The organism is Streptomyces sp. GS7 (assembly GCF_009834125.1).
In the GTDB taxonomy this organism is placed as follows: Bacteria; Actinomycetota; Actinomycetes; order Streptomycetales; family Streptomycetaceae; genus Streptomyces.
The window spans coordinates 8,462,501-8,518,595 of sequence record NZ_CP047146.1 but is presented as its reverse complement, the minus strand read 5'-3'; the positions used below and the strand labels follow the sequence as shown (position 1 = coordinate 8,518,595).

Genomic DNA, 56,095 nt, shown 5'->3' with positions numbered 1-56,095 from the left:
CAGGGCGGTATCGCCGCGGCCCTCGGAGACGGCGACACGCCCGAGCAGCACCTGGCGGACACCCTCGTCGCGGGCGCCGGTCTGTGCGACGAGGCGGCGGTGCGGGCGCTGGTGACCGAGGGCCCGGACGCCGTCCACCGGCTGATCGGGGCGGGCGCCCGCTTCGACACCGCGCCCGGCAGCGACGAGATCGCGCTCGCCAGGGAGGGCGGCCACCACCGCCGCCGGATCGCGCACGCCGGCGGTGACGCCACCGGCGCGGAGATCTCCCGCGCGCTGGTCGCCGCGGTGCGGACCGCGGGCCTGCGCACCATCGAGAACGCGCTGGTCCTCGACCTCCTGACCGACGCCCACGGCCGCACCGCCGGCGTCACCCTGCATGTCATGGGGGAGGGCCAGCACGACGGTGTCGGGGCGGTGCACGCCCCGGCGGTGGTGCTCGCCACCGGGGGCATGGGGCAGGTCTTCTCCGCGACCACCAACCCGGCCGTGTCCACGGGCGACGGGGTGGCGCTGGCGCTGCGCGCCGGCGCCGAGGTCTCGGACCTCGAATTCGTCCAATTCCACCCCACCGTCCTGTATTTGGGGCCGGAGGCGGAGGGTCAGCAGCCGCTGATCTCGGAGGCCGTACGGGGTGAGGGCGCGCATCTGGTCGACGCGGCCGGCACGCGGTTCATGGTCGGGCAGCACGAGCTGGCCGAGCTGGCGCCGCGCGACATCGTGGCCAAGGCGATCATGCGGCGGGCGCAGGAACAGGGCGTCGAGCACATGTACTTGGACGCCCGCCACTTCGGCGCCGAGATGTGGCGGAACCGCTTCCCGACGATCCTGGCCGCCTGCCGCTCCCACGGCATCGACCCGGTCACCGAGCCGATACCGGTCGCCCCGGCCGCGCACCACGCCTCCGGCGGCGTCCGCACCGATCTGCACGGCCGAACGACCGTCCCGGGCCTGTACGCGTGCGGCGAGGTCGCCTGCACCGGAGTCCACGGCGCCAACCGCCTGGCCTCCAACTCCCTTCTGGAGGGCCTGGTGTTCGCGGAGCGGATCGCCGCGGACATCGCCTCCGACGGGGCGGCGGGCCGCGTCCCGGAGCCGGTCCCGTCCGCCGTCGAGGGGCGCGGGGCGCCGCGCGCGCTGCCCCTCCTCGCGCCCGAGACCCGCGCCGCGGTCCAGCGCGTCATGACCGCCGGCGCCGGCGTCCTGCGCAGCGCCGGGGGCCTGGCCCGGGCCGCCGCGGACCTCGACGGCCTGCACCGCGCGGCGACCGAGGCGGCCCTGGCGGCGCAGGCGCCCGGTGCCGCCGGGGGAGCGGACGCCCCGCCGGCCCAGACCAAGGCCCCCGAGCCCGGCGTGGAGGCGTGGGAGGCCACCAACCTGCTGTGTGTCGCGCGGGTCCTGGTCGCCGCCGCGCAGCGCCGCGAGGAGACCCGCGGCTGCCATTGGCGCGAGGACCACCCGGAGCGCGACGATGCCTCCTGGCGCCGGCACTTCCGCATCACCCTCGGCGCGGACCGCGCCCTGGACATCCGCACGACGGCGACCGCCGACTTCCCGCCGACCACCGGCAGCACCTCTCAGCCCGTCCCCACCCCCGATACGGAGCCCGCCCCGTGAGCAGCACCCCCGGTACCCCCGATGGCCTTCCCCTCCTCCAGATCGGCCGGCCCGGAGCCGTCCCCGCCGGAGGCGGCTGCGGCGACGCCTGCGGGTGCGCCGGCGACGACGACTCGTACGAGCTGGACCCGCTGACCTGCGGGCTCGACCCCGACCTGGCCGCGCTCCTGGTGGCCGCCGGGCTCGACCCCGTACAGGTCGAGGACATCGCGCACATGGCCATCGAGGAGGACCTCGATCAGGGAGTGGACGTCACCACCGTGGCGACGGTCCCCGAAGACGCCGTCGCCACCGGGGACTTCACGGCCCGGCAGGCCGGTACGGTCGCCGGGCTGCGGGTCGCCGAGGCGGTGCTGTCCATCGTGTGCACCGACGAGTTCGAGGTCGAGCGGCACGTGGCGGACGGCGACCGGGTCACCCCCGGGCAGAAGCTGCTGTCGGTCACCACCCGCACCCGCGACCTGCTCACCGCCGAGCGCAGCGCACTGAACCTGCTGGGCCGGCTGTCCGGTATCGCGACCGTGACCCGGGCGTGGGCGGACGTCCTCGAAGGCACCAAGGCGAAGGTCCGCGACACCCGGAAGACGACGCCGGGCCTGCGCGCCCTGGAGAAGTTCGCGGTGCGCTGCGGCGGCGGCGTCAACCACCGCATGTCGCTGTCGGACGCGGCGCTGATCAAGGACAACCACGTCGTCGCGGCGGGCGGTGTCGCCGCCGCGTTCTCCGCCGTACGGACCGAGTTCCCCGGTGTGCCGATCGAGGTGGAGGTGGACCGGCTCGACCAGATCCCGCCGATCCTCGCCGAGGGCGCCGACCTGATCCTGCTGGACAACTTCACGCCGGAGCAGACCAAGGAGGCCGTCGACCTGGTCGCCGGCCGCGCGATCCTGGAGTCCTCCGGCCGGCTCACCCTCGCCAACGCCCGCGCGTACGCGGAGACCGGAATCGACTTCCTGGCGGTGGGCGCGCTCACCCACTCCGCACCGGTCCTCGACATCGGCCTGGACCTGCGCGAGGGCGACGCCGGCGAGGGCGCCGACGCACGCGATCACGAGGACCGCTGACCACCATGCTGCTGACCATCGACGTAGGCAACACGCACACCGTCCTGGGGCTCTTCGACGGCGAGGAGATCGTCGAGCACTGGCGGATCTCCACCGACGCCCGCCGCACCGCCGACGAACTGGCCGTGCTCCTCCAGGGCCTCATGGGCATGCACCCGCTGCTCGGCGACGACCTGGGCGACGGCATCGAGGGCATCTCCATCTGCTCGACCGTGCCGTCCGTGCTGCACGAGCTGCGCGAGGTGACCCGGCGCTACTACGGCGACGTCCCGGCCGTCCTCGTGGAGCCGGGCGTCAAGACCGGCGTGCCGATCCTCATGGACAACCCCAAGGAGGTCGGCGCCGACCGGATCATCAACGCGCTGGCGGCCGTCGAGCTGTACGGCGGCCCCGCGGTGGTCGTCGACTTCGGTACGGCCACCACCTTCGACGCGGTCAGCGCGCGCGGCGAGTACGTGGGCGGGGTGATCGCGCCGGGTATCGAGATCTCGGTGGACGCGCTGGGCGTCAGGGGCGCCCAGCTCCGCAAGATCGAGCTGGCCCGGCCGCGCAGCGTCATCGGCAAGAACACCGTCGAGGCGATGCAGTCCGGCATCCTCTACGGCTTCGCCGGCCAGGTGGACGGTGTGGTGCACCGGATGGCCCGGGAGCTGGCGGACGACCCGGAGGACGTGACGGTGATCGCCACCGGCGGGCTGGCGCCGATGGTGCTCGGCGAGTCCTCGGTGATCGACGAACACGAGCCGTGGCTGACCCTGATCGGCCTGCGGCTGGTGTACGAGCGGAACATCAGCCGCGCGTAGCGGGCCCCGGCGGCGGGTCCGGCCGGTGCGCGCGTGTGACGGCGCGGCCCGCTGCCGCGCCACCGCATGCGAATTAAGTGGCTTTTGTCCGAATCGGTCGTAAAGTCACGGCATGCCAATGCCATACGGATCCCGCGGCGGCATGGCCTTCGGCGCCGATGAGCTGCGTGTGCTGCGTCGCGCCCTCGCCCATGCCCTCCAGTCGACGTCCCACGCCGTCCCACTGGACGCCCTCGGCCCGGACCGGTCGCAGGACGTCCAGGAATACCTGCGGCTGGCCGAGGCGGTGGACGAGGCGGTCCGCGAAGGGGCCCGCCTGCGCGCCTTCCTGCTCGCCGACCTCGCCCGCTATCGCGCCGCCCTGCCCGGCGCGGCCACCGGCTACCTCACGCGGCTCCAGGAGGCGCTGGCGGCCGGCCACATCCCCGGTCCCGACGACCTCGCGGCGCTGCGCTCCCTGCTGGCGCGGCCCACCGGCGCCGCCGAGCGCAAGCGCCGCCGCGCCCTGCTGGGGCACTGCGAGCGGCTGGCCGAGCACTCCGTGCGGGCGCGGCTGCGCGCACTGCCGGGCGGGCGCTCGGGCGGCTCCCCGGACGGCCTCCCGGGCGGACGCCCCGGCGCCCGGCCGCGTCCGGGCCCGGACTCCGGCCCCGGCCCCGAACGGGACCCCCAGAAGGAGCCGCGGCCCGAACCGCAGCGGGAGCGGCCCCGCCCCGCACCCGCCCCCAAGGCGCCGCGCCCGGACCGTCCCATCCCGACCCCGGGCGAGGTGTTCCCGCCGCGGCGGAAGCCTGCCCCACCCCCCGAGGCCCGCACCGCATGAGCGCTGCGTACTCTGGCTGAGTACTTTCGCGGGCTCATGCCCACAAGGAGGCCCATGCCATGGATTACGTCTCAGCGCTGCTGCCGCCCGTCGTGATGGCCGTGGCCTTCACCTGCCTGATCGTGACGATGATCAAGAGCCAGGGCGGCCAGAACAAGTCCAAGGAAGACGCGGCGGTCGACGAGGCGTTCGCCCGTGCCGAGGCCGCCGGGCAGAAGCCCAAGGCCTTCGGCGCCTGACCCGCCACCGCCTTTTCCGGCGGTCCGCCCGCACAGTACGGCCCGGGATTGACCATCCCGGGCCGTACCTCCTTTTTCCGGGCCAAACGCAACGAGATCAACCGGCATTCGCGACATCTCCCACTATTCTTCTTGTGTGCCGAGACGCTTGGGTGATCTGGAAGACGCGGTGATGACGCGGGTCTGGGAGTGGAACCGCCCGGTCACCGTTCGAGAAGTCCTGGAAGATCTCCAGAAGGAACGGTCGATCGCCTACACAACGGTCATGACCGTATTGGACAACCTGCATCAGAAGGGCTGGGTGCGCCGGGAAGCGGAAGGCCGCGCCTATCGATATGAAGCGGTCTCCACTCGCGCCGCCTACTCGGCCGCACTGATGAACGAGGCATGGTCCGCCAGTGACAACCCCGCCGCCGCACTTGTGGCCTTCTTCGGCATGATGTCGCCGGAACAACGGCACGCTCTGCGCGATGCCGTACGGATGGTCCAGGCCGACGATCCCGTCGAGGCGGAGGAAGAACAGACCCCCGCCCGCGAAGAACAGCCACAAGCACAGCCGCAAGCCGCGGATGACCCGGCATCGGGCGACGGAGATGAACCCGGGGCGGGTGCGGACAGCAAGGGGCGATAGCGTCCGGGCATGCCTGCGCATTCAAAAGGGCTCACCGTCCGCCGTGCCCGGACCAGCGATGTACCGGCCGTACGCCGCCTCATCGACGCCTACTCGCGCGACGGGATCCTGCTCGACAAAGCCACCGTCACGCTTTACGAGGACATCCAGGAGTTCTGGGTCGCCGAGCGCGACGAAGACGCCGAGGTCGTCGGCTGCGGAGCACTCCACGTCATGTGGGAAGACCTGGCAGAGGTCCGCACCCTGGCAGTGGATCCGGAGCTGAAGGGAGCGGGGGTCGGCCACCAAGTCCTCGACAAGCTGCTGCGTACCGCAAGGTGGCTCGGAGTGCGACGAATTTTCTGTCTCACCTTCGAAGTCGACTTCTTCGTCAAGCACGGCTTCGTGGAGATCGGCGAGACTCCCGTAGACGGTGATGTCTACAGCGAACTGCTGCGTTCCTATGACGAGGGGGTTGCGGAGTTCCTCGGCCTCGAACGAGTGAAGCCCAACACCCTGGGTAACAGCCGCATGCTTCTGCACCTGTGATCAGCGTTCTATGTCCGAATCGCTCCCCTATCTCATGGCTACGGACGCATGCGTTCCCCGCTCACTGGGCAAGTGAACCCTACCCAAGGGTTTGTGTTTTTCCCGGAAAAGCGGTTTGCTTTCCGTCGTAATCCACATTCGATGAAAGGGAAACCCGGTGGCACAGAAGGTTCAGGTTCTTCTTGTGGACGACCTCGACGGCGGCGAGGCCCACGAGACCGTGACGTTCGCGCTCGACGGTAAGTCCTACGAGATCGACCTCTCCGAGGTCAACGCCGACAAGCTCCGCGACTCGCTCGCCGAGTTCGTGAAGGCCGGCCGCAAGACCGGTGGCCGTTCCGGTGGCCGCGGCAAGGTCCGCGCCGCTTCCGCAGGCTCTCCCGACACCGCGAAGATCCGTGCGTGGGCCAAGGAGAACGGCTACAACGTCAATGACCGCGGCCGTGTCCCCGCCGACATTCGCGAGGCATTCGAGAAGGCCAACGGCTGATCGCCGCACGCGCGATCCGATTGAGCATTACGAGCACGCACCAACCGGGCACGGTGGCACTCGGTGGCCGCCGCGCTCACGAGCCGTACGAGGTCGGGGGCGCCCCCACCGTCCCCGATTCCTGCCCCGAACCCCGTGGTGGGCAGGGAATTCTCCGCCCCGTACCCAGGCCGGGGAGGCCGCACCCATCCCGCGGCCTCCCGCGCGCCGAATCCGCCTGACGCCCGGCCCCCCAGGGGGAGCGACGGCGCGGGCATCCGGTCACCGGCGCCACGTGCCGTGAGATCCGCCGCGAGTGCGCCCCACTCCAGCCATTCCAGGATTCCCGGGAGTTCCTCGGCACCGCCGGCAGCGACGAGCATGAGCAATTTCGGCCGATCCCCGAGGTGTTTCCCGCCGCGTCCGCCCCTGAGGAACGCGACCGGACCCGTGTGCGGCATCCGCCGCAGCACGGCGATTCCGGCGTCGGCCGGCACCTCCAGGGCGTCGAAGCACACCCCCGTGAGGAGTTCCACCTGCTCCGTGCCGGTGGTCGGCCAGCCCATTTCCTCCTCGTACCACCGGCGGACGGCGGAGAGGGGGGAGCGGGGTCGCGGAAGCGCGCGGGGCATGCCTGGTGCAACTCCCGGCACCGCAGGAAGTTACGTCGGGTGTCCGTAAGGATGCGCTCCGTATATCCCCGGGGGGAGTGCGGGGGCGTCCGGTGGTGTGCGGATGTTCGCCCGTAGCGGATGGAAAAGGTCCGCGCCGCATGGAGTGTCAGTGGCAGCGGGTAAGAAAGTCTCAGTGGGAAGAGACGCTGTGACCGGCGCTCGGAGCGGTTCGCCGCGGTCTCCGGCCGGCGGCCGACGGCGTGTCGGGGAGGGCCGCGTTCGCCACGGGCGTAGTGGCGGCGGGCGTATATGCCTGGCCTGCGGGAACATCGTCTCGCACCATCGAGTTGGAGCAGATGTCAGCTGTTCGGCAGTAAATTTCCCCGTCGGAGCGGGGTGATCCGGACGGGTGTCGGCAGTTGGAATGAGCTGTCCCGCCCTGCGGGACTAGCATGCGGAAGGACAGGGAGGGGACCGACCCCTAACTGCCTGACCGCTCTGAGGAGCGATTAACGATGTTCGAGAGGTTCACCGACCGTGCGCGGCGGGTTGTCGTCCTGGCTCAGGAAGAAGCCCGGATGCTCAACCACAACTACATCGGCACCGAACACATCCTCCTGGGTCTGATCCACGAGGGTGAGGGTGTCGCCGCTAAGGCCCTGGAGAGCCTCGGCATTTCGCTTGAGGCGGTCCGCCAGCAGGTGGAGGAGATCATCGGCCAGGGCCAGCAGGCCCCGTCCGGCCACATTCCCTTCACTCCCCGTGCCAAGAAGGTCCTGGAGCTGTCGCTCCGCGAGGCCCTCCAGCTCGGCCACAACTACATCGGCACCGAGCACATCCTGCTCGGCCTGATCCGCGAGGGCGAGGGTGTCGCCGCCCAGGTCCTCGTGAAGCTCGGCGCCGATCTCAACCGGGTCCGGCAGCAGGTCATCCAGCTGCTGTCCGGCTACCAGGGCAAGGAAGCCGCCACCGCGGGCGGCCCGGCCGAGGGCACGCCTTCGACCTCGCTCGTCCTGGACCAGTTCGGCCGCAACCTCACGCAGGCCGCCCGGGAAACCAAGCTCGACCCGGTCATCGGGCGCGAGAAGGAAATCGAGCGGGTCATGCAGGTGCTGTCCCGCCGTACGAAGAACAACCCGGTCCTCATCGGCGAGCCCGGCGTCGGCAAGACGGCGGTCGTCGAGGGCCTGGCGCAGGCCATCGTCAAGGGCGAGGTGCCCGAGACCCTCAAGGACAAGCACCTCTACACCCTCGACCTCGGCGCGCTGGTCGCCGGCTCCCGCTACCGCGGTGACTTCGAAGAGCGCCTGAAGAAGGTCCTCAAGGAGATCCGCACCCGCGGCGACATCATCCTGTTCATCGACGAGCTGCACACCCTGGTCGGCGCGGGCGCCGCCGAGGGCGCCATCGACGCCGCGAGCATCCTCAAGCCGATGCTGGCGCGTGGCGAGCTGCAGACCATCGGCGCGACGACGCTGGACGAGTACCGCAAGCACCTGGAGAAGGACGCGGCCCTGGAGCGCCGCTTCCAGCCGATCCAGGTCGCCGAGCCGTCGCTGCCGCACACCATCGAGATCCTCAAGGGCCTGCGGGACCGCTACGAGGCGCACCACCGCGTGTCCATCACGGACTCCGCGCTGGTCGCCGCGGCCACCCTCGCCGACCGCTACATCTCCGACCGCTTCCTGCCGGACAAGGCGATCGACCTGATCGACGAGGCCGGCTCCCGGATGCGGATCCGCCGGATGACCGCGCCGCCGGACCTGCGCGAGTTCGACGAGAAGATCGCCGACGTGCGCCGCGAGAAGGAGTCCGCGATCGACTCGCAGGACTTCGAGATGGCCGCCGGCCTGCGCGACAAGGAGAAGCAGCTCCTGGCCGCGAAGGCGAAGCGGGAGAAGGAGTGGAAGGCCGGCGACATGGACGTCGTCGCCGAGGTGGACGAGGAGCTGATCGCCGAGGTCCTGGCCACGGCCACGGGCATCCCGGTCTTCAAGCTCACCGAGGAGGAGTCCTCGCGTCTCCTGCGGATGGAAGACGAGCTGCACAAGCGCGTCATCGGCCAGAAGGACGCCATCAAGGCGCTCTCCCAGGCCATCCGCCGCACCCGTGCCGGTCTGAAGGACCCCAAGCGTCCCGGTGGCTCGTTCATCTTCGCCGGCCCGTCCGGTGTCGGTAAGACCGAGCTGTCCAAGACGCTCGCCGAGTTCCTCTTCGGCGACGAGGACGCGCTGATCTCCCTCGACATGTCGGAGTTCAGCGAGAAGCACACCGTCTCGCGGCTCTTCGGCTCGCCTCCCGGCTACGTCGGCTACGAAGAGGGCGGCCAGCTGACCGAGAAGGTCCGCCGCAAGCCGTTCTCGGTGGTGCTCTTCGACGAGGTCGAGAAGGCCCACCCGGACATCTTCAACTCGCTGCTGCAGATCCTGGAGGACGGTCGCCTGACCGACTCCCAGGGCCGGGTCGTGGACTTCAAGAACACGGTCATCATCATGACCACCAACCTCGGCACCCGGGACATCTCCAAGGGCTTCAACCTGGGCTTCGCCGCCCAGGGCGACGTCAAGACCGGCTACGAGCGGATGAAGAACAAGGTCAACGAAGAGCTCAAGCAGCACTTCCGCCCCGAGTTCCTCAACCGTGTCGACGACACCGTCGTCTTCCACCAGCTCACCGAGGAAGACATCATCCAGATCGTCGACCTCATGATCGCCAAGGTGGACGAGCGGCTGAAGGACCGCGACATGGGCATCGAGCTCAGTGGCGAGGCCAAGTCGCTGCTGGCCAAGCGCGGGTACGACCCGGTGCTCGGCGCCCGTCCGCTGCGCCGCACGATTCAGCGCGAGATCGAGGACGCCCTCTCGGAGAAGATCCTCTTCAGCGAGCTGCGTCCCGGCCACATCGTGGTCGTCGACGTCGAGGGCGAGGGTGAGACCGCCAAGTTCACCTTCCGCGGCGAGGAGAAGTCGGCGGTGCCGAGCGCCCCGCCGGTGGAGTCCACGGCGGGTGGGTCGGGTCCCAACCTGAGCAAGGACGCGTAGTCCCTGACATACGCAGCCGCCCCGGAACCGTTTCGTACGGGTCCGGGGCGGTTTTGTGTTTGAGGGTCCTTTACGTGCGGGGGCGGGGGTAGTGGGTGACGTTGAGATGGGGTGGGAGGGGGTAGGCGGGGGAAGGGGCGAGGTAAGAGAGATAGAGGTCCCGTAGGGCGGGGAGGGTCTCCATGGGGGAGAGATCGACGAAGCCGCCGATCAGGCCGTAGAGCTGGAGCTTGCGGACGTCGGGGAAGGCCGGGAGGGCGGTGCGCAGCTGCTCGGTCAGTTCGGCCGGGGAGCGGCGTGCCAGATTGAGCAGGCTGAGCTTCTTCACCTGCGGCAGTGCCAGGCCAGGAGGAACACGCAGACCGTTCTCGCCCTCCGCCAGGCCGAAGGAGAAGTCCTCCAGCTCGGTCAGGTCACAGAGCGCACGCCACTGGTCCTCGGCGAAGTCGTCGGTGAGGTGCCGCAGCTGCATGCTTGTCAGACGTGGCCACGAGGCGATGCGCGTGAAGTCGGGGTGAATGCGCTGCCCGAGGCTCAGGTGGACCAACGGAGCGTCTGCCGGGAAGGCGTCCAGGCCCTCGGGCGGAAGCGGGACATAGACAATCAGGGACCGGAGATGGCGCAGGCCGTCGAGCCCGCGGGGCGTGCGCACGCCTCTGCCGTCCGCCCCGCTGATGCTCAGGAACCATAGACGCAGGTCCGCGAGGGGCGTGGCATCGTCGACCGCGGGACAGTCCCGCAGGGTGAGCGACCTCAGTTCGGGGAAGTCCCGGAGGAACGCGAGATCGCTGACCGCCGGGTTGTCGTCGAGCATGAGGTGGGTGAGCTGCTCGGGGTGGAGTGCGTCGAGGAGTTCCCCGGGCGTGAACCGGCCCCTCACGGTCGTCATCGGGTGACCGCCGAGTGCTTTGAGGGCAGCCAGCTCGGCGGGGTTGGTGACGGTGATGTGAACATCGGTGCCGACGTGCCGGATGATTTCCTCGGCGTAGCGGCCGGTCTCGAACGCCGGCCAGTGGAGGCTGAGTTGGCCACGGACGGTGATCTCGGGGTGGTACCGGAAGCGCTTGATGCATTCCAGGGCGGCGTCGGAGCCGATGGACGCGGCGGTGGCCACCACTTCCTGTGCCTCGTCGACCTCCAGGCCGTCCGGGCCGGGCAGGAGTTCCAGGACGATGGGGCCGGCCGCGGCCAGCAATTCCGACTCCTCGCGGGTACGCGGCGGCAGGATCGCCTTCGCGCGGGAGTTGACCTCCTCGCGGACCCCCGGGTCCAGTTCCGTCGCGTGTTCCAGGCAGGCCACGGCGAGGAGATGGACGCGGAGGCGGGCGCCCGGGTCCTCCAGACCGTCGCCCTTGGTGACCAACTCCCTTAGCAGATCAGCCCGTTCGCGGGGGCGGGCGTGGGCCACCGCCATGCGGATGACGTCCTCCCACTGGGAGTCCGCCGCATGCTCCACCAGCAGGCCGAAGTCGCCCTCCTCGATGGCGGCCCTGGCGCCCAGGTAGTCCTGGAAGGTGCGGTGCACGAAGTCCACGGAACCGGGGGCGGGTTCGCGCAGCAGGCCGCTGCGGAGGAGGAGGTGGCGGAAGACGGCGGGGGCCGGGCCCTGGGACGCGGCGGCGGGGACGGCGGGGAGGGCGTCGGCGACGAGGCGTTCGGCGCGGTCGCGGTCGAGTTCGGTGCGGCCGTTGCGGATCAGCCAGTAGGCCAGGCGCTGGAGGAGCTGGATCTGCGGCTCGTCGCTCAGCTCGACGCCGTCCGGGCCGCGCATGTCGCGTTCCCGGTCGCGGCGGGAGAGGAGCATGTTCAGGGCGGCGTCGTAGAGCTCCTTGCGGCCGTGCGGGAGGTAGCCGCGGCGGTCGCGGTGCAGGGCGCAGATCAGGCCGCACATCAGGGGGTTGGTGGCGAGCCGGCCGAGGTCGGGCTTGGTGCGGACGGCGGTGAGGAGGGACTGCTCGTAGGCGTCGAGGCGGTCGGTGTCGTCGGCGTCGTGGCGCGCGGCCCGGTGCCAGCGTCCGATGAACGCGGCGACCTCGTCGCGGCTCATGGGGGAGAGCGTCAGCTCGTCGAAGCCGTCGGCGGCCAGCCAGTCCTCGCGTACGGCGGAGGGGCGGGTGGTGACCAGCCAGAGGTTGCCCGGGTAGGCGTCGAGCAGATCGCGCAGCCAGCTGCGGGCGTGGTCGCGTTCGCGTTCCGGGATCTCGTCCAGGCCGTCGACGAGGAGGAGGCCGCGGCCGGAGGCGAGGACGCGTTCCGCCCAGCCGTCGGGCTGGGAGCCGGAGACCGGGCAGCCGGTGGCGGTCAGGAAGCGGTCGGGGGTGGGGAGGACGGAGCCGGAGCGGGTGAGGGTGCGGAGCGGGAGGACGAAGGGGATGCGGCCGTAGAGGTGGGGGAGGGTGGTCTCGCCGACGGGCCGGGTGCAGGAGACGGCCAGCCACTGGACGAGGGTGCTCTTGCCGGAGCCGGCTGTGCCGCGGAGGAGGACCCGGGAGCGGCCGGCGAGGGCCTGGTCGGCGGGGACGGTGGCACGGGGCGGAAGGTCCTCGAAGGGGCCTTCCGCGAGGTTCGGGCCGGTCGCCTCCAGGCTCATGTAGGCGGCGTCGAGCGGCCAGCGGTCCGGGGAGTTGTGCAGGTCGATGCCGTAGATGGTGAGGCGGCCGTGCTTGCGGGCGAGGTAGGTGAGGTATCCGCGCTCGAAGGCGGCGTCGGCGGTACGGGGCGACGGATGCCGTTCGAGGAACTCGTCGACGATCTCGATCAGCGCGTCCAGGCTGCGGCTCTGCTGGACCAGGGTGCGGGCGACGAACGTCGAGCGCTGGGTGAAGAAGTGGACGATGTGCAGGCAGGCGGTGTCGACGAGGGTCTGGTGGAGGAGTTCGGCGTCCCGGGACAGCTCGCGGGCCGCCTGCGGGGCGGCGGCCGTCAGGCGCTCCGCCAGGGCGGTGGCGCCGAGGGCGACGGCCTGGACGTCGTCCATGTCGAGGGTGCCGAGGCCGGCGAGGGTGGCGGCCAGGGCGTCGGCGACGGCGGTCTCCTCGTCCTCGGGGACCGGGCCCTCTCCGGGGCCGGCGGACCGTACGGCGCGCCGCACCAGCTCCGCCGCCAGTTTGTGCAGGTCCCGGTCGGTGAGGGTGCGCTGCTCGCCCCGGAAGGAGACCAGGGCGGAGATCCGTACGGGGCGGTCGACGAGGCCGGCGCCCGGCCCCTCCTTGACGAAGAGCTTCTTGACGAGCGGTGCGACGACGCTCGACGCGAGCTTGACGCCTACTGCTGACGGGTCCACCTGCGGTCCGCCCTCCCCCTGTGATGACGCCGGGCCGTGCCGACGCGGTGACGTGTCGGGTCCGGATCAGGCTAGAGCGGTGGGTCGGTGCCGGTCAGGCGCTTTCGGGAATCCGTCGGGTGGAATCCACCGGCGGGAATCCGCCGGGCGGAATTGGGTAACCCAGGTCACATTCGCCGCCGATTGTGCGTAATGCGGGTCACAGTGAATCCCCTTCGGCTGGTGACTTGAGGCACATGGTTTTGGGGCCTACTAGAGGCTTTAGGGGAATGGGGGCGGGGTGGTTCCGGGGGGTCGGATTCCCTGGGGGAGGGGTGCCGGAGCGGGGGTTCGTCGATCGTGGCGCGCGCGGGCCTCGTATGGAGAAATGCCAGGTCATGGGCGGTAGCGCACAGGGCGGTCGGGTCGGTTTGAGGTGGTTTGCCCACGCCTCGGCGGGGGCAGGGCCAGGCCCTTGATCGGCATCCCCGCATACGGACTCCGATAGTAGAAAGGGCCTCTTGGCGTCATGGCGAACGCGGGTTACCAAGGAATGGCGCTCCCGGACCGCAGCCGGGAAAACACCCATTCACTTTCCCTGGAGGGAAAACCCGCATGTCGAAGTTCGCCGCGATACGTAATTCCCGGAAGTCCGCCAAGTCGACCAAGGTCGCGAAGTCGGCGCTGCGTAATCGGGTGGCCGTGGTGGCCGCCGGTGCCGGTATCGCCGCCGCGCTGGGCGCCGGGGTCGCCTCCGCCGCGGACGCCGGGCTGCTGCCTCTGTCCGCCGGCACCAGCAAGGCCGTCAGCGCCCAGGCCGCGGCGCAGACCAAGGCCGTCGCCGACGCCAAGGCGGCCGCGGCGAAGGCCAAGGTGGACGCGGCGAAGATGGCCAACGCCTGGGTGAAGCCGGTCGAGAAGTACGTCCTCGGCGAGCCCTTCGGCATCGCCGGTGTGCACTGGGCCCACAAGCACAGCGGTCAGGACTTCGTCGTGCCGACCGGCACCGCGGTCCACGCCGTGCACAAGGGCACGATCGTCAAGGCCGGTCCGTGGGGCGGCGGCGACGGTCCGGCCTACGGCAACGCGATCGTGATCAAGCACGCCGACGGCATGTACACCCAGTACGCGCATCTCTCAAAGATCGAGGTCCACGTGGGCCAGCAGGTCGCCACCGGCCAGCAGATCGGTCTCTCCGGGAGCACCGGCAACTCCACCGGTCCCCACCTGCACTTCGAGGTCCGCACCGGCCCCAACTACGGGTCGGGCATCGAGCCGACCGGATTCCTGCGGGCTCACGGCGACGCCGTCTGAGCTGAATCCGGCCGGGCTGGCCGGCGGCTCGGCGGGTTTGCCGCCGTGACCAGTTCCGTGGCGACCCTGAGGATGGCCTCGCGCTTCTCCTCGGGGTCGCCCACGACGTTCTGCATCGCGAACATGCCCGCATGTATCGAGAACAGCGCCGTGATGCAGCGCACCTGGTCCACCATCTCGGCGTCGGGCTCCTTGAGCAGGTCGTAGAGCGTCAGCATCCGCTGCTTGAAGCGCTGGCCGATGGTGAGGTCCCGCACGGTGGCCTGGTTTTCCTGCATGAAGCGGAAAAGGGCCTCGGAGGAGCGCAGCGACTCGCTGTAGCGGCGGACCAGCTCCTGCTTGGTCTCCAGGGTCCGCGGCTGCCCCTCGGCCCAGGCGATCAGCTCGTCGATGGGCCTGCACAGGTCCTCGAAGAGGCTGATGATGATGTCTTCCTTGGTCTTGAAGTGGTAGTAGAGCGCCGCCTTGGTGACCTCCAGCCGCTCGGCGATCTCGCGCAGCGAGGTCTTCTCGTAGCCCTGTTCCGCGAACAGCTCCAGAGCGACGTCCTGAATGCGCTGGCGGGTGTTGCCCCGGCGCGGGTGCGGTGTGCCCATTGGTGCTCTCCTGCGGTGACTGCGGTGTCGTTGCCGGCTGACGGCCTGCCCGTCCAGCAGACACTGCCCCGCTGGTCAGGCGCTACCCACCCGGGCCCCAAGAAACTTACTTGACGCCCGGCTAGTTGCTCTCTATCTTACGTAGCGTATCGAACTAGCCGGGCGGCAAGTAAGTAAGAAAGATGGGGAAGTGATGGGGAAGTCGCGGACAGCGGCCCCGACGGGGGACATATCGGAGCAGAGTACGGGCAGAAAGCCCGCCAGCGTACGGACGGTGGTCTTCGCGCTGATGATCGCGATGCTCCTCGCGATGCTGGACAACATGATCGTCGGCACCGCGATGCCGACGATCGTCGGTGAACTGGGCGGGCTGGCGCACCTGTCCTGGGTGGTCACCGCCTACACGCTGGCCACGGCCGCGTCGACGCCGATCTGGGGCAAGCTCGGCGACATGTACGGGCGCAAGGGCGTCTTCCTCACGTCCATCGTGCTCTTCCTGATCGGCTCCGCGCTGTCCGGCATGGCGCAGGACATGAACCAGCTGATCGGCTTCCGGGCCGTCCAGGGCCTGGGCGCGGGCGGTCTGATGGTCGGCGTCATGGCGATCATCGGCGACCTGATCCCGCCGCGGGAGCGCGGCAAGTACCAGGGCCTGATGGCCGGCGTCATGGCCGTCGCGATGATCGGCGGGCCGCTCGTCGGCGGCACGATCACCGACCACCTCGGCTGGCGCTGGAGCTTCTACATCAACCTGCCGCTCGGCGCGATCGCGCTGATCATGGTCACCGCGGTGCTGCACCTCCCGAAGAAGCGCTCGCGCACCCGCATCGACTACGCCGGCGCCGCGCTGCTCACGGTCGGCATCACCTCGCTCGTACTGATCACCACCTGGGGCGGCACCCAGTACGCCTGGCTCTCCGGCCAGATCGTGGGCCTGGGCATCCTCGGCGTCGTCGCGCTGATCGCCTTCCTCTTCGTCGAGCGCAAGGTGAGCGACCCGGTCCTGCCGCTGCACATCTTCCGCAACGGCAACTTCTCGCTGGTCACGGTCATCGGTTTCCTGGTCGGCTTCGTGATGTTCGGCTCGATGACGTTCCTGCCGCTGTTCCAGCAGTCCGTGCAGGGCGCCTCGGCCACCAACTCCGGTCTGCTGCTGCTCCCGATGCTGCTGTCGATGATGGTGGTCTCGCTCGTCGCGGGCCGGGTCATCACCCAGACCGGCAAGTACAAGATCTTCGTGACCCTCGGCGGCGCGCTGATCACCGTCGGCCTGGCCCTGCTCGCCCTGATGGACACCGACACCACGCGCTTCACGTCCGGTGCGTACATGGCGGTGCTCGGCGCCGGTATGGGCTGCCTGATGCAGACCACGATGCTCATCGCGCAGAACAGCGTGGAGATGAAGGACATGGGCGTCGGCTCCTCGTCCGCGACGCTGTTCCGTACGATCGGCGGCTCCTTCGGCGTGGCGATCCTCGGCGCGATCTTCACCAACGAGGTCCAGTCGACGATGGTCGCCCGCCTCGGCAAGGCCGCCGCCGCCAAGATGAACAGCGGCGGCGCCCAGATGGACCCGAAGGGCCTGGCCAAGCTCCCGGCGCCGGTCAAGGACGCGTACGCCCACGCGGTGGCCTCCGGTACGCACCACGTGTTCCTGTGGGGCGCGGCGATCAGTGTCGTGGGGTTTGCCGCCGCCTGGTTCCTGAAGGAGGTCCCGCTGCGGGGCGGTCCGGCGAAGCCGGCGGACGGCGCCGATGCGGATGCTCCTGCGGAGCGGGCGATGGTCGTCGAGGCCGTCTGACGACTACAGAACGGCCCCTGGTGTGCGCATACGTGCACCAGGGGCCGAACTGCGTTCAGGCGCTGGGGAGTCGGCTTCCCTTGACGGCGCCGACGAACGCCGACCACCCGGCGGCCGGGAACACGAGCGCCGGTCCGTGCGGGTCCTTGCTGTCCCGGACGGGGACGATGCCGGGGAGGTCGTCCATGACCTCGATGCAGTCGGCGCCGTCGCCGTTGCTGTAAGTGCTCTTGCGCCAGGTGGCAGTGCTCAGCTCAACCCTGTTGCTGCGCTTCATCTCTGTAGCCCCTTGCCGCTTCCTCGACCATGGCCAGGGACGCCTCAGGCGGCAGTGCGGCGGCCCTGAGCAGATCGTACGACCTCCGAAAGTCCGTCACGAGTGGTGGATAGTCGATGGTTTGGCCGCTGAATTCGCTCTCGATCCAGACGACCGGCGGTGTGTCGGGAAAGGTCATGACCTTGGCCAGTCCCTGCATCAGGGGGTGCGTGGCCGTCGTTCGCGGGACGATCTGCAGAACGCCTTGGGTGGAGCGGATCACGTCGAGGATGTGTTCCAGCTGCTCGGCCATCCCGGCGGGCGGGAGCACCAGTTTGCGGATCAGTTCTTCGCGCAGGATTGCCCAGTAGTAGGGACGCCCCTTGCGCTTCCAGATCTCCGCGCGCTTCAGTCGTGCGCGGACCTTCTCTTCGACGCCCTCCGGCTCTGACCATGGCCTTGTCGTTTCGCAGAGCTTTCGGACGTATGCCTTGGTCTGCAACAGACCGGGGATGACGAACGGTGCCCAGTCCTCGATCGTTGTAGCGGTCTTCTCCATGTCGGGGATTTCCGCGAAGTACGCCGGATGCCCGGACCGCCGGGCCTTTGCCGCATCTTCGCAACGGCGCTGGAAGAAGCCGTCCGTGTTGAGCTTCTTGTCGACGTGGACGGCGAAGTCCATCGGCATCGCGCGCTCGCCGCGTTCGATCTGGCTGAGCAGGGAGATGCCGCGGAAGGCGCCTTCCGCCAGCTGTTCGAGGGTGAGGCCCGCTTTCTCTCTGCGGTAGCGCAACTCTGCGCCGTAGAAGCTCTGGACGCTCGCGGAGGGATCCGGGTCCTTGCGAGGAGGCATAACTCACCGCCACTACTTGCTGGTTGCGCGCGTGCAACGCGATTCCCTTCCCAAGCCACGCCGCCCGACGTCACTCTGTGAGCGATTGGTCACAATGCGCACAGGGAAGGTGAACGGCCATGGACGACGTGCAGGAATGCGCCGAAGGGCTCAAGGTCGCGCTGAAGGCGAACGGGATCACGCTCCCCTCCCTCGGCGTCGATATGCCCTCGTTCGCGGGGGATTACCCGCCTCCGCTCGTCGCGCTGGGCAACTGCAACATGGCCACCGCGCGCAGGCTCGCCGAGGTGCTGCACAAGGCGGCGGCGCGGTGATGACGGTCCGGCTGCTGGCCGTGCCGAAGGAGGTGCCGTTGCTGCGGCAGGCGGTGAGGGCGCATCTCGGTACGGCGGCGGCGTCCTGCGAAGTGGAGCTGTGTGTGAGTGAGTTGGTGGGGAATGTGATTCGGCATGTGGGGGAGGGGACGCCGGTCGTCGTTCATGTCGCCAGGGCCGGGGACGGGCGGATGCGCGTCGAGGTGACCGATCCGGACCCGCGGGCGCTGCCCGTGCTGCTGCGGGCCGCCGTGGACGACGAGAACGGGCGGGGGATAGCGCTGCTGGACGCCGTTGCGCTCCGTTGGGGCGTACGGCAGGGAACGGTGGGTAAGACGGTCTGGTGCGAGGTGGCGGGGGCGGGCTGAGCCCGCGCGCCGCGCCTTCGGGCCGCAGCCCTAGTATGGCTCGGACGTATAAGCGAAGGGACTCCGCCGCCGCCACCGCAGGCCCGGCTGGATCAGCCCGGATGAACGGGGGGTACTTCTCGTGGGCTTCATGGACCGTGTACGCGGCGAGTTCATCGACATCCTGGAATGGACGGACGACAGCCGGGACACGATCGTCTGGCGTTTCCCGCGCTACGAGAACGAGATCAAGATGGGCGCCAAGCTCATCGTGCGCGAGTCGCAGGTGGCGGTCTTCGTCAATATGGGCCGGATCGCGGATGTCTTCGCGCCGGGCATGTACGAGCTGCAGACGGGGAACCTGCCGATCCTGTCGACGCTGCAGGGCTGGAAGTACGGCTTCCACTCGCCGTTCAAGGCGGAGGTCTACTTCGTCACCACCCGGCAGTTCACGGACATGAAGTGGGGCACGCAGAACCCGGTCACGGTGCGGGACCCGGAGTTCGGCATGGTGCGGCTGCGGGCGTTCGGCGGCTACGCGGCGCGGGTGACCGACCCGGCGAAGCTGCTGACCGAGCTGGCCGGCACCGACCCGATGTTCCGCACCGAAGAGGTCGAGGAGTACTTCCGGCAGCTGATCGTCGGCAAGCTCGGCACGCTGCTGGGGAGTTCGGGCATTCCGATGCTCGACCTCGCCGCGCGCCAGGCCGAGCTGGGCGACCGGCTGGGCAAGATGCTGACCGACGAGCTGGCGGCCTCGCACGGCATCTCGATCCCGAAGTTCATCATCGAGAACATCTCGCTGCCGCCCGAGGTCGAGCAGGCCATCGACGCCCGCAGCCGCATGGGCATCATCGGGAACCTCGACAACTACGCGCGCATGCAGGCCGCGGACGCGGTGCGGGACGCGGCGAACAACCCGGGCGGCGCCGGGGAGGGCATCGGCCTGGGCCTCGGCATGGCCGCGGGGCAGCAGATGGCGCAGGCGTTCGCGACGCCGCAGCAGAGCCAGCCGGTACAGCAGCAGCCGTACGCGCCCGCCGCGCCGGCGCCGGGCGGCGGGGCCGTTCCGCCGCCGCTTCCCGGTCAGCAGCAGTACCAGTGGTACGTCGCCGTGGACGGGCAGCAGCAGGGCCCCTACGACCATGCGACGTTCACCGGGCACATCGGCTCGGGGGCCGTACGGGCCGGGATGCTCGCCTGGCGGGACGGTATGGCCAGCTGGCAGCCGGTGGAGAACGTGCCGGAACTCGCCCAGCACTTCCGCGCCACTCCGCCCCCGCTGCCGCCGCAGGCGTAACCGACCGCAGGAGCCGGTGACCCCATGAGCTATCAGCCGTACCAGCCTCAGCAGCCCTATGGCCAGCAGCCCAACCAGCAGCAGCCGTATCCGCCGCAGCAGCCCTACCCGCAGCAGCAGGCGTATCCACAGCAGCAGCCGTACCCGCCGCAGCCCAACCAGGGGCAGCCGTATCCGCCGCAGCAGGGGTACCCGCAACAGCAGGGGTACCCGCAGCAACAGCAGCAGCCGTACCAGCAGCCTCAGCAGCCGTACCAGCAGCCGCCGCCGCAGCAACAGCAGTATCAGCAGCCGCCCGCGCAGCCGCAGCAGCCGAGCGAGCCGCAGTCCCCGCAGTCCTACGCGTGCCAGTCCTGCGGTTCGACCTCCGAGTACGCGCCGGGGACGAACGTCCTGCGCTGTCCGCACTGCCGGTTCGAGCAGCCCATCGTCCCGGTCAACCGCGAGGTGCGGGAGCACCCCTGGGAGGAACTGGCGACCCTGGTGCCCAAGCCGCGGGTGTCGGGCGGGCAGATCCTCAAGTGCCCGAGCTGCGGTGCGGCCAACCAGACCGACGCACTGTCCGGCAACTGCCAGTTCTGCGCCACCCCGTTGGTCGCCTCGGCCGCCGAGGACCGGATCGTGCCCGAGGGCGTGGTGCCGTTCCGGGTCGCGAAGCGGGACGTGCACGAGAACCTGCGCAAGTGGGCCCGGTCCCGCTGGTTCGCGCCGAACGCCCTGAAGAAGGTGGGTTCGGCGGAGTCCCTGCACGGGACGTATGTACCGCACTGGACGTACGACGCCCAGACCACGTCCTCGTACAGCGGTGAGCGCGGCGAGGAGTACACCGTCGGGATGGGCGACGACAAGGAGACCAGGGTCCGCTGGTACCGGGTCAACGGCACCGTCAACCGGTTCTTCGACGACGTCCTCGTCCCCGGGGTCGGGACCGTCGACACCAACCGGCTGTCGGCGCTGGAGCCCTGGCCGCTGAAGCAGGCGGTGGCCTACCAGGAGGCGTATCTGGCGGGCTTCAGGACCCTGCGCTACGAGGTCGAGCCGGAGGCGGGTTTCCAGACCGCCCAGCAGAAGATGGCCAAGGTCATCGAGGAGGACTGCAAGCGGGACATCGGCGGTGACCAGCAGCGGGTGCACGCGGTCAACACCAGCTACGGCGCGATGACGTTCAAGCTGATGCTGCTCCCGGTGTGGTTCGCGTCGTACGTCTACAACGGCAAGCAGTGGCAGGTCATGGTGAACGCCGATACGGGCGAGGTCACCGGTGAGCGCCCGTACAGCCCGTTGAAGATCGCCTGCGCGGTCGTCCTGGTGGCGGTGCTGGTGACGCTCTGGTTCGTGCTGAGCCGGCACCACCGGCACTGACACCGGTCCCGTCACCGAGTGGTGAGGCGGCGGTGGGGGTCCTTCGGGGTCCTGACCGCCGCCGCTGCCGTTGGCGGTCAGGAGGCCGTTGGTCGGGGAGCGGTCCGGGAGCCGTCAGCGGTCCGGGAGCTGGATGACCGGGAAGCTGCCGGTCGCCGTCGGGGCGTTCTCCGGGAGCCAGAGGACCGACACGGCGCCCGTGGAGCCGTCCGTCAGCTCGTCGGCGTTGCGGAAGGTGAGGCGGGCGCCGAGCACCCGCGCCTGGCCGGCGGCGATCGTCAGGCCCAGGCCGTGGCCGACACCGGCCCGGTCGCTGCTGCCGGTGCGGAACCGGCTCGGCCCCTCGCGCAGCAGTGCCTCCGGGAAGCCGACGCCGTGGTCGCGGACCCGCAGGACCCGGCCCTCCACGGTGACCTCGATGGGCGGCTTGCCGTGCCGCGCGGCGTTGGCGATCAGGTTGCCCAGGATGCGTTCGAGGCGCCGCGGGTCGGTGGAGACCACCGCGTCCCGCACGATCTCGACCGTGACGTCGGGATCCAGCGCCCGCACCCGGCGGGTGACGAACTCGCCGAGGCAGACGTCCTGGAGCTCGGCCCGCTCCGCGTAGCCGTCGAGGCGGGCCACCTCCAGTACGTCCTCGACGAGGGTGCGCATCGCCTGCGCGCGGTCGCGGACCAGCTCCGACGGCCGTCCGGGCGGCAGGAGTTCGGCGGCGGTCAGCAGGCCGGTCACCGGCGTCCGCAGCTCGTGGGCGATATCGGCGGTCACCCGCCGCTCCGCCTCGATGCGCTGCTGGAGGGCGTCCGACATGGCGTCCACCGCCCACGCCAGATCGTCCGTCTCGTCGTGGACCCGGCCCCTGCCGACCTCGTCGCGTATCCGCACGGACATGTCGCCGTCGGCCAGCTTCCCGGCCGCGGCGGCGGCCTTGCGCAGCCGCTTGGAGAGCCGCCCGCCGACCAGTACGCCGAGCGCGCAGCCGCCGACCACCACGGCCGTGGAGCCGATCAGCAGCGCCTGGTCCAGGTCGTCGAGGACGGCGAAGCGGTCCGGGAAGCGGTCGTGGAGGGAGAGCACCCGCCCGTTGCCGAGCGGGGTGGCGGCCCACACCTCGGGGGCGGTCTGGCCGGTGTCCTGGAGGAAGGTGGCGCGCTCGCCCTCGACGACCTCCTTGCGGAGTGCCTTGGGCAGCGCCGGGTCGTCGATCTTCGCGCCGAACTGGAGGCGGTTGGTGGACTCGAAGATCTTCTGCGTGAAGTTGAGCCGTTCTATTTGCACGTCGCGGCTGTTGTCGAGCATGGAGACGCGGGCGGCGTTGTGCACGACAATGCTCAGCGCCACCGCGACCAGCGCCCCGACGAGCGCGATCGCGGCGCTGAGCTTCCATCTCAGGCCCGTTCGCAGGGCCAGCCGCACCACTGGAGGTCTCAGCCTCTCAGCTTGTATCCGAAGCCGCGGACCGTCTCGATCCGGTCCTGGCCGATCTTGCCGCGCAACCGCTGGACGTGGACGTCGACGACCCGGGTGTCCCCGCCCCAGCCGTAGTCCCAGACCCGCTCCAGCAGCCGGTCGCGCGAGAGGACCGTACCCGGCGCGTTGGAGAACTCCAGCAGCAGCCGCATCTCGGTCGGTGTCAGGGCGACCGTCTCGCCGCCCTTGCGGACCTCCATGCCCTCGGTGTCGACCTCCAGGTCGCCGAAGCGCAGGACCGTCTCTTCGAGGATCTCCTCCTCCGCGGGCCCGCCGCCGGTGCGGTTCTGGCCGGCGTGCCCGAAGCGGCGCAGCACGGCGCGGATACGGGCGACGAGCACCGCACCGTCGAACGGCTTGGTGACGTAGTCGTCGGCGCCGGCCTCCAGGCCCAGCACCACGTCGATGGAGTCCGCGCGCGCCGACAGCATGATCACCGGCACGGTGGACTCGTCGCGGATGCGGCGGCAGAGGCTGACGCCGTCGAGCCCGGGCACCATCACGTCGAGCAGGGCGATATCGGGGCGGTTCGCGCGGAACGCCTCCAGGCCCGCCAGCCCGTCGGGCATGGCGGTGACCACGAAACCGTCCCGTTCCAGAGCGAGTTGGGTGGCTTCGCGGATGACGTCGTCGTCCTCGACGAAGAGGACATGGGTGTCGGCCATGCGGTGGTCTCAGCCCTCCGATCCCGTGCCGTCGTCCGGTGAGGCGCCGGCGGTGGTCTTGCTGTAGTCGGTGTGATACCGGTCGAACTCGGTGAAGCGGTCGTTCGCCCAGCGGTAGGTCATCACATCCTCCCCCGAGGGGCAGCACACCTTGTCGCCCGTGGCGTAGGTCTGCTTGGAGACCTCCAGGTCCCCCTTGTTCACCCCGGCGTACACCGACGGCTGCTCATTGGCGTACACGTTGTCATACCCATCGGGGGCGCCGGCCTGCTCGCGGTAGACGTAGGAACCGAGACCGACCGAATCGGCGCAGGTCATGACGTTGACGATCACGTCGGGGGCGGAGCCGCCGGTGAGCGAGGCGTAGGTCACCTCGACCGGGTAGGCGTCCGCGGCGCACGGCTTGGCGACGGACCGCTTCACGTCCGCGCCGACCTTCGGGTCGTCCTTGAGGAGCTTGACCGCGTTGACCTTCTTGTACTGCGCGGTCGAGCTGGGGGACGGGGACGCGCTCAGCGCACCTCGCGGGGCGGGCGTGTGGGTGGCGGAGCCCTCCTTGCGGACGCCCCCGCCGCCGGGGTTGCAGCCGGCCAGCAAAAGACCGACGGCGGCCACCCCCGCCGTGGCCGCGCCGCCCTTGGTCAAGCCGTTCCTGGTCAGGCTCCTGCCCGGCCTGTATCTGGACAATCCGCTCCCGCTCACCGTGCTGCTCGCACTGCCGCCGATCGCGCCGCTGCCGCGTACCGGGCTGCCGTTCCTCTTGAGATTGTCGCGCGCCTTGCTGTGAGCCGGGCTGTGGCGTCCGTTACGCCGGTTCTGCCGCCGCGGTGCGGTGCCCGCGCCGCGGCCGTGCTGCCGGTGCTGCCGGCGGGTGCGGCGAGTGTGCCGCCGAGGGGTGTGATCCGTGTGACGCCGCCGGTCAGGCCGCGCACCGCTCCCGCTCCCGGTTCCCGCGCTCCAGCATCCGTGCGTCTATGTCGCGGCTCTCCAGCTCCTGGCGGAGGCGGGCCAGCGCCCGGTGGAGGGTGCTCTTGACCGTGCCGGTGGACATGCCCAGCGCGGCGGCGGTCTCCTCGGTGCTCATCTGCTCCCAGTGCCGCAGCACGACGACGCTGCGCTGCTTGGGGGCCAGCACGCCGAGGATGTCCATCAGCAGGGCGCGGTCGGCGCGCTGCTCGGTGCCGTCGTCGACGCTCGCGTCCGGGAGCTGCTCGGTGGGCACCTCCTCCAGCTTGCGGGCGCGCCACCACTCGGTGCGGGTGTTGATCATGACGCGGCGGAGGTAGGCGTCCGCCAGCGACTTGTCCGCGATGCCGTCCCAGCGGCCGTACGTACGCACCAGGGCCGTCTGGAGCAGGTCCTGGGCGTCGACGGGGTCCGGCACCAGGCGTCGGGCGCTGCGCAGCAGTGCCTCCTGCCGAGTCCGTACGTACTCCTCGAAGTCCAGTACCTTGCCGCCGCTGGTCGCCATTCCGACGCCTCCGATCCGCTTGCGTTTCCCCACGTTGACCGTGCCGGTGGTCATCTCCAGCACGGGAATGACGCTACGGAGAGGGTGTTGCGGCGTAATGTGCGTCGGCCCTACAGGGAGTGCACGGAAAACACTCGGTTGTGTAACAGCCCGCCGGGGGTCATACCTCGGACGGACGGGGCCGCTGCCCGGGTCATACTCCCGGCGGACGGAGGGCCCGGCTCCAGGGGGACGAAAGTCCTGCGGCCCGGAAATAGCGCCGAGTTGGGCGGTATTTATTCCCATTTGCCCGAGATTGTGATGGCGCTATGGCGGCGTTATGCCGGGTTAATGCGCATACGGAAATGCGCGCGGGCGCGGCCGCCGAAGCGGCCACGCCCGTATAGATGCGGAATTCGGTCTCCGCGTTACATGAACGAGGGACGGATTCCGGAGGAGTGGTGTCCGTTACGCGTGCGGCAGCCGGTAGCGCCCGCCGGACAGCGGCTCCACCAGACCGTCCGAGACGAGTCCGTCCAGCGCGCGGGCCCGCTGCACCGGCTCGTCCCACACCGCGTCCAGCATCACCTGCGGCACCGGCGTGACGGCCTCGCGCAGGACGGCCAGCAGCTTGCCGCGCACCTGGCGGTCGGTACCGGCGTAGGTCTGGGCGCGGCGCGGCGGGCCGTCGTGGGCCGGCGACCCGGCCTGCTGCCAGGCGCACCGCGCGGCGATCGGGCAGCGGTGGCACTCGGGGCTGCGCGCGGTGCACACCAGCGCACCCAGCTCCATCGTGGCCGCCGCCCACCGGGACGCGAGCCCCTCGTCCTCGGGGAGCAGCGCGCGGGCCAGCTTGCGCTCGGCGGCGGTGGTGGCGTTCGGCGGGTACTGCCGGCCGGTGACCGCGCGGGCGAAGACCCGCCGCACGTTGGTGTCCAGCACCGCGTGCCGCTGCCCGTACGCGAAGGAGGCGACGGCCGCCGCGGTGTACTCGCCGACGCCGGGCAGCGCCAGCAGCTGGGCGTGCTCCCGGGGGACGTCGCCGCCGTGGCGCTCCTGTATGGCGGAGGCCGCGGCGTGCAGGCGCAGGGCGCGCCGCGGATAGCCGAGCCGGCCCCAGGCGCGTACCGCCTCGCCGGGCGCCTCGGCGGCGAGGTCGGCGGGCCGTGGCCAGCGGGCCAGCCACTGCTCGTACACCGGCAGCACACGGCTGACCGGGGTCTGCTGGAGCATGAACTCGCTCACCATCACGCCCCAGGCGCCCGCTTCGGGGCGGCGCCAGGGCAGGTCGCGGGCATGCTCGGCGAACCAGTCGGTGACGGGGCCGTGCAGGCCGGTCCCATCCGCGGCCTCCGCGGCCGATACGGCGGCGGAGGCGGTGTCGGCGGCGGCGGTCATGAGCGTGGGGATGGCAGGCGTCGAAGTCATGGCACCGTCGATCCTGGCACGCCCGCGCGCCCCCGGGAAACGCACCGGCCCCGCCCCGCCGCACGCCCACCCACACGCAGGAAGGGGGCGGGGGGCTACCGCGGGTATGTGCCGGGCCGGTGCGCGCGGGGCGGCGGGGGCGTACGAGGATGCCGGTATGGAGGAGACGCACGGTGGGGAAGGTGCCGGCGGCACGGGCGGTGCGGGCGCTCCCGCGGCGATCCGGGCGGCGCTGGAGGGGCACACGACGGTGACGCTGGCGTACGCGGACGAGGACGGGCCGCAGGCGTGCGCGGTGCTGTACGCGGCGGGGACGGCGGCGGACGGGGCGCCCGCGCTGTACTTCGTCACGGCGGAGACCACGCGGCACGGCCGGGCCCTGGGGCGGCCCGGCGCCCGGGTGGCGTTCACGGTGCAGCGGGACGGCCAGGAGTGGAGCGCGCTGACCGGGCTGCAGGGGCGGGGCGGGTGCCGCCCGCTGAGCGGGGCCGAGCGGGCCGCCGGGTGGCGCGTCTACACCGACCGCTTCCCGTTCGTCGAGGGGAGCGAGCGGCTGCGCGCGGCCCTGGAGCGGACCGCGCTGTGGGAGCTGCGCCCGGACTGGCTGCGGCTGATCGACAACGGGCGGGGCTTCGGTCACAAGGAGGAGTGGCAGGCGTAGCCGGTCCCTGGGGGAGGGGCGGGCGCCGGGCGCGGTGCGAGCGGGGTCCGGTGGCGGCGCGAGCGGTGGCCCGACGGAGGTGCCGGTGGCGGTCGGGGTGCGGATCCGGCCAGGTGTCCGGTGTGCGAGATCGGTGGTGTCGAGCGGGGGGGGGGCGGCGGCGTCGGTGATCTACGGGGGGACGGAATCGCGTCCGGTGGACTAATTCTGACGCTATGTCAGATATCGCAGACATGGCCGAGAGTGTGCGGAGACGGGTGCGGGTGCACCTGTCGAACGTGAAGGCGGGGCGGCGGGGCGGCCGGTGGCGCGGTGGCCGCGGGGGGCGCGACCGCGGGGGCGCGCGGCGATGTAAGGGGCGCCCTGCGGACCGATGATGTGAAAAGTTGCAGTCCGATGCGGCGGGTACTGGCCGGTGCGGGTACGGATCTCTCGTAGAGTTTCCGCGTGGGATCACTGCGCAATCCGATCGGGCCGCTTCCGTCCTCCATCTACTGGCGGCGGAGGGCCGTTGCGCTGGCCGTCGTCGTGCTGCTGGTCGCGCTGGTCGTGTGGGTCCTCACCATGGGCGGCGGCGACACCACCACCGCCAACGAGGGCAAGGGCGCGAAGGGAACGGGCCCCGCGGCGTCCATCACGCCGGGGCCGGCGCCCACCGGACCCGCGATCAGCCAGAAGCCCGGCGGGCGCGATGTGTCGGGCTCCGGGGGGAGTTCGGGTGGGGACTCCGGTTCCGGTGACGGGTCCGCCGGGGGCGGGTCCGGGGCGGACGGCAAGGGCGGCGCGTCCGGCGGTGGTGCCGGCGGCGGCTCCGGTTCGGGCGGTTCGGGCTCCGGTTCCGGCTGGGCGCCGATCGGCGAGGGCACCGGCAGCAACGCCGTGGCGGCGGGGCCCACCGTCCCCAACTGCACGTCCGGCGCGGTGAAGTTGACCGTGCACAGCACCGAGGACTCCTACGCGCCCGACGACCGGCCGAAGTTCGAGCTGACGATGGAGAACTCCGGTGACGCGGCCTGCAAGGTGGACCTCGGACGCAAGGCGGCGCTGCTGACCATCAGCGACAGCTCGGGCGGCGACCGGGTGTGGTCCTCCGGCGACTGCCCGTCGACCGGCGGCCCGGCCTGGCTCCAGGTGCCGGCCGGCGGTTCGGTGACCCGTACCGTCGCATGGGACCGCCGGGCCAGCGGCCCGCAGTGCGCGACGCCGAGCGCGGCGGCGGTGCCGGCCGGCACGTATCTCATCGAGGCGAAGGTGCCGGGGCTGACCGCGGCCCGGACGTCGTTCGACCTGGCGAAGGACTGACCCGAGGACTGCCCGGCGGGGCGAAGGACCGACCGGCGGCGCACCCGCCGCACGGCCCCCTGCCCTCGCTCCCCCGCGGCCCGGAACTCCGCGCTCCGCAAGTTCCGCCCGTAGGGAATCTGCTCAGAGCGTGCGGTGCTGGTACCGGCCGCGCCCGCTGCGGCACAGTCGCCGTCATGAAGCTACTGATACTGGGCGGTACGGAGTTCGTGGGCCGGGCGGTCACCGAGGCGGCGCTGGCGCGGGGTTGGCAGGTCACGGTGTTCCACCGCGGGCGGCATACGGCGCCGGACGGGGCCGCGGTGCTGCACGGCGACCGGACGGCACAGGGCGGGCTCGCCGCCCTCAAGGACGGCGGGTGGGACGCCGTCGTCGACACCTGGAGCGGGGCGCCCGCGGCGGTGCGGGACTCCGCCCGGCTGCTGGCCGACCGGGTCGGGCGGTACGCGTACGTCTCCACCGGCTCGGTGTACGCCTATCCGCCCACCTGCCGGATCAGCGAGCGGGCCCCGCTGGTCGACGGCTCGCCCGACGCCACCGACGCCGACGACTACGCCGCGGCCAAGCGGGGCGCCGAGGTGGCCGCGACCGACGCCTTCGGGGACCGGGCGCTGCTGGTCCGCGCCGGGCTGATCCTCGGCCCGTACGAGAACATCGGGCGGCTTCCGTGGTGGCTGGGCCGGATCGCCCGCGGCGGGCCGGTGCTCGCCCCGGGGCCGCGCGAGCTGCCCCTCCAGTACATCGACGCCCGCGACCTCGCGGAGTGGACCCTGGACGCCGTACGGGACGGGCGGGGCGGCCCGTACAACCTGGTGAGCGAGTCCGGGCACACGACGATGGGGGAGCTGCTGGAGAGCTGTGTGCGGGTCACCGGCTCCGCGGCCGAACTGTGCTGGACCGCGCCGGAGGACGTCCTCGCGGCGGGCATCGAGCCCTGGACGGAGCTGCCGGTCTGGCTGCCGCCGGGGCAGCTCCACGACGTGATGCACGGCGGTGACGTCGCCAAGGCGCTGGCGGCGGGGCTGCGGTGCCGGCCGGTGGTGGAGACGGTGGCCGACACCTGGGAGTGGCTGCGGAGCATCGGCGGGGTCGCGCCGCACCGCCCGGACCGGCCGGTGCCGGGCCTGCCGGCGGAGAAGGAGGCGGCGGTGCTGGGCCGCTGAGGGCCGGGGCCCGCAGACACCCCTACGGCCCGTGGAGGCGGCACCTCCCACGGGCCGTACGGGCGCTGTGACGGGTCCTGGGGCCCGTCCGACGGGTCACGGCCGGAAAGGCCCTAGACGTACCGTTCCAGGATCGACGACTCCGCCAGCCGGGACAGGCCCTCGCGGACCGAGCGGGCGCGGGTCTCGCCGACGCCGTCGACCGCCTGGAGGTCGTCGACGCTGGCGGCGAGGAGCTTCTGGAGGCCGCCGAAGTGATCGACGAGGCGGTCGATGACCGTGCCGGGGAGCCGGGGGACCTTCGCCAGCAGGCGGAAGCCGCGCGGGGAGACCGCGGAGTCCAGCGTCTCGGGGGCGCCGCTGTAGCCCAACGCGCGGGCCACTATGGGGAGTTCGAGCAGCTCGGGGTGGCTGAGCGCGTCCAGGTCGGCCAGCGCCTCGGCGACCGTGCGGGAGCGCTTGGCGGTGGGCTCGGGGACGTAGTCGCGGGCGACCAGCTCGCGCTCCGGCTCCACACCGGCGATCAGCTCCTCCAGCTGGAGGGCCAGCAGGCGGCCGTCGGTGCCCAGTTCGACGACGTACTCGGCGATCTCGGTGGCGATCCGGCGGACCATCTCCAGGCGCTGGGCGACGGCGCTGACGTCGCGGACCGTGACCAGGTCCTCGATCTCCAGGGCGGAGAGGGTGCCGGCGACCTCGTCGAGGCGGAGCTTGTAGCGCTCCAGGGTGGCCAGCGCCTGGTTGGCGCGGGAGAGGATCGCGGCGGACTCCTCCAGGACGCGCCGCTCACCGTCCACGTAGAGCGCGATCAGCCGCATGGACTGGCTGACCGAGACCACCGGGAAGTTCGTCTGGATGGAGACCCGCTGGGCGGTGCGGTGGCGGGTGCCGGTCTCCTCGGTGGGGATGGAGGCGTCCGGGACCAGCTGGACGCCGGCGCGGAGGATCTTGGTGATGTCCTTGTCGAGGACCAGCGCGCCGTCGAGCTTGCACAGCTCGCGCAGGCGGGTGGCGCTGAACTCGACGTCCAGCGCGAAACCGCCGGTGCACATGGACTCGACGGTCTTGTCGAAGCCGAGGACGATCAGGCCGCCCGTGTTGCCCCGGAGGATGCGCTCCAGGCCGTCCCGCAGGGCCGTACCGGGCGCGACGGCGCTCAGCGAGGCGCGCATCAGGCTCTCGGTGCCGGAGCTCCCTCCGGACCTGCCGGGAGACGATGCCCGGTCGTTGGCTGCCACTGCACTCCTCCGTCGCAAGGATCTGTCGGTCCGCAGGCCGCCCGGCCGCTGCCGCGGTGCGTACAAACGAGGGTATCTGGGAGCTACGCAGCCGGCGGTGAGACGGTGGTGACGGGCGAGACCGGGGCAAAGTCTACCGGCGCGCGTCCTCCTCCCGCGGGGCCTCCCGGCGCACCCGCTTGGGCAGCACGGACAGCGCCTGACCGACGTCGGCGACCTCCAGGACCCGCATGCCGGCGGGGATCTTGCCCGGATCCGCCGGGACCAGGGCGTGCGTGAAGCCGAGCCGGGCGGCCTCCGAGAGGCGGCGCTGGACGCCGGTGACCCGCCGCACCTCGCCGGCCAGGCCGACCTCGCCGATGGCGACCAGGTTCTTCGGCAGCGGGGTGTCGCTGGCGGCGCTGGCCAGGGCGAGCGCCACGGCGAGGTCGGCGGCCGGCTCGGAGAGCTTCACGCCGCCGACCGTCGCGCTGTAGATGTCGCGCTTGCCCAGGGCGCTGATCCGGCCGCGCTGCTCCAGGACGGCGAGCATCATCGAGACCCGGGAGGTCTCCAGGCCGGAGGTGGTCCGCCGCGGGGAGGGGATCTGCGAGTCGACGGTCAGCGCCTGGACCTCGGCGACCAGCGGGCGGCGGCCCTCCAGGGTGACCGTCAGGCACGTCCCGGGCACCGGCTCGTCGCGGCGGGTCAGGAAGAGGCCGGAGGGGTCGGCGAGCCCGGTGATGCCCTCGTCGTGCAGCTCGAAGCAGCCGACCTCGTCGGTCGTGCCGTAGCGGTTCTTGACGCCGCGGACGAGGCGGAGCCGGGCGTGCCGGTCGCCCTCGAAATGCAGCACGACGTCGACCAGGTGCTCCAGGAGGCGGGGGCCGGCGATGGCGCCGTCCTTGGTGACGTGGCCGACCAGGAGCGTCGACATGCCGCGCTCCTTGGAGGCCCGGATCAGGGCGCCGGCGACCTCGCGGACCTGGGCCATCCCGCCGGGGGCGCCGTCGATCTCGGGGGAGGCGACAGTCTGCACGGAGTCCAGGACGAGCAGCGAGGGCTTGACCGTGTCCAGATGGCCGAGGACGGCGGAGAGGTCGGTCTCGGCGGCCAGATAGAGGTCCTCGTCGAGGGCCCCGATGCGGTCGGCGCGCAGCCGGACCTGGCTCGCGGACTCCTCGCCGGTCACATAGAGCGTGCGGTGGCTGCCGGAGGCGGCCTTGGCGGCGACGTCCAGCAGGAGCGTGGACTTGCCGACACCGGGTTCACCGGCCAGCAGCACCACCGCGCCCGGGACCAGCCCGCCGCCCAGGACGCGGTCCAGCTCGGGCACGCCGGTGGAGCGGGCGGCGGCCTGCCTGCCGTCGACCTGGCCGATGGGCAGCGCGGCGGTGGTGACCCGGCCGGGGGCGGTGGTGCGCACCGCGGGGGCGCCGCCGAACTCCTCGACCGTGCCCCACGCCTGGCACTCCGGGCAGCGGCCGAGCCACTTCGCGGTGGTCCAGCCGCACTCCTTGCAGCGATACGACGGGCGCTCCTTGGCCGACGATTTGCGAGTTGCCATGACGCAACCGTAGCGGCGGGGTGTGACAGCGGGCGGGGTCGGCGGCAGTTGCGCCGACCGGGCGGCGTGCGCCGAGCGCGCTCGGGGGCCGAATAGCAGATTTGTGTCCCCTTTTGAGGGAGATGGTCACCCGTACGGGTTAAAACCGGTCTCGCCAAGCGAGACCGGCTGCATCATCCGCCTACCGTCGCCGGGGTGATGAGCAGCAGGCCCGAGCACCCTACGCACACCACCGGCGCACACCGGTCGCGCGGCCCGGCGCCGCGCCGACCCGACGAACAGGACCGCGGGATCCGCCGGAACCGCGACACACAGCGGCGGCACGAGGCCCGCCAGGACCGCTACGAGCCGTATCTGGACGGGCTGTTCACCTACTGCCTGTCCGTGCTGTGCGAGCACGACGCGGCCACCGCGGTGCTCGGCGAGGCGCTGGCGCTCGCCGAGCGGCAGCACGGTCGGTGCCCCGGCGACGCCGGCCTCTACGGCCCCTGGCTCTACGCCCTCGCCCGCTGGGCGTGCCTGCGCCGGCTCGCCGAGGCCGGCCAGGAACCCGCGGCCCCGCCCGGCGAGGGGCCGGAGCAGGAGCAGGAGCGCCGGCGGGAACTGGCCGTGCTGGCCTGGCCGGAGGCCGCCGGGACCACGCCCGAGCAGCGCGAGGCGCTGGAGCTCTCGGTGCGCCACCGGCTGTCGCCCGACGAGGTCGCCGCGGTGCTCGGCGCCGAACCGGCCGCCACCCGCGCGCTGCTGGCCGCCGCGTCCTGCGAGGTCGAGCGGACCCGGGCGGCGCTGGCCGTCGTCGAGTTCGGGCGATGTCCGGACGTGGGCCGACTGGCCGGGGACAGCCAGATGCTGCTGGGCGCGGCGCTCCGCCGGGAGCTGGTGCGCCATGTCGACGACTGCGCCGAGTGCCGGCGGACCGCCGAGCGGGCCACCGCCGCCGGGCCCTGGCCGGGCACCGCGCCCGCCGACCAGGGCGCGCTGCCGCTGGTCGGCGCTGAGCACGAGGCGGTGTTCGCGGCGCTGGCGGCGGCCCTGAAGTCCCGGTCGGGACGGGCGGAGGGGGTGCCGGGCGCGACCGCGGCGGCGGCCGGCGGCCGGCACGGTGGAGCAAACGGTTCTCCTCGCTACGGCCGCAACGGATTCCCGGTAGGCCCCACGGACCGGGTCGCGCGGCGCCGCCGACTGCGCAGCCGGGCGCTGACCACCACGGTCGTGGCGACGGTGCTGGCGGCGCCGGTGCTCGCTCTGTGGGCGGCCTACCGCGGCGCCCCGGAGACCGGCGAGACGGACGCCACGACGGTGGCGGCCAACGGCACGGAGGCCGATCCGGACGCCGCCGCCCGGTTCGACGGCCGCCGCTACGAGAACGCCGGCAACGCCCGTCCCACGACCCCGCGGCGCGGTATGACGGCCGGCGACTGGACGCCCGACGTGTCCGTCGAGGTGGCGGGCCCGGACAGCGGCCCGACGCCGCCGGCCGACCGGGAGGAGCGGGGGCCGGGGCGGCTGACCGTCGACGCGCAGCCCGCCGCCGGGACGACGGTCATCACGATCCGGGCCTCGGGCCGCTCGCCGGTGCGCTGGCGGGCGGCGGCGGCAGCGCCCTGGCTCCAGATGAGCCATACGGCGGGGGAGCTGCAGCCGGGCCAGACCACGAAGATCACGGTGTACGTCGACCACGACCGGGAGCCCGAGGGGCACTGGAAGTCCAAGATCGCCATCGAGCCGGGCGGCACCGTCGTCGCGCTGGAGGGCCGTGGGGTGACCGAGCCCGCTCCGGGGCCGGGCCGCCCCTCGCCCGGCGGCCCCACCCCGGCACCGCCGCATCCGGCGCCGGGCCCCGGCCGTCCCACTCCGACGCAGCAGCCGGCGCCGTCCCCGACGCCGACGTATCCGGGACCGACGGCGAACCCGACCGCGCGGCCGACCCAGGATGCGACCGGGCGTCCGACCACGCAGGCGGGCGGGCCCGGCCCCTCGGCGCCGGGTGGGCCCGTCCCTTCGCACACCCCCCGCCCGCCCCGCTGAGCCGGCGCCGCGGCGGAACGGCTAGCCCTTGGAGGGCTTGGCGTCCCGCCGCGGCTTCGGGTCGGCCGGGTGCGGCGCCATCGGCAGCGTCGCGGCCAGCCGCTCCTCGCACAGCTCGGCGAGCTTGGCGTACCCCTTCTTGCCCATCAGCTCGGTGAGTTCGGGCTTGTAGGTGACGTAGACCGGATCGCCCGCGCCGTGCGCCGACGTCGCGGACGTGCACCACCAGTGCAGGTCGTGGCCGCCGGGGCCCCAGCCGCGGCGGTCGTACTCGCCGATCGTCACCTGGAGGATCTGGGTGTCGTCCGGCCGGTCGATCCACTCGTACGTCCGCCGGACCGGCAGCTGCCAGCACACGTCGGGCTTGGTCTCCAGGGGCTCGCGGCCCTCGCGGAGCGCGAGGATGTGCAGCGAGCAGCCGGCGCCCGCCGCGAAGCCGGGGCGGTTCTGGAAGATGCAGGAGCCCTGCCAGCGCCGGGTCTGCCGCTCGCCGTCCTCGTCCTCCTCGGTCCATCCGGTGCTGGTGCCCACGTCGTGGAACTGCCACAGCTCGGGCGTGAGCCGCGCCGCGTGCTTCGCGACCCGCTGCTCGTCCTCCTCGTCGGAGAAGTGCGCGCCGAGGGTGCAGCACCCGTCGTCCGCGCGGCCCGCCTGGATGCCCTGGCAGCCGCTGCCGAAGATGCAGGTCCAGCGGGAGGTGAGCCAGGTCAGGTCGCAGCGGAACAGCTGCTCGTCGTCGCCGGGGTCGGGGAAGGTGACCCAGGCGCGGGCGAAGTCGAGGCCGACCTCGTCGGCCGGTGCCCCGCCGCCGGAGCGCGCCGCCGCAGCCGCCTGCGCGCGTCGCTTTTCTTCCTTTTTCAGGGCCTTTTGGTGCTTCGCCTGTTTCGTCTTTGCCACGGGTCCAGCGTAAGGCGGGCCGCAAGTGTCCCCCGCCACGGCAGTAGGTTTCACCTCATGAGACTCGGTGTTCTCGACGTGGGTTCGAATACGGTCCATCTCCTGGTGGTGGACGCGCACCCGGGCGCGCGCCCGCTGCCCGCCTACTCGCACAAGGCGGAACTCCGCCTTGCCGAGCTGCTCGACGCCGACGGCGCCATAAGTGACGCCGGTGTGCACCGCCTGGCGGCCACCATCCGCGAGGCGATGCAGGTCGCCGAGGACAAGGGCGTCGAGGACGTGCTCCCGTTCGCCACCTCCGCGATCCGCGAGGCCGCCAACGGGGAGGACGTGCTCCGGCACGTCACCGAGGAGACCGGGGTCGACCTCCAGGTGCTCTCCGGCGAGGACGAGGCCCGGCTCACCTTCCTGGCGGCCCGCCGCTGGCTGGGCTGGTCGGCGGGCCGGCTGCTGGTCCTGGACATCGGCGGCGGCTCGCTGGAGATCGCGTACGGCCTGGACGAGGACCCGGACGTCGCGGTGTCGCTGCCGCTCGGCGCGGGCCGGCTGACCGCCGGCGACCTGCCCGGCGACCCGCCGGACCCGGAGGCCGTCCGGGCGCTGCGCCGCCGGGTGCGCGCCGAGATCGCCCGCGTGGTGAGCGACTTCAGCCGGTACGGGACCCCGGACCAGGTCGTCGGGACGTCCAAGACCTTCAAGCAGCTGGCCCGGATCGCGGGCGCGGCGCGGACCGCGGAGGGGCTCTACACCCAGCGGGAGCTGACCCGTAAGAGTCTGGAGGAGTGGGTGCCGCGGCTGGCCGGCATGTCCACGCGGGAGCGGTCCGGGCTGCCCGGGGTGTCCGAGGGGCGCGCCCGGCAGCTGCTGGCCGGGGCGCTGGTGGCCGAGGCGGGGCTGGACCTGTTCGGCGTGGAGGCGCTGGAGATCTGCCCGTGGGCGCTGCGCGAGGGCGTCATCCTGCGGCGGCTGGACCATCTGCCGGAGCGCTAGGACCCGCGCCCCGGGTACGCAGGCGGGGCGCGGCCGGTGCCATACGGACGGAGGGGCGGTCTCCGTACGGCGGGAGAGCCGGCGCCTCTACGGCGGCGGTGGGAGGGCCGTCTCCCCGGCCGCGCGGCGTCGCGTTCCGGCCGTTCCCGCCGAGTGCGGCGGAGATCACACCGTGCGCCGCGGGACGGCCGCGCCACACCGGTAGCCCCCGTCCCACCTGCCCCGGCAGTGCCCCGTCGGCCTGCCGTGGCGGCCCGGACCTCCTGCCCCGCGGCAGGCCCCGGCCCGTACCCTGTCCCTCGTGACAGAGCCTGTGGTGCGCATTCCCGATGCGAAGGTCGCGCTGTCCACGGCTTCGGTCTATCCGGAGTCGACGGCGACGGCCTTCGAGATCGCCGCGCGCCTGGGCTACGACGGCGTCGAGGTCATGGTCTGGACCGACCCGGTCAGCCAGGACATAGAGGCGCTGCGCCGGCTCTCGGACTACCACGGGGTACCGGTGCTGGCGGTGCACGCGCCCTGCCTGCTGATCACCCAGCGGGTGTGGTCCACCGACCCCTGGGTCAAGCTCCAGCGGGCCCGGCAGGCCGCGGAGAAGCTGGGCGCCTCCACGGTGGTGGTGCACCCGCCGTTCCGTTGGCAGCGCAACTACGCCCGGGAGTTCGTCCGCGGCGTCTGGCGGATGGCGAGCGAGACCGACGTCCGGTTCGCCGTGGAGAACATGTACCCCTGGCGCTACCGCGACCGCGAGATGCTGGCGTACGCCCCGGACTGGGACCCCACCAACGACGACTACCGGCACTTCACCGTCGACCTCTCGCACACCGCCACCGCGCGCCATGACGCGCTGGAGATGGCGGCGCGGATGGGCGACCGGCTGGCCCACGTCCACCTCGCGGACGGCAACGGCTCCGCCAAGGACGAGCACCTGGTGCCGGGGCGCGGCAGCCAGCCGTGCGCGGAGCTGCTGGAGCGGCTGGCCGCCAACGGCTTCGACGGCCATGTCGTCGTCGAGGTCAACACCCGCCGGGCGATGTCCGCCGCCGAACGCGAGGCCGACCTCGCCGAGGCGCTGGCCTTCACGCGGCTGCACCTGGCGTCGCCGACCTGGGTGCCGGGCAAGTGAGCGGTCCCGGGCGGACGCACCACTCCGGTGGTTCCGGACAGGCGAGCAGTTCAGGGCGGCCGGGCGGGGACACCTCAGACGCCACGGACACCGCACACGCCACGGACACCGCTCACACCGCCGACACCGCCCCGCGCCGCCGCCGGGGCCGGGGCCGGCCGGCCCGTACCGAGGCGGCCGAGGGGCCCGGCACCCGGGAGCAGATCCTCGCCGCGGCCCGTACGGAGTTCGCCGAGCGCGGCTACGACAAGACCTCGGTCCGCGGCATCGGCAAGGCGGCCGGGGTGGACGCGGCGCTGGTGCACCACTACTTCGGAACCAAGGAGCAGGTCTTCGCGGCGGCCATCGAGCTGTCCTTCGCGCCCGCGCTGACCATGCCGGACGCCCTCGCGGGCGGCGACGAGGCGGGCGTGGGCGAGCGGATGGCCCGCTTCATGTTCGGCGTCTGGGAGAACCCGGTCAGCCGGCCGCCGCTGCTGGCCATCATGCGCTCGGCGCTGACCAACGACACCGCGGCGGCGGTGCTGCGCGGGCTGGTCGAACGCCGGCTGCTCCACCGGGTGGCGGGCGAACTGCACGTCCCCGACCCGGAGTTCAGGGTCCAGCTGGCGGCGAGCCATCTCATCGGCATCGCCATGCTGCGGTACCTGGTCAAGATGGAGCCGATGGCGTCCGCGGACCTGGAGGAGATCGTGGCGATGGTCGCCCCGACGCTCCAGCGGTACCTGACCCAGTCGTAGGGCGGACGGGGCGTACGCCCCGCGGCCGGGCGCCCACACCGCCGCCGTCCGCACTCCGGTCGGGCATCTCACATCCCGGAGTCGGTGTCCGGATCTTGGATCAAGAGCGTAATCTCGGGATCAGCTGCTGTATGGCGCCACTGCTGTACGTACGTATCCCGACGTGCGTATCCCGAATCCCGAGGGAGTGACCATCGTGCCCGAGCTGAGGTCCCGCACCGTTACCCATGGCCGCAACATGGCGGGCGCCCGCGCCCTTATGCGGGCCTCGGGCGTAGCGAGCGAGGACATCGGTAAGCCGATCGTCGCGGTCGCCAACTCCTTCACGGAGTTCGTGCCCGGCCACACCCACCTCGCCCCCGTCGGCCGGATCGTCTCCGACGCCATCCGGGCCGCGGGCGCCGTCCCCCGCGAGTTCAACACCATCGCGGTCGACGACGGCATCGCGATGGGCCACGGCGGCATGCTGTACTCCCTCCCCTCCCGCGACCTGATCGCGGACTCGGTGGAGTACATGGTCGAGGCACACTGCGCCGACGCGCTGATCTGCATCTCCAACTGCGACAAGATCACCCCGGGCATGCTGATGGCCGCGATGCGCCTGAACATCCCGGTGGTCTTCGTCTCCGGCGGCCCGATGGAGGCCGGACAGGCCACCCTGGTCGACGGCACGGTCCGCAAGCTCGACCTGATCAACGCCATCGTCGACTCGGTCAACGACAGCGTCTCCGACGAGGACGTCCTCCGCATCGAGGAGAACGCCTGCCCCACCTGCGGTTCCTGTTCCGGCATGTTCACCGCCAACTCGATGAACTGCCTGACCGAGGCCATCGGCCTGTCCCTCCCCGGCAACGGCTCGGTCCTGGCCACCCACACCGCCCGCCGCGCGCTCTACGAGAACGCCGGCCGCACGGTCGTCGAGATCACCAAGCGCTACTACGAGGACGGCGACGAGTCCGTCCTCCCGCGCAACATCGCCACCCGCGCCGCCTTCGAGAACGCCATGGCCCTCGACATCGCCATGGGCGGCTCGACCAACACGATCCTGCACCTCCTGGCCGCCGCCCAGGAGGCCGGCCTGGACTACGACCTCAAGGACATCGACGCGGTCTCCCGCCGCGTCCCGTGCCTGGCCAAGGTCGCCCCGAACGTCGCCCCCGGCGGCACGTACTACATGGAGGACGTGCACCGCGCCGGCGGCATCCCCGCCATCCTCGGCGAGCTGTACCGCGGCGGCATGCTCGACGAGGACGTCCACTCGGTCCACTCCGCCACCCTCGCCGAGTGGCTCAAGACCTGGGACGTGCGCGGGGGTTCGCCGTCCGCCGAGGCCGTCGAGCTGTGGCACGCGGCCCCCGGCTGCAAGCGCTCGGCCACCGCCTTCTCGCAGTCCGAGCGCTGGGAGACGCTGGACGTGGACGCCGCCGGCGGCTGCATCCGCTCCACCGAACACGCCTACTCCAAGGACGGCGGCCTGGCCGTCCTCAAGGGCAACATCGCGGCCGACGGCTGCGTGGTGAAGACCGCCGGCGTCGACGAGTCCATCTGGACCTTCGAGGGCCCCGCGGTGGTCTGCGAGTCCCAGGACGAGGCCGTCGACAAGATCCTCACCAAGCAGATCAAAGAGGGCGACGTCGTCGTCATCCGCTACGAGGGCCCCAAGGGCGGCCCCGGCATGCAGGAGATGCTCTACCCGACGTCGTTCCTCAAGGGCCGCGGCCTGGGCAAGGCGTGCGCCCTGGTCACCGACGGCCGCTTCTCCGGCGGTACGTCCGGCCTCTCCATCGGCCACGCCTCGCCCGAGGCGGCCTCCGGTGGCACGATCGCCCTCGTCGAGGACGGCGACCGCATCCGTATCGACATCCCCAACCGCTCGATCGAACTCCTCGTCAGCGACGAGGAGTTGGCCACCCGCCGCGAGGCCCTCGGCGGCGTCTACGCCCCGAAGAACCGCGACCGCAAGGTCTCGGCCGCCCTGCGCGCGTACGCCGCCATGGCGACCAGCGCGGACAAGGGCGCGGTGCGGGACGTGAGCCGGCTGGGCTGATCCCTGGGCCATGAGCCCAGGGCCGTGCCCCATGTCGTAAGGGCCCCGTCCGCCGCGAGTTGTGACTCCCATGACTTCCGGCGGGCGGGGCCCTTCGCGCCGCAGTACATGCATCACGCCGATTACATCGGTCTTTCATGCCGGTCGTTCAGGATGGCGCCGGGCCATCCACCGGCAAGAAGGGAACGACACGTGATCGGGAAGACCAAGAAGACCGGGAAGCTCAGGGCATTACCGGGCCTCGTCGCGGCCCTGGCGCTTACCGGCTCCCTCGGCGCCGCCGCGGCCAGCGCACACGCCGACGCGCCCTCCGGCCATGCTCAGCAGACCAAACGCGTGTACAACGGCATGCAGATCGCGTTCCCCCCGAACTCGACCGACCTCTTCTGCACCATCGGGGCCGTGGGAACCGACGACCACCAGCGCAAGATAGCCATCTCGGCCGGCCACTGCATCCGCGACAAGTCCGGGAAGTACGCCGACCACGAGATCCCGGACAACATCATCCCGGTCGTCGACCGCAACGACACGAAGTACGGCCCGATCGGCTACGTCCGCTACTTCAAGGACCCCGAGGGTTCGCAGACTGGCCATGCCACCAAGGACTACATGGTCATCGAGCTGCTGCCGCAGGTGACGCTCTCCTCGCAGGGGCCGTACCTCAAGCAGACCGGAGTGCTGAAGTACCCCAAGGGGCCGGTCAGTCCGAACGCCATGAAGCCCGCGCTCGACACCGAGCGCCTGCTGACGACCGGCAACAACGAGATCATCACGTCGGGGCAGACGGGTGTCTGGTACGGCACCGTCATGAACAACGACAACGGCATCTACCGGGCACCGGCCGTGAACAAGCCCGGCGACTCGGGCGGCCCGGTCATCTGGCACGTGCCGGGAACCGATCTCCCGTCCCAGGCCAACAAGTTCCAGGCGGCCGGCCCCTGGGCCGGCATCACCAAGGCGATCACCCTCCAGTTGCCGCCCTTCAACTACACCAGCTCGGCGAACATCCTGGCCGACCTGCGCACCCGCGAGGCCGCCGACGCCAAGCACGACATCCACGGCGCGGGCTTCGAGGTGACCCCGAACCCGTAGTGCCCGTAACGCCCCAAGGAGCCCCCCATGAGCCCCACGATTCCTACGGGAGTGGGAGCGCCTTGACGCCGGCGACGAAGGCTCCCCAGGCCGCCGCCTCGAAGACGAGCGCGGGGCCCTGGGGGTCCTTGCTGTCACGGACGGGGACGAGGGCGGGGACGTTGTCGGCGATCTCGATGCACTGGCCGCCGTCCGGATTGCTGTAGCTGGACTTGCGCCAGGTGACAGTGCTCAGGTCGATGGATCGCACGGCACTTCCTCCAACATCCGGATGATGAACTTCCGCGATTCGACCGGGCTCAGTGCCAGGTCACGCATCGCATCGTACGCGCGTAGCAGAGTCTCAACCGAGTTGGATTCTTCGATGAGTTCGCCGTGGTGTGCGTTCTCGGTGTAGGCCGCGACGCTGCCATCGGGCAGCCGCAGGAACATCACGTCGGTGCTCACCAAGCCGTGCGGGCCTGAGGCGTAGGGAAGGACCTGCAACGTCACGTTCCGACGTTCAGCCGCCTCAAGCAGGTCCTGGAGCTGGTTCCGCCATTCTCCGCTGTCAGCCAACGTCATACGCAGCACGGCTTCGGAAAGGATGGTGCGGAACGTTGGAGCGTCTTCGTCCGCCAGCAGCTCACGGCGGCTTATGCGCGCTTCGACTTGCTGCGTCAGCTCCGGGTCCTTGGTACCGCTCGCCGCAAGCACCTCGCGCGCGTACCCCGGTGTCTGGAGCAGGCCCGGGAGGATGCTGACGGCGTAGTGCCAGAGGCTCACCGCCTCCTGTTCCAGCGTCATGTAACGCCGGTACCGTTCCTTGAACTGCGTCGGGTCTCCGACTGCCAACTCCCAGAGCGTCAGCAGCAGTCCAGGCGTCCCGTAGTGCTGATCCAGCGCCTCGGCGACCTCCGGGCCGCCGATCGTCTGCCCGTTCTCCAACTTGCCGAACAGGGACGGGTCCCAGCCCAGTGCCTGGCCGAGCTGCCGCAGGCTCTCCCCACGCTGCCTGCGCCGCAATCTCAACTCCTCCGCGAACCGTAGGCGCGGCTCCTGGCTTCGACCGGTGACGACCCTTCTCGGCGGCACGACGACCTCCTGTGCGGAAGGTGTTGAACTAATGGACTCAGGGCGCAGAAGTACGGCCCGCAAACGGCGCTCGCGCCCACTTCCGCAGCCATTCTTGTAACGGCCGGAACACCCACCGTAGTCACGTTCCGGCGCGTCAGGCAGGCAAACGGCAGAAGGAGCACCCCCATGACGAAGGAGCGGGCCGCGGACGCGGAAGCGGCGCTCGACGAGTTGGCCGACGCGCTGAAGCGGAACGGCATCGTGCTGCCGTCGCTCGGCCTCGACCTGGTGACGTACAGCGGCCAACAGGCGCTTCCGCTCGTCGAGTTGGGGCGCTGCAACCCGCAGACCGCGCGGAAGCTGGCCGCCGCCATGAGGGAAGGGGGCGCGCGGCCGTGAGTGCGTACGTCCCCGCGAAGGGCGAGATCGTACGGGACATCCTGCGGGACCGGGTCGGGCGCGTGATGGACCGCGAGGGGGACTGCTTCCAGCTCCGTCCGCTCGGCGGCGGCGTGGAGTGGGACGCGGACCCGAAGGGCCTCGCACCCGTCCCGGTGTCCGTCGCGCTGAGCGGCGATGTCGCGCACCTCAACCGGCACAGTGCTGTGCGAGCAGCGAGGAACTGACCGGGCCGTACCCGAGCGCCGCCCAGGTCAGCGGCGCTCGCGTCGATGGCGGCCTCGCGGGGCACCGCTGCGTAGGGCCTGAGGCGAGCTGGCCTTTTCTTCCGGCCAGTTCCACACCTGTTCGGGGAAGTCGTCGATGATGATGGTGAGGGTGTCGACCATGGTCAGCAGGTCTTCGTAGGTCTTGCGGCCCGATGTCCAGCCGATCATGCGGCTTCCCTCGATGCGCCAGCCCAGCTCGGCCTTGTGCATGAGTTTTTCCAGGGCGTAGGAGTTGATGAGGGCTGCGAATTCGGGATCGGTGGTGAAGTGCCGGACCAGGTGGCTGCCGAGGTCCTTCAGGTCGCGGTGCCCGTATATGGAGGACGGGAGAGCGACCCGCTGCCACTCCCTGGTACGCCACGACAGCCGACTACTGGTGAAAGCGGTATGCGGGAGCGCGCGCGGCAGGGGGAGCACCGCTACGGAGTACGTATCCGGCATGCTTGACCCGCTGCTCCCTAAGGGGCGCTGCCACGCCAGGAGATGGAACAGGCTCACCTCGCGGCCCTGAACGGCGCCCTGGAGCAGATTGTCGATCCTGGCGCCGTGTGGGCCGAGGCTGAACGGGTAGCCGCCGCGTTCAAATGTGGCGAGGTAGTCGCGGGCGTGCTTGCGGTAGGTCCAGGCCGGGTTGTCCCGGAAGCGTTTGATGCTCTTGCGCACCTTGAACATGGTCGGCAGCGGTCACATCACCCCCGGCCAGTTCCACGCCTGTTCGGGGAAGCCGTTGATGATGGTGGTGAGGGTGTCGGTCATGGTGAGGAGGTCTTCGTAGGTCTTGCGGCCGGACGTCCAGCCGATCATGCGGTTTCCCTCGATGCGCCAGCCCAGCTTGGCGTCGTGCATGAGCCGTTCCAGGGCGTACGAGTTGATGAGGGCTGCGAAATCGGGGTCGGTTGTGACATGACGGACCAGGTGGGTGCCGAGGTCGGGCAAGTTCCTGACGGGGCCTGTGGCGGGATTGAGGGCGGGCAGTTTCTCTTCCCGCGCGGACGACGCCAGTCGATTGCTGGTGAAGGCGGTGGCTGGGAGTGCGCGGGGCAAGGGGAGTACGGCCACGGAGTACGGCCAGGCGACGTTCGGCTGGTAGGGACCGCCTGCGCGCTTCCATGCCAGGAGGTGGAACAGACTGACCTCCTGGCCCTGGACGGCGCCCTGGAGCAGATTGTCGATCCTGGCGCCATCGGGGCCGAGGCTGAACGGATAGCCGTGGTCGTCGCATGTGGCGAGGTAGTCTCGGGCACGCTTACGGTAGGTCCAGGCCGGGTTGTCCCGGAAGCGTTTGATGCTCTTGCGTACCTCGAACACGGTCGGCTACTTGTCCTCATCAGTCTTGTCAGTGCCGGAGTTGAGGCCGTTGCCGTCTCCGTAGATGATGCCGTCCATGGCGATCTTCTGCCTGACGGGGAAAGGCTTGGGGCCGCCCGGGCGGGCTGCGTGGAACTCGTCCCCCACGTGATCTGCGCCCCCGGCAGCAGCTCCTGCCGCGCCGCTGAAGGCAACGTCGCGCCAGATGTCCTTGTCCTGCCCCTCGGCTGCATCCACTCCATCCGCTGCCGCCTGCCCGCCCGCACTGCCGAGTCCGCCCATGGCGATCTTGCCCACCGCGTTCTCGCTGCCGAGGGCTGCCGCAATGGTCTTCCCCGGCGCCCACGCCTCCCCGGCAGCGTGCCTACCGGTGCTGTCCGCCCAGCTGCTTACCTTGCTCCCCAGCGCGCCGCCGGTTTGCGTGATCCCCGTGCCCACTGCTGCGGACACCGCGGCATCCTGGAGGTCCTGCCCCCAGGTGATCTTCTGCCCGGTCATGGCCTGCCCGGAGACGTTGCCGATGAAGTTGGCGTCCGTACTCTTGCCGAACTCCACGGTGAACTTGACCAGTTTGTTGCCCTTCATCGCCGTCTGGACCTTCTCCAGCACCTCGGCGACCTTGATCAGGAGCTGTCCGAGCCGGGTGACCTCGCCCGCCGCCTCGGCGATCTCCGCCTCCGCCGCGCCCGCCGCGATGGCGTCGGAGAAGCCCGCGGTCAGTACGGACAGGCCGATGCCGATCGCCACCGTCGCCAAGACCTCCTCGACCACGCGGTGGACCTCGTCATTGGCCTTCTTGATGGCATCCGCGGTGTGGTCCAGCTGCTGGGCGACGGTCTCGAACTGCGGCAGCGCCTTCTCCACCTGCCCCTTGGTGTTCTTCCAGTGGGCGTGGAAGGCGTCGGCGGCGGCGCCGGTCCAGTTGTCGCCGAGGCGGGCGACCTCGTGGTCCTGGGTCTCGATCGTGGTCTTCAGGTCGTGGGCCATGCCTCGCCACGCCTCGGCGCAGGCCCGTAGGACGGACGGGTCCCCGCCTGGGTTGAACAGGTCGAAGCTCTTCTCGATCTGCGGCTGCTGGTCCTGCGGCTGCGGCTTCTGCTGCTGGTCGGCCATGTCACTTGCCCCCGAACTGCTGCGCCCGCGCGGTTTCGGCGTCCTGGTAGGAAGCGAGGGTGTGGTGCAGGCCGGCGGCGTAGTTCCGTAAGCCCGCGGATAACTCCTGGAGCGCCGTCGTCGTGTGACGGGTCATCTCCACGTACTGGGAGAGGGCCTCGGTGGACTCGGACATCACACCGAAGGCGTCGTCCACGTTCTCCACCCGCTTGGCGAAGTCGCCGATGCGGCCGTCGAGATGGTCGGCGGAGGCGGTGAAGTCCTTGGCCAGGGCGGTGACCGGCTCGGGTTGGATGGCGAACTGCTGATGCGGCATGGCTGCCCCCGTGTGACGTCGTGTGATCGTTACGGCAGGGAGCGTAGGCAGATCGGTGCCGTGGAACCGGCGCACCGGGCGGGGATCTTCACGGAGCCTTGACGCATGCGACGGGGCGCGTTAACGGGAATGACGTCGCGTCAAGTGCGTGGCGCTGACGTGGCGTTCATCGCTGGGAGTCGGTGGACGGCCACCTCTCACCACCGCCGCGGGTCCCCCGTCGGCACGCCGAAGACCGTGCCGTCGGGGGAGGCCGCGTAGATGCGGTCGCGGGCGGAGTCGAGGCTGGGGGCGGGCAGGGCCTGGAGGAAGCCGTTGTGGCGGGCGGCGGCGAGGCGGGGCTGGGTCTGGCCGAGGAGGGCGCCGGAGGTGGTGTCGACGGCGATCAGGCGGCCGTCCGCGGCGGTGAAGTAGAGGCGGTCGCCGCTGACTATCGGGGCCGAGCCGCGGCTGACCGAGGTCTCGGTGTCCCAGGTGCGTGCGCCGACGGCCTGGAGGGCGCCGCCCTCGGCCAGGAGGTAGACGGTTTCGCCGCGGACGACGGCGGCCACCCCGCGCAGCGGCGCGGCGAGCGGGAGTTTGCGGACCTGCCGGGTGCCGGGGTCGTAACGGACCACGCCGGTGGTGGAGTTGACGAAGGTGGGGTCGGTGGCGGTCAGGTAGAGCGCACCGGAGGAACCGGTTCCGGCGAGGGCGAGGGAACCGGGGAGGCGGTGGGACCAGTGGATCGTGCCGTCGGAGGGATTGATGGCGGTGACCTGGGTGGTGGGGGTGCGGCCGTCGGGGACGGCCTCCGCGGCGTAGGCGGTGTGCGGGTCGCCGTAGGCGGTGAAGACGGGCAGCCGGTGACCGGGGAAGCGCTTGCGCCAGCGCTCCTGGTGGGTGGTGCTGTCCAGGGCGGTGACCGTGCCGTCCCCGGAGGACAGCAGGATGCGGTCGCCTACGACGACGGCGCCGCCCTGGTAGGACGAGAGGTCCTTCGTCCAGCGGGTGGCGCCGCTGCCGTGCGCGGACGGGTCGAGCGCCAGCAGCTGCCTGGCGTCGGGGGAGAAGACGTAGAGCAGGCCGCCGGAGAGGACCGGTGCGGTGGGGGAGACGGCGGGCTTGTGCGTGGTGTCGGCCTTGTGCTGCCAGGCCGCCGTGCCGGTGTCCGGGTCGATGCGGGAGGCGAGCAGCCCGGACTGCCCGCAGAAGAGGCCGCCGGCGCCGGACGTGCAGAACGGCATCTCGGCGGCGTAGCCGGCGGGGCGCTTGACGAGCGTGGTCCGCCAGGGGTGGAAGGCGGTGCGCGGGGCGTTCTGGGCGCGGGTCTGGAGGGCCGGGTCGTCGGCGTCGTCGGCGGCGGTGAGCGCCCGGACTCCGGCGACCGCGCCGACGGCGGTGACGGCCAGCGCCAGGGCGGCCCAGATGAGGCGGCGGCGGGAGCCGCCGGACGGGGAGGGGCCGGGGTCGGGGTTGCTGGTGCCGGCGGGTGGGTCCGGGGTGTGGGACGGGGTGGTCTCACGGGCTGCCGCGGTCTCACGGGGCGGCTCGGGGGCGGTGGAGAGTTCCGGCGTGCGGGCCCGTACGTGCGTGGCTTCGGCTCGCGGCGGGGCGGACGCGTCGCGAACGGGCTGCCGCTGACCGGGTATTCGGGTGCCGGTGCCGGTGCCGGTGCCGGTGCTGGCGGATGCGGCTGCCACCGCGCCCGGGTCCGTGCCTCTCTCCGTATCCACGCCCGTGTCGGTGGGCGGCATCGGGAGCGTCGCGGGAACCGCCGTCGACGTGTCCGTACGCAGCAGTTCCATCAGGGCACCCGGTGTCGGCCGGTCCGCCGGGTCCTTCGCCAGGCAGCTCTCGACGAGCGGTACCAGCTCCTCCGGTACGCCGGACAGATCCGCGTCGTCGTGCACCACCTGGTACGCGACGAGATACGGGCTCTCCGAGTCGAACGGGCCGCGGCCCGTGGCGGCGTGCACCAGCACCGACCCGAGCGCGAAGACGTCGGCCGCCGGGCCCACCTCGCGCGGGCGCTGGAACTGCTCGGGGGCCATGAAGGGCGGCGTACCGATCAACTTGCCGGTCTCGGTGCGCATTTCACTGTCCGAAGGACGCGAAATGCCGAAATCGATGACCTTCGGGCCGTCGGCGGCCAGCAGCACATTTCCCGGTTTGAGGTCGCGGTGGACGACGCCCGCGCGATGGATGTCGCGCAGCGCCTCGGCGAGCCCCGCGGCCAGTCGGCGAACCTCGGCGGGAGCCATCGGGCCATTCCGCTTCACCTGATGCGAAAGGGTCGGGCCGGGAATGTGCAGGGTCGCCATCCAAGGCCGTTCGGCCTCCGGGTCGGCGTCCACGACCGGTGCCGTGAAGGCCCCGCTGACCCGTCGGGCGGCGGTCACCTCCTGCCTGAACCGCCCCCGGAATTCCGGGTCCTGGGCGAATTCGGCGTGAATGACCTTGACCGCCAGCAGCAGCCCGGAGGAGGAGCGGGCCAGGTGGACCACGCCCATTCCGCCGGCGCCCAGCCGCGTCTCCAGGCGGTATTGCCCGGCGTATTCCGGACGCTCCGCTTCCGGGCCGATCCCGGAATCGCGCAGCGGCGGCATCGTTCCACCCCCGAGTCATTCCCCAGCACATCAGGTCGCAGGTGCGACGCGCGGAGCCTAGTCGATTGTTCGTACGAGACGAACGAGGCTTGCTAGCGTGCGCGGTGCGGTTGCCGAATGACCACCGGTCAAACGGCAGGCAGCGGTATCCGGCACGGAACCAACACTCACCGGAACTCTCACCGGAACCGTCACCGGATCCGCCAACAACATCCATCACCGGGGGGAACACGAAATGACCACGCAGGACTTCCAGGGCTATGCCGAGCCGGTCGGCGAGGCCCTCGCCGGCGGCGTGACGTATCCGATCGCGCCGGGTTACCAGGTCAACGTCCGCCAGGGCCCCGGCACCGACAGCCCGGTCGTGCGGCGGCTGTCGGCGGGCGCCCAGGTCGAGATCCGCTGCCAGCAGCACGGCCAGTGGGTCAGCGGCCCGTACGGCACCTCCGACATCTGGGACAACATCGCGCCCGGCGAGTACATCTCCGACACCTACGTCCACACGGGCAGTGACGGCATGGTCGCGCCCAGCTGCGTGGGCTGAGCGGGGGTAGGCGGGACCGCCGCCCTCGGGGCCGCGGCCTGCCCCGGGGATAATCGGTGCCATGAGCGACGAGCGGCAGACGACGTCCCCGGACGGCCCGGCGCGCGGCCCCGAGGGCGGCGGTCCGGAGCCGGAGGAGATCCGTTTCTTCGGGACCACCTGGGTCCACCACGACGGCGGCTACGCGCTGCGCCGAGCCGGCGTCGCGGTCGGCTCGCTGGCGCTCGCCGCGGCCGGCGCGCTGGTGCTGCGCTTCGCGTTCCAGGGGCTGGACACCGCCGCCGTCGGCCCGCTTGTGAGCATCCTGGTCGTGGTGGGCTTCGCGGTGTGCAGCGCGCTGGCCTTCCGCCGTACCTGGGACGGTTTCGTACGGCGGCCCGATCCGGCGTCCGAGAGCGCGGCCGACAAATCCGCCCAGAGCCTGATGCTCATCGGGTTCATCGGCTCGCTGCTCGCCTATTTCTGCCGCAGCCTCGTCGAGGCGCCCGGGGAGAAGCTCCACCGCGCCGAACACGACGCGGCGTGCGAGCGCCACGCCCGCCGCCGAGGGGCCCGTACGGGCAACCCGGCGGCGAAGAAGGCCCGGCCGAAGGGGAAGAAGCGCCGGTAACGCCGATCGCGGCGGTAGTGGCGGTAGCGGCGGGAGTTGGCCGGCATCGGGAGGGGCGGGACCCTTCCCTCCCGACCCGCCGGGCTTCCGTCGTACTGTCGGCTCTCGGGCCGTCACCTCTCGGGCCGTCGCGCCGTCCTCCTGTCACACCTCGGGCCGCCGCGTCGTCCCCAGGGCGGCAGCCGCCGGTGCACGGTGCGGTTGCCGGGCAGGCGTCACGGGAGAGCGGGGAGCGGGGAGCGCGCGATGGCGGAGCAGGGGATCGGTACGGCGGGGGAGCGGGAGGGCGGTACGGCGGGAGGGCGGCCGGACGGGGCGCGGGACGAGCGGCGGCTGGCGCAGTTCGAGGAGCACCGGGCCCGGCTGTGGGGCGTCGCGTACCGGATCATGGGAACGGTCAGCGACGCCGATGACGCCGTCCAGGAAGCCTGGTTGCGCTGGCAGGCGCTGCCCGACGAGCCCCCGATCGCGAGCCCGCGCGGCTTCCTCACCACCGTGGTGAGCCGGATCTGCTACGACCTGCTGGGCTCGGCGCGCGCCCGCCGGGAGCTGTACGTGGGGCCGTGGCTGCCGGAGCCGCTGCTGGACGGCGGCGGGGGTGCGCCCGGCGGTGCCCTCGGCACCGGCACCGGCGGCTCCGCCGCGCCGGGCGACCCCCAGGACCGGGTGACCCTCGACGAGTCCGTGGGGATGGCGCTGCTGACCGTCCTGGAACGGCTCACCCCGGCCGAGCGCACCGCCTTCGTCCTGCACGACGTCTTCGCCGTCCCCTTCCCGGAGATCGCCGACGCGGTCGGCCGCACCCCCGATGCGGTACGGCAGTTGGCCTCGCGCGCCCGTAAGCGGGTACGTGCCGAGGCACCGCGCCGCACCGTCGACCCGACGGAACACCGGCGCACCGTCGAGGCGTTCCTGGGGGCCGTGATGGGCGGGGACTTCGCGGCGCTGATGGAGACCCTCGACCCCGAGGTGGTCTGGCGCTCCGACGGCGGCGGCAAGGTCACCGCGGCCCGCCGCCCGGTGCTGGGCCGCGACAAGGTCGCCCGCTACGTATGGGGCCTGCTCACCCGCGGCTTCGACGCGGCGACGATGCGGATGGCGGTACGGGAGGTCAACGGCGCGACCGGGCTCGTCTTCACCGACCTGACGGGGGCGTACCCGCCGGGGGTCCTTGCCTTCACGGTGCACGACGGGCGGATCACGGAGGTGGACGCAGTGATCAACCCGGAGAAGCTGGGGCACTTGGAACTCGGGGAGTGACGGGGGAGTGAGGGGGCCGGGGGGCGCCGCCTTCGGTGCCCCCCCGGCCTCCGTACCCCCAACCGTCAGTCCGTGGCCCACCCCTCAGTCCGTGGCCCAACCGTCAGTCCGTGGCCCACCCCTCAGTACTCCCAGTCCGGCCGGCCCTCCCCGTACAGCCAGTCGTCGAAGAGGTCGGTCAGGTCCTCGTCGGTGCGCTCCTGGCAGAAGGCGATGAAGTCCTTCGTATCGGCGTTGGCATGGCGGTACTTGGCGGGCCACTCCTTGAGGATCGAGAAGAACGTCTTGTCGCCGACGGCGTTCCGCAGTTGCTGGAGCACCATCGCGCCGCGCTCGTAGACGGGCGTCGCGGTCACCTGGGACGCCTCGTCCGGCTCGCCCGGCGGGAAGTCCCAGCGCGGGTCGTCCTCGTCGGAGTCGTAGAGCTGGTCGAACTGCTGCTGCGGCGTCCGGCCGCCCTCGTGCTCCTCCCACAGCCACTCCGTGTAGGTCGCGAAGCCCTCGTTGAGCCAGGTGTCCTGCCACGTCTTCGGCGTCACCGAGTCGCCGAACCACTGGTGGGCCGTCTCGTGCACCACGGTGATGTCGCGCGGCGCCCCGGCGTAGACCGGCTTGGTCTGGGTCTCCAGCGCGATCCAGTCGATCCGGGGCGGCGTGTGGTCGACTATGGCGCCGGCCGACGAGAAGGGGTACGGGCCGAACAGCCCGGTCTCCCAGTTGAGGATCTCCGGCAGCCGCGCCAGCGGCTCCTTGCTGGCCTTGGCCTCCGTCGGGTCCACCGCGACGTACACCGGCAGCCCCTGCGGCGTACGCGACTCCTTGACGTCGAACTTCCCGATGGTGGCGGTGGCCAGATAACTGGCCATCGGCTCCTTGCTGTGCCACTCGTACGTGGTCTGCCCGCCGGTGACCCGCTTCGAGCGCAGCTCCCCGTTGGCCACGGCGGTGTAGCCGCTGGGCACCGTGATCCGGAAGTCGTACGCGGCCTTGTCGCTGGGGTGGTTGTTGCCGGGGAACCACGTCATCGCGCCGGCGGGCTCCCCGGAGACGAACGCGCCGTGGCCGGTCCTGACCCACCCCTCCCACGCGCCGTCCGCGTCCTGCATCTCCTGCGGCCGGCCGCTGTACGCCACGGTCGTACGGAACGTCGCGCCCTTCTTGAGGCCGGCGGCCGGCCGCACCGTCAGCTTGTGCCCCTTGCGGCTGAAGTCCGCGGTCCGGCCGTCGACCCGCACGCCGGTCACCTTCAGCCCCTGGAGGTCGAGTTGGAAGGACCGCAGGTCCTGGCCGGCCCTGGCGGTGATCGCGGCGGTGGCGTCCAGATGCTGCCGGACGACGTCGTAGTCGAGGTCGAGCCCGTAATGGCTGACGTGGTAACCGCCGTTGCCGAGCGCGGGGAAGAGCGGGTCGCCCACTCCGCCGCTGCCCGCCGCCCCTTTGGCGGTCGCCGCGCCGCCCGTACAGGAGGACAGCAGCAGGGCTACGGAGAGCGCGGCGGTCGCGCCGCATGAGCGGCGGGGGCGGCGGTTCACGGCACTCCTTAGGGCCGGGACGAAAAAACGGACACAAGTTCCCCGACCCTACGGGCATTTCGACTCCAACGCCGCTCACCGCCTATTTCCGTGGATTACGGGGCGAGCGGGTCGGGGCCGTGCCGGGGCCGGGTGGAGCGGTGCGGGGACTTCCTGGAGTCGTCCGGGGGCTTCGTGGAGTCGACCGGGGACTTCGTGGGGCTGTGCAATGGCTGCCCACCAGGGAGGGGGCGTCATGCCACCGCAACCGGGTCTTGACGCTCCGCTTGCCCCCGGCGCATTATTCACCGCATGGTGAATTACGCGCGCGACCGTGCCCGCGACAGTGCCCGCGACACCGCGGGCGACCCGCCCGAGACCGCCCCCGCCCCCTCCCTCGCCGTCCACGCCCACGGCCTCACCGTCGTCCGCGGCGGCCGTACCGTCCTCGACGCCCTCGGCTTCGACGTCCCCCAGGGGCAGATCACCGGCCTCCTGGGCCCCTCCGGCTGCGGCAAGACGACCCTCATGCGGGCCATCGCCGGCACCCAGGCCAAGGTCGCCGGCACCCTCGACGTCCTCGGCGCCCCCGCCGGCCACCCCCGCCTGCGCCCCCGCATCGGCTATGTCACCCAGGCCCCGTCCGTCTACGACGACCTCACCGTCCGCCAGAACCTGGACTACTTCGCCGCCGTGCTCCAACCGGGCCCGGCCGCCCGCGCCGAACGCCGGGCGGCCGTCACCCGCGCCATCGAGGACGTCGACCTCACCGACCACGCCGACGTCCTGGCCGCGCACCTCTCAGGCGGCCAGCGCAGCCGCGTCTCCCTCGCCGTCGCACTGCTCGGCGACCCGGAACTCCTCGTCCTCGACGAACCGACCGTCGGCCTGGACCCCGTCCTCCGCCGCGACCTGTGGAACCTCTTCCACACCCTCGCCGCCCGCGGCACCACCCTCCTCGTCTCCTCCCACGTCATGGACGAGGCCGATCGCTGCCACCGGCTCCTCCTCCTGCGCGACGGCCGCCTCCTGGCCGAGGGCACCCCGGAATCCCTCCGCGCGCGGACGCACTCGGCCACAGTGGAGGAGGCGTTCCTCCACCTGGCCGCGGGCCCTCACGACCTGACCCCGGACCCCCGCACCCCTGAGGCGACGGAGCCGGGAACGGTCCCCGTCGACGCGGCTCCCGTGCTCGCACCCGCAACCGCACCTGCACCCGCGACTGCCGCCGACGCCGACAACGCGGACGCCGACGCGGACCCCGACGCCGACGCCGACGCCGGCCGCCCGGCCGGGCGGCGCGCCTCGGCCGCCCGCACCACCGCCACCGCGGCCCGCGTCCTGCGCCAACTCCGCCACGACCCGCGCACCATCGCCCTGATGCTGCTCGTCCCCTGCGCGATGATCGCCCTGCTCCGCTACGTCTTCGACGCGTCCCCGCGCACCTTCGACGGCATCGGCGCCTCGCTCCTCGGCATCTTCCCGATGATCACGATGTTCCTGGTGACCTCCATCGCCACCCTGCGCGAACGCACCTCCGGCACCCTGGAGCGCCTGCTCGCGCTGCCCCTGGGGAAGGCCGACCTGATCGGCGGCTACGCCCTCGCCTTCGGCCTGCTGGCGATCGTCCAGTCCGCCCTCGCCACCGCCCTGTCCATCGGCCTCCTCGGCCTGGACGTCACCGGGTCCCCCTGGCTGCTGCTGCTCGTAGCGGTCCTCGACGCGCTCCTCGGCACCGCCCTCGGCCTGTTCGTCTCGGCCTTCGCCGCCTCCGAATTCCAGGCCGTCCAGTTCATGCCCGCGGTTCTGATGCCCCAACTACTGCTCTGCGGCCTGTTCACCGCCCGCGACACCATGCAGCCCGCCCTCAAGGCGCTCTCCGACGTCCTCCCCATGTCCTACGCCGTGGACGGTATGGACCAGGTCCGCCACCACGCCGACGCCACCCCCGCCTTCGTCCACGACACCCTCATCGTCACGGCGTGCGCGCTGCTCGTCCTCACCCTCGGCGCGGCCACCCTCCGCCGACGGACGCCGTAGCCGACCGCACCCGGGCACGGGCCACCACCCCGCCACCGCGGCCCCGCCGCCCGAACCGCCCGCTCCGTGGACAGCCCCACCCCCCACCCGCCGACGATGCGAGGATGGCCACACCACCCGACCCCACCGAACAGGCCCCACCGGCGAGGTGAACGCATGACCCAGAAGGTCGCCGTCCTAGGCACCGGAAAAATCGGCGAAGCCCTGCTCAGCGGCATGATCCGCGGCGGCTGGGCACCCTCCGACCTGCTGGTCACCGCCCGCCGACAAGAGCGCGCCGAGCAACTCCGCAGCCGCTACGGCGTCGAGGCGGTCAGCAACGCGGAGGCCGCCAAGGCCGCCGACACCCTGATCCTCACCGTCAAACCGCAGGACATGGGCACCCTCCTCACCGAGCTGGCCCCGCACGTGCCCGCAGACCGCCTGGTCATCAGCGGCGCCGCCGGCATCCCCACCGCGTACTTCGAGGAGCGGCTGGCACCGGACACCCCGGTCGTCCGCGTCATGACGAACACCCCGGCCCTGGTCGACGAGGCGATGTCGGTCATCTCCGCCGGCACCCACGCCACCGCCGCGCACCTCACCCTCACCGAGGAGATCTTCTCCACGGTCGGCAAGACCCTGCGCGTCCCGGAGTCCCAGCAGGACGCCGCCACCGCCCTCTCCGGCTCCGGCCCGGCCTACTTCTACTTCCTCGTCGAGGCGATGACCGACGCCGGCATCCTGCTCGGCCTGCCCCGCGACAAGGCCCACGACCTGATCGTCCAGGCCGCCATCGGCGCCGCCGTGATGCTCCGCGACAGCGGCGAACACCCCGTCAAGCTCCGCGAGAACGTCACCTCTCCCGCGGGCACCACCATCAACGCCATCCGCGAGCTGGAGAACCACGGCGTGCGCGCCGCCCTGATCGCCGCCCTGGAGGCCGCCCGCGACCGCAGCCGCGAACTGGCCTCCGGCAACGGCTGACCCGCCAACGGCACCGAATCTCCGGCCACAAGCGGCGCGGCCCCGGGGCCGCGCCGCTTGTGGCCGGCTCACCACCGAGCTTCTCCCTCCCCCCGCTCCTCACCCTCCGCGGCCATCAACCCCACCGCCCCATACGCCGCATCCACCCGCGGCCGGGCCATCCCCCGCGCCCGCTCGGCCCCCTCCCGCAGGACGGCAGCGACGTACCCGGGATCGGCCGCCAGCTCCGCATGCCGCTCCCGCACCGGCCGCAGCAGCTCCACCACCGCCTCCGCCGCGTCCTTCTTCAGCGCCCCGTACGACCCGTACGAACCGGCCAGCTCCGCCGGATCGGCCACCCCCGTGCACGCCGCCAGCACCTCCAGCAGATTCGCCACCCCCGGCCGCTCACCCCGGTCGTACACGACACCGTCGGCGCCGTCCGTCACCGCCCGCAGCACCTTCCGGCGCACCGTCTCCGGCTCGTCCAGCAGATAGACGATCCCCGCCGTACCGACCTGCCGCGACTTCCCCATCTTCGACGTGGGCTCCTGAAGGTCCATCACCCGCGCGGCCACCGGGGGATGCGTCGCCCTGGGCACCACGAACACCCGCCCGTACCGCCGGTTGAACCGCTCCGCCAGATTCCGCGTCAGCTCCAGATGCTGCGCCTGGTCCTCTCCCACGGGCACCTCGTGCGTCCCGTACGCCAGGATGTCCGCCGCCATCAGCGCCGGATACGTCAGCAACGACAGCCGCCCCCCGCCCCACTCCTCTTCCCCCCGCGCACCCTTCCCCTTCTCCCTCTCCCTCTCCTCCTTGTACTGCACCATCCGCCGCATCTCCCCGACGCCGGCCGTGCACTCCATCAGGTACGCCAGCCGCGCATGTTCGTCCACATGGCTCTGCACGAACACCGTGCACAGCGCAGGGTCCAGCCCCACCGCCAGCAGCAGCGTCGCCGCCTGCCGGCTGAGCCGCCGGACCCGCGCCGGATCGTGCTCCACGGTCAGCGCGTGCAGATCCACCACACAGAACAGCGCCTCCGACCGGTGCTGG

At 71.5% G+C, this 56,095-nt stretch carries 53 protein-coding genes and 2 pseudogenes (2 of these 55 cut by a window edge); 33 read left to right on the top strand and 22 right to left on the bottom strand.

The window, feature by feature from the left end:
* The 8 genes from GR130_RS37020 to GR130_RS36985 form a co-directional block, all read left to right on the top strand.
* A protein-coding gene (locus tag GR130_RS37020) for an L-aspartate oxidase (protein WP_159508753.1) crosses the window boundary here: on the top strand, positions 1-1,617 show its 3' portion. It extends 201 nt beyond the left edge of the window; the window shows 1,617 of its 1,818 coding nt (coding positions 202-1,818); its start codon lies beyond the left edge, outside the window; its stop codon occupies positions 1,615-1,617.
* Positions 1,614-2,681, top strand: a complete 1,068-nt coding sequence (gene nadC / locus GR130_RS37015) for a carboxylating nicotinate-nucleotide diphosphorylase (RefSeq protein ID WP_159508751.1) — start codon at positions 1,614-1,616, stop codon at positions 2,679-2,681. Before GR130_RS37020 ends, nadC begins: the two co-directional genes overlap by 4 nt.
* Positions 2,682-2,686: 5 nt before the next feature.
* Positions 2,687-3,484 (top strand): type III pantothenate kinase, encoded by a 798-nt coding sequence (locus GR130_RS37010; protein WP_159508749.1) that lies wholly within the window; start codon positions 2,687-2,689, stop codon positions 3,482-3,484.
* Positions 3,485-3,626: 142 nt separating this feature from the next.
* Positions 3,627-4,307 (top strand): hypothetical protein, encoded by a 681-nt coding sequence (locus tag GR130_RS37005; RefSeq protein ID WP_159510469.1) that lies wholly within the window; start codon positions 3,627-3,629, stop codon positions 4,305-4,307.
* A 59-nt stretch (positions 4,308-4,366) separates the two neighbouring features.
* The gene (locus tag GR130_RS37000; protein ID WP_159508747.1) at positions 4,367-4,546 is read left to right on the top strand and encodes a hypothetical protein; all 180 of its coding nucleotides are present in this window, start codon (positions 4,367-4,369) and stop codon (positions 4,544-4,546) included.
* Between the two features lie 172 nt (positions 4,547-4,718).
* Entirely contained in the window at positions 4,719-5,177 is a 459-nt protein-coding gene (locus GR130_RS36995) for a BlaI/MecI/CopY family transcriptional regulator (RefSeq protein WP_201305255.1), read from the top strand.
* Positions 5,178-5,186: 9 nt separating this feature from the next.
* Entirely contained in the window at positions 5,187-5,705 is a 519-nt protein-coding gene (locus tag GR130_RS36990; protein ID WP_159508744.1) for an amino-acid N-acetyltransferase, read from the top strand.
* Between the two features lie 157 nt (positions 5,706-5,862).
* Complete coding sequence (locus GR130_RS36985) at positions 5,863-6,195, top strand: histone-like nucleoid-structuring protein Lsr2 (RefSeq protein ID WP_159508743.1); 333 nt, start codon at positions 5,863-5,865, stop codon at positions 6,193-6,195.
* On the opposite strand, the gene GR130_RS41175 is transcribed toward GR130_RS36985, so the two are convergent.
* A complete protein-coding gene (locus GR130_RS41175) occupies positions 6,126-6,806 on the bottom strand; it encodes an SCO3374 family protein (protein ID WP_236573829.1) in 681 nt (226 codons plus the stop codon). The two genes, GR130_RS36985 and GR130_RS41175, sit on opposite strands and share 70 nt — an antisense overlap.
* A 497-nt stretch (positions 6,807-7,303) precedes the next feature.
* Here GR130_RS41175 and GR130_RS36980 point away from each other — a divergent pair, with 497 nt between their 5' ends.
* Entirely contained in the window at positions 7,304-9,829 is a 2,526-nt protein-coding gene (locus GR130_RS36980; protein WP_159508741.1) for an ATP-dependent Clp protease ATP-binding subunit, read from the top strand.
* A 70-nt stretch (positions 9,830-9,899) separates the two neighbouring features.
* Here GR130_RS36980 and GR130_RS36975 read toward each other — a convergent pair whose 3' ends face one another.
* Positions 9,900-13,112, bottom strand: a complete 3,213-nt coding sequence (locus tag GR130_RS36975) for an NACHT domain-containing protein (RefSeq protein WP_159508739.1) — start codon at positions 13,110-13,112, stop codon at positions 9,900-9,902.
* 594 nt (positions 13,113-13,706) lie between these two features.
* Here GR130_RS36975 and GR130_RS36970 point away from each other — a divergent pair.
* Positions 13,707-14,405: a M23 family metallopeptidase gene (locus GR130_RS36970; protein WP_159508737.1), complete on the top strand. Its 699-nt coding sequence runs from the start codon at positions 13,707-13,709 to the stop codon at positions 14,403-14,405.
* Here GR130_RS36970 and GR130_RS36965 read toward each other — a convergent pair.
* The gene (locus tag GR130_RS36965; protein WP_159508736.1) at positions 14,387-15,001 is read right to left on the bottom strand and encodes a TetR/AcrR family transcriptional regulator; all 615 of its coding nucleotides are present in this window, start codon (positions 14,999-15,001) and stop codon (positions 14,387-14,389) included. The two genes, GR130_RS36970 and GR130_RS36965, sit on opposite strands and share 19 nt — an antisense overlap.
* A gap of 193 nt (positions 15,002-15,194) precedes the next feature.
* Between GR130_RS36965 and GR130_RS36960 the strand changes: the two genes are divergently transcribed.
* The gene (locus GR130_RS36960) at positions 15,195-16,802 is read left to right on the top strand and encodes an MDR family MFS transporter (RefSeq protein WP_159508734.1); all 1,608 of its coding nucleotides are present in this window, start codon (positions 15,195-15,197) and stop codon (positions 16,800-16,802) included.
* A 55-nt stretch (positions 16,803-16,857) separates the two neighbouring features.
* Here the strand turns inward: GR130_RS36960 and GR130_RS36955 are convergent, their stop codons facing one another.
* Together GR130_RS36955 and GR130_RS36950 are read right to left on the bottom strand one after the other, a co-directional pair.
* A complete protein-coding gene (locus GR130_RS36955; protein ID WP_159508732.1) occupies positions 16,858-17,079 on the bottom strand; it encodes a DUF397 domain-containing protein in 222 nt (73 codons plus the stop codon).
* On the bottom strand, positions 17,057-17,911 hold the full coding sequence (locus tag GR130_RS36950) for a helix-turn-helix domain-containing protein (RefSeq protein ID WP_159508730.1): 855 nt from the start codon (positions 17,909-17,911) through the stop codon (positions 17,057-17,059). The genes GR130_RS36955 and GR130_RS36950 overlap by 23 nt, the downstream gene beginning before the upstream one ends.
* 119 nt (positions 17,912-18,030) lie before the next feature.
* On the opposite strand from GR130_RS36950, the gene GR130_RS40120 reads away from it, so the two are divergent.
* The 4 genes from GR130_RS40120 (at position 18,031) to GR130_RS36935 (ending at position 21,234) form a co-directional block, all read left to right on the top strand.
* Positions 18,031-18,225, top strand: a complete 195-nt coding sequence (locus GR130_RS40120) for a hypothetical protein (RefSeq protein WP_201305107.1) — start codon at positions 18,031-18,033, stop codon at positions 18,223-18,225.
* Positions 18,225-18,593, top strand: coding sequence for an ATP-binding protein (locus tag GR130_RS36945; RefSeq protein WP_201305106.1), 369 nt, complete (start codon positions 18,225-18,227; stop codon positions 18,591-18,593). The genes GR130_RS40120 and GR130_RS36945 overlap by 1 nt, the downstream gene beginning before the upstream one ends.
* Before the next feature lie 130 nt (positions 18,594-18,723).
* Positions 18,724-19,872, top strand: a complete 1,149-nt coding sequence (locus GR130_RS36940; RefSeq protein WP_236573828.1) for an SPFH domain-containing protein — start codon at positions 18,724-18,726, stop codon at positions 19,870-19,872.
* Positions 19,873-19,896: 24 nt separating this feature from the next.
* Positions 19,897-21,234: a hypothetical protein gene (locus GR130_RS36935; protein WP_201305105.1), complete on the top strand. Its 1,338-nt coding sequence runs from the start codon at positions 19,897-19,899 to the stop codon at positions 21,232-21,234.
* Between the two features lie 114 nt (positions 21,235-21,348).
* Here GR130_RS36935 and cseC read toward each other — a convergent pair whose 3' ends face one another.
* From cseC to GR130_RS36920, 3 genes are read right to left on the bottom strand one after another with little or no spacing between them, the layout of a single operon-like run.
* On the bottom strand, positions 21,349-22,653 hold the full coding sequence (gene cseC, locus GR130_RS36930) for a two-component system sensor histidine kinase CseC (RefSeq protein WP_159508728.1): 1,305 nt from the start codon (positions 22,651-22,653) through the stop codon (positions 21,349-21,351).
* 8 nt (positions 22,654-22,661) lie between these two features.
* The gene (gene cseB, locus GR130_RS36925) at positions 22,662-23,369 is read right to left on the bottom strand and encodes a two-component system response regulator CseB (protein WP_159508727.1); all 708 of its coding nucleotides are present in this window, start codon (positions 23,367-23,369) and stop codon (positions 22,662-22,664) included.
* 9 nt (positions 23,370-23,378) lie between these two features.
* The gene (locus tag GR130_RS36920) at positions 23,379-24,014 is read right to left on the bottom strand and encodes a hypothetical protein (RefSeq protein ID WP_159508726.1); all 636 of its coding nucleotides are present in this window, start codon (positions 24,012-24,014) and stop codon (positions 23,379-23,381) included.
* On the opposite strand from GR130_RS36920, the gene GR130_RS36915 reads away from it, so the two are divergent.
* Positions 24,007-24,156 carry a hypothetical protein gene (locus GR130_RS36915; RefSeq protein WP_159508725.1) on the top strand — a complete coding sequence of 50 codons (150 nt, stop codon included), beginning with the start codon at positions 24,007-24,009 and terminating at the stop codon, positions 24,154-24,156. The genes GR130_RS36920 and GR130_RS36915 overlap by 8 nt on opposite strands.
* Before the next feature lie 132 nt (positions 24,157-24,288).
* On the opposite strand, the gene GR130_RS36910 is transcribed toward GR130_RS36915, so the two are convergent.
* Together GR130_RS36910 and GR130_RS36905 are read right to left on the bottom strand one after the other, a co-directional pair.
* Entirely contained in the window at positions 24,289-24,894 is a 606-nt protein-coding gene (locus GR130_RS36910) for a SigE family RNA polymerase sigma factor (protein WP_443043789.1), read from the bottom strand.
* A 393-nt stretch (positions 24,895-25,287) separates the two neighbouring features.
* Positions 25,288-26,247, bottom strand: a complete 960-nt coding sequence (locus GR130_RS36905; protein WP_159508724.1) for an A/G-specific adenine glycosylase — start codon at positions 26,245-26,247, stop codon at positions 25,288-25,290.
* Between the two features lie 157 nt (positions 26,248-26,404).
* Here GR130_RS36905 and GR130_RS36900 point away from each other — a divergent pair, with 157 nt between their 5' ends.
* The 3 genes from GR130_RS36900 (at position 26,405) to GR130_RS36890 (ending at position 29,373) form a co-directional block, all read left to right on the top strand.
* Complete coding sequence (locus tag GR130_RS36900) at positions 26,405-26,908, top strand: pyridoxamine 5'-phosphate oxidase family protein (protein WP_159508723.1); 504 nt, start codon at positions 26,405-26,407, stop codon at positions 26,906-26,908.
* A 447-nt stretch (positions 26,909-27,355) separates the two neighbouring features.
* A complete protein-coding gene (locus GR130_RS36895; protein ID WP_159508722.1) occupies positions 27,356-28,210 on the top strand; it encodes a hypothetical protein in 855 nt (284 codons plus the stop codon).
* A gap of 176 nt (positions 28,211-28,386) precedes the next feature.
* Complete coding sequence (locus GR130_RS36890; RefSeq protein WP_159508721.1) at positions 28,387-29,373, top strand: NAD-dependent epimerase/dehydratase family protein; 987 nt, start codon at positions 28,387-28,389, stop codon at positions 29,371-29,373.
* Between the two features lie 113 nt (positions 29,374-29,486).
* Here the strand turns inward: GR130_RS36890 and disA are convergent, their stop codons facing one another.
* Entirely contained in the window at positions 29,487-30,611 is a 1,125-nt protein-coding gene (disA, locus tag GR130_RS36885) for a DNA integrity scanning diadenylate cyclase DisA (RefSeq protein WP_159508720.1), read from the bottom strand.
* A 133-nt stretch (positions 30,612-30,744) separates the two neighbouring features.
* Positions 30,745-32,157, bottom strand: coding sequence for a DNA repair protein RadA (gene radA / locus GR130_RS36880; protein ID WP_159508719.1), 1,413 nt, complete (start codon positions 32,155-32,157; stop codon positions 30,745-30,747).
* 198 nt (positions 32,158-32,355) lie between these two features.
* Between radA and GR130_RS36875 the strand changes: the two genes are divergently transcribed.
* The gene (locus tag GR130_RS36875) at positions 32,356-34,185 is read left to right on the top strand and encodes an RNA polymerase sigma factor (RefSeq protein WP_159508718.1); all 1,830 of its coding nucleotides are present in this window, start codon (positions 32,356-32,358) and stop codon (positions 34,183-34,185) included.
* A 21-nt stretch (positions 34,186-34,206) separates the two neighbouring features.
* Here GR130_RS36875 and GR130_RS36870 read toward each other — a convergent pair whose 3' ends face one another.
* Positions 34,207-35,082 carry a hypothetical protein gene (locus GR130_RS36870; RefSeq protein WP_159508717.1) on the bottom strand — a complete coding sequence of 292 codons (876 nt, stop codon included), beginning with the start codon at positions 35,080-35,082 and terminating at the stop codon, positions 34,207-34,209.
* Positions 35,083-35,139: 57 nt separating this feature from the next.
* Between GR130_RS36870 and GR130_RS36865 the strand changes: the two genes are divergently transcribed.
* The 5 genes from GR130_RS36865 (at position 35,140) to GR130_RS36845 (ending at position 41,077) form a co-directional block, all read left to right on the top strand.
* Positions 35,140-36,072: a Ppx/GppA phosphatase family protein gene (locus GR130_RS36865; protein ID WP_159508716.1), complete on the top strand. Its 933-nt coding sequence runs from the start codon at positions 35,140-35,142 to the stop codon at positions 36,070-36,072.
* A 313-nt stretch (positions 36,073-36,385) separates the two neighbouring features.
* Positions 36,386-37,198 (top strand): sugar phosphate isomerase/epimerase family protein, encoded by an 813-nt coding sequence (locus tag GR130_RS36860; protein WP_159510466.1) that lies wholly within the window; start codon positions 36,386-36,388, stop codon positions 37,196-37,198.
* Complete coding sequence (locus GR130_RS36855) at positions 37,195-37,938, top strand: TetR/AcrR family transcriptional regulator (RefSeq protein ID WP_159508715.1); 744 nt, start codon at positions 37,195-37,197, stop codon at positions 37,936-37,938. The genes GR130_RS36860 and GR130_RS36855 overlap by 4 nt, the downstream gene beginning before the upstream one ends.
* A 196-nt stretch (positions 37,939-38,134) precedes the next feature.
* Positions 38,135-39,985 carry a dihydroxy-acid dehydratase gene (gene ilvD, locus GR130_RS36850; RefSeq protein WP_159508714.1) on the top strand — a complete coding sequence of 617 codons (1,851 nt, stop codon included), beginning with the start codon at positions 38,135-38,137 and terminating at the stop codon, positions 39,983-39,985.
* 192 nt (positions 39,986-40,177) lie between these two features.
* On the top strand, positions 40,178-41,077 hold the full coding sequence (locus tag GR130_RS36845; protein WP_236573827.1) for a S1 family peptidase: 900 nt from the start codon (positions 40,178-40,180) through the stop codon (positions 41,075-41,077).
* Positions 41,078-41,120: 43 nt separating this feature from the next.
* Here the strand turns inward: GR130_RS36845 and GR130_RS36840 are convergent, their stop codons facing one another.
* Together GR130_RS36840 and GR130_RS36835 are read right to left on the bottom strand one after the other, a co-directional pair.
* A complete protein-coding gene (locus GR130_RS36840; protein WP_159508713.1) occupies positions 41,121-41,327 on the bottom strand; it encodes a DUF397 domain-containing protein in 207 nt (68 codons plus the stop codon).
* Positions 41,309-42,151 carry a helix-turn-helix domain-containing protein gene (locus GR130_RS36835; RefSeq protein ID WP_159508712.1) on the bottom strand — a complete coding sequence of 281 codons (843 nt, stop codon included), beginning with the start codon at positions 42,149-42,151 and terminating at the stop codon, positions 41,309-41,311. Before GR130_RS36835 ends, GR130_RS36840 begins: the two co-directional genes overlap by 19 nt.
* Positions 42,152-42,319: 168 nt before the next feature.
* On the opposite strand from GR130_RS36835, the gene GR130_RS36830 reads away from it, so the two are divergent.
* Positions 42,320-42,532 carry a hypothetical protein gene (locus tag GR130_RS36830; protein WP_159508711.1) on the top strand — a complete coding sequence of 71 codons (213 nt, stop codon included), beginning with the start codon at positions 42,320-42,322 and terminating at the stop codon, positions 42,530-42,532.
* On the top strand, positions 42,529-42,759 hold the full coding sequence (locus GR130_RS36825; protein WP_159508710.1) for a hypothetical protein: 231 nt from the start codon (positions 42,529-42,531) through the stop codon (positions 42,757-42,759). Before GR130_RS36830 ends, GR130_RS36825 begins: the two co-directional genes overlap by 4 nt.
* Before the next feature lie 27 nt (positions 42,760-42,786).
* On the opposite strand, the gene GR130_RS36820 is transcribed toward GR130_RS36825, so the two are convergent.
* From GR130_RS36820 to GR130_RS36800, 5 genes are all read right to left on the bottom strand, one after another.
* Complete coding sequence (locus tag GR130_RS36820) at positions 42,787-43,473, bottom strand: hypothetical protein (RefSeq protein ID WP_201305104.1); 687 nt, start codon at positions 43,471-43,473, stop codon at positions 42,787-42,789.
* A 12-nt stretch (positions 43,474-43,485) separates the two neighbouring features.
* Positions 43,486-44,109 carry a hypothetical protein gene (locus GR130_RS36815; protein WP_159508709.1) on the bottom strand — a complete coding sequence of 208 codons (624 nt, stop codon included), beginning with the start codon at positions 44,107-44,109 and terminating at the stop codon, positions 43,486-43,488.
* A 6-nt stretch (positions 44,110-44,115) separates the two neighbouring features.
* Positions 44,116-45,222, bottom strand: coding sequence for a WXG100 family type VII secretion target (locus GR130_RS36810; protein ID WP_159508708.1), 1,107 nt, complete (start codon positions 45,220-45,222; stop codon positions 44,116-44,118).
* Position 45,223: 1 nt separating this feature from the next.
* The gene (locus GR130_RS36805) at positions 45,224-45,538 is read right to left on the bottom strand and encodes a WXG100 family type VII secretion target (protein WP_159508707.1); all 315 of its coding nucleotides are present in this window, start codon (positions 45,536-45,538) and stop codon (positions 45,224-45,226) included.
* A 197-nt stretch (positions 45,539-45,735) separates the two neighbouring features.
* Positions 45,736-48,126: a protein kinase domain-containing protein gene (locus GR130_RS36800; protein ID WP_159508706.1), complete on the bottom strand. Its 2,391-nt coding sequence runs from the start codon at positions 48,124-48,126 to the stop codon at positions 45,736-45,738.
* Positions 48,127-48,361: 235 nt separating this feature from the next.
* Here GR130_RS36800 and GR130_RS36795 point away from each other — a divergent pair, with 235 nt between their 5' ends.
* The 3 genes from GR130_RS36795 to sigJ all read left to right on the top strand — a co-directional run bounded on the left by GR130_RS36795 (position 48,362) and on the right by sigJ (position 50,540).
* The gene (locus GR130_RS36795; protein WP_159508705.1) at positions 48,362-48,670 is read left to right on the top strand and encodes an SH3 domain-containing protein; all 309 of its coding nucleotides are present in this window, start codon (positions 48,362-48,364) and stop codon (positions 48,668-48,670) included.
* A gap of 61 nt (positions 48,671-48,731) precedes the next feature.
* The gene (locus tag GR130_RS36790; RefSeq protein WP_159508704.1) at positions 48,732-49,280 is read left to right on the top strand and encodes a hypothetical protein; all 549 of its coding nucleotides are present in this window, start codon (positions 48,732-48,734) and stop codon (positions 49,278-49,280) included.
* Positions 49,281-49,526: 246 nt separating this feature from the next.
* Positions 49,527-50,540: an RNA polymerase sigma factor SigJ gene (sigJ, locus tag GR130_RS36785; RefSeq protein ID WP_159508703.1), complete on the top strand. Its 1,014-nt coding sequence runs from the start codon at positions 49,527-49,529 to the stop codon at positions 50,538-50,540.
* A 122-nt stretch (positions 50,541-50,662) separates the two neighbouring features.
* Here the strand turns inward: sigJ and GR130_RS36780 are convergent, their stop codons facing one another.
* Positions 50,663-52,072, bottom strand: coding sequence for a M1 family metallopeptidase (locus GR130_RS36780; protein ID WP_159508702.1), 1,410 nt, complete (start codon positions 52,070-52,072; stop codon positions 50,663-50,665).
* A 291-nt stretch (positions 52,073-52,363) separates the two neighbouring features.
* Between GR130_RS36780 and GR130_RS40115 the strand changes: the two are divergent.
* From GR130_RS40115 to proC, 3 genes and pseudogenes are all read left to right on the top strand, one after another.
* A pseudogene (locus tag GR130_RS40115) lies at positions 52,364-53,197 on the top strand (ABC transporter ATP-binding protein); the annotation flags it as partial.
* Positions 53,198-53,356: 159 nt separating this feature from the next.
* Positions 53,357-54,091: pseudogene (locus tag GR130_RS40110) on the top strand (ABC transporter permease); the annotation flags it as partial.
* Between the two features lie 156 nt (positions 54,092-54,247).
* On the top strand, positions 54,248-55,057 hold the full coding sequence (gene proC / locus GR130_RS36770) for a pyrroline-5-carboxylate reductase (protein ID WP_159508700.1): 810 nt from the start codon (positions 54,248-54,250) through the stop codon (positions 55,055-55,057).
* Positions 55,058-55,125: 68 nt separating this feature from the next.
* Here the strand turns inward: proC and trpS are convergent, their stop codons facing one another.
* Positions 55,126-56,095, bottom strand: partial view of a tryptophan--tRNA ligase gene (gene trpS / locus GR130_RS36765; protein WP_236573826.1) — the 3' portion only. Its footprint extends 134 nt past the window's final position; only the last 970 of its 1,104 coding nucleotides appear in the window; the start codon falls outside the window, past its right edge; it ends in the stop codon at positions 55,126-55,128.

Bases quoted from the DNA above. Each gene is read 5' to 3' on its own strand.
- GR130_RS36955 (WP_159508732.1), bottom strand. From the start codon at position 17,079: ATGAAGCGCAGCAACAGGGTTGAGCTGAGCACTGCCACCTGGCGCAAG.
- GR130_RS36945 (WP_201305106.1), top strand. From the start codon at position 18,225: ATGACGGTCCGGCTGCTGGCCGTGCCGAAGGAGGTGCCGTTGCTGCGG.
- GR130_RS36795 (WP_159508705.1), top strand. From the start codon at position 48,362: ATGACCACGCAGGACTTCCAGGGCTATGCCGAGCCGGTCGGCGAGGCC.
- GR130_RS36940 (WP_236573828.1), top strand. From the start codon at position 18,724: ATGGACCGTGTACGCGGCGAGTTCATCGACATCCTGGAATGGACGGAC.
- GR130_RS36990 (WP_159508744.1), top strand. From the start codon at position 5,187: ATGCCTGCGCATTCAAAAGGGCTCACCGTCCGCCGTGCCCGGACCAGC.
- proC (WP_159508700.1), top strand. From the start codon at position 54,248: ATGACCCAGAAGGTCGCCGTCCTAGGCACCGGAAAAATCGGCGAAGCC.
- GR130_RS36820 (WP_201305104.1), bottom strand. From the start codon at position 43,473: ATGTTCAAGGTGCGCAAGAGCATCAAACGCTTCCGGGACAACCCGGCC.
- GR130_RS36910 (WP_443043789.1), bottom strand. From the start codon at position 24,894: ATGACCACCGGCACGGTCAACGTGGGGAAACGCAAGCGGATCGGAGGC.
- GR130_RS36790 (WP_159508704.1), top strand. From the start codon at position 48,732: ATGAGCGACGAGCGGCAGACGACGTCCCCGGACGGCCCGGCGCGCGGC.
- GR130_RS36970 (WP_159508737.1), top strand. From the start codon at position 13,707: ATGTCGAAGTTCGCCGCGATACGTAATTCCCGGAAGTCCGCCAAGTCG.
- GR130_RS41175 (WP_236573829.1), bottom strand. From the start codon at position 6,806: ATGCCCCGCGCGCTTCCGCGACCCCGCTCCCCCCTCTCCGCCGTCCGC.
- GR130_RS36890 (WP_159508721.1), top strand. From the start codon at position 28,387: ATGAAGCTACTGATACTGGGCGGTACGGAGTTCGTGGGCCGGGCGGTC.
- radA (WP_159508719.1), bottom strand. From the start codon at position 32,157: ATGGCAACTCGCAAATCGTCGGCCAAGGAGCGCCCGTCGTATCGCTGC.
- GR130_RS36950 (WP_159508730.1), bottom strand. From the start codon at position 17,911: ATGCCTCCTCGCAAGGACCCGGATCCCTCCGCGAGCGTCCAGAGCTTC.
- cseB (WP_159508727.1), bottom strand. From the start codon at position 23,369: ATGGCCGACACCCATGTCCTCTTCGTCGAGGACGACGACGTCATCCGC.
- GR130_RS36995 (WP_201305255.1), top strand. From the start codon at position 4,719: ATGACGCGGGTCTGGGAGTGGAACCGCCCGGTCACCGTTCGAGAAGTC.
- GR130_RS36805 (WP_159508707.1), bottom strand. From the start codon at position 45,538: ATGCCGCATCAGCAGTTCGCCATCCAACCCGAGCCGGTCACCGCCCTG.
- GR130_RS36800 (WP_159508706.1), bottom strand. From the start codon at position 48,126: ATGCCGCCGCTGCGCGATTCCGGGATCGGCCCGGAAGCGGAGCGTCCG.
- GR130_RS36900 (WP_159508723.1), top strand. From the start codon at position 26,405: ATGGAGGAGACGCACGGTGGGGAAGGTGCCGGCGGCACGGGCGGTGCG.
- GR130_RS36905 (WP_159508724.1), bottom strand. From the start codon at position 26,247: ATGACTTCGACGCCTGCCATCCCCACGCTCATGACCGCCGCCGCCGAC.
- GR130_RS36830 (WP_159508711.1), top strand. From the start codon at position 42,320: ATGACGAAGGAGCGGGCCGCGGACGCGGAAGCGGCGCTCGACGAGTTG.
- GR130_RS37000 (WP_159508747.1), top strand. From the start codon at position 4,367: ATGGATTACGTCTCAGCGCTGCTGCCGCCCGTCGTGATGGCCGTGGCC.
- GR130_RS36965 (WP_159508736.1), bottom strand. From the start codon at position 15,001: ATGGGCACACCGCACCCGCGCCGGGGCAACACCCGCCAGCGCATTCAG.
- sigJ (WP_159508703.1), top strand. From the start codon at position 49,527: ATGGCGGAGCAGGGGATCGGTACGGCGGGGGAGCGGGAGGGCGGTACG.
- GR130_RS36980 (WP_159508741.1), top strand. From the start codon at position 7,304: ATGTTCGAGAGGTTCACCGACCGTGCGCGGCGGGTTGTCGTCCTGGCT.
- GR130_RS36875 (WP_159508718.1), top strand. From the start codon at position 32,356: ATGAGCAGCAGGCCCGAGCACCCTACGCACACCACCGGCGCACACCGG.
- GR130_RS36810 (WP_159508708.1), bottom strand. From the start codon at position 45,222: ATGGCCGACCAGCAGCAGAAGCCGCAGCCGCAGGACCAGCAGCCGCAG.
- GR130_RS37005 (WP_159510469.1), top strand. From the start codon at position 3,627: ATGGCCTTCGGCGCCGATGAGCTGCGTGTGCTGCGTCGCGCCCTCGCC.
- GR130_RS36960 (WP_159508734.1), top strand. From the start codon at position 15,195: ATGGGGAAGTCGCGGACAGCGGCCCCGACGGGGGACATATCGGAGCAG.
- GR130_RS40120 (WP_201305107.1), top strand. From the start codon at position 18,031: ATGGACGACGTGCAGGAATGCGCCGAAGGGCTCAAGGTCGCGCTGAAG.
- GR130_RS36935 (WP_201305105.1), top strand. From the start codon at position 19,897: ATGAGCTATCAGCCGTACCAGCCTCAGCAGCCCTATGGCCAGCAGCCC.
- GR130_RS37010 (WP_159508749.1), top strand. From the start codon at position 2,687: ATGCTGCTGACCATCGACGTAGGCAACACGCACACCGTCCTGGGGCTC.
- GR130_RS36865 (WP_159508716.1), top strand. From the start codon at position 35,140: ATGAGACTCGGTGTTCTCGACGTGGGTTCGAATACGGTCCATCTCCTG.